The following is a 57,671-nucleotide window of genomic DNA, read 5'->3' as shown; positions in this document are numbered from 1 at the left end:
CTCGCTGGATGTCGCCTCGGCGATGATGGAAGGCCCGGCCGGGCGTTCGCTGCTGCAAGAAATGTTCGACGAGGCCCTGAGTTTTCGCCGCGCCTTGGCCAACTTGCGCCAGCATATTGCCGCTGAAGATTGGTGGTTTTCCATCTGGCAGCCGCCCTCGGTTGCTGGCATCGATCGGGTGGCCACGGCGGATTGGCTGTTGCACCCTGGGGATGAGTGGCACGGCTTTGGCGACGTTGCCGAAGACTACGTGCTGCTGGACCCGATCAAGGTCACGCTGGTAATGCCGGGCCTCAACGCAGGTGGCGCCCTTAGCGATCGCGGAATTCCTGCTGCGGTGGTCAGCAAGTTCCTCTGGGAGCGCGGCCTGGTGGTGGAAAAGACCGGACTGTATTCTTTCCTCGTGCTGTTCTCCATGGGTATTACCAAAGGCAAATGGAGCACCTTGCTCACCGAGTTGCTGGAGTTCAAGCGCAGTTACGATGCCAATGTCAGCCTCGCCAGTTGCTTGCCATCGGTGTATGCCCAAGGGCCGGCGCGTTATCAAGGCATGGGCCTGCGTGACCTTTGCGACCAATTGCATAGCTGCTACCGTAGTAACGCCACCGCCAAGCACCTCAAGCGCATGTACACGGTGTTGCCGGAAATTGCGATGAAGCCCGCCGATGCCTACGACCAGTTGGTGAGGGGCGAGGTGGAAGCGGTGTCTATTGATGCCTTGCCAGGGCGCGTTGCAGCCGTGATGCTGGTGCCTTATCCGCCGGGTATTCCATTGATCATGCCTGGCGAGCGTTTTACCGAGTCAACGCGCTCGATCATCGACTACCTGGCGTTTGCCCGTACGTTCGATAGCAGTTTCCCCGGTTTTCTCGCGGATGTTCACGGGCTGCAACACGAAGATGACGGCAGTGGCCGTTGTTACACCGTCGATTGCATCAAGGGTTAAGGATGTTTATGCAAGCTGTAATGAACCCGAAGTATCCAGGGCTCAGCGTGCGGGTCGCCGACGAAGGTTTCGACGCCTATGTATGGGGCAATGATTTCAGTTTTGAGGTCAGCGTCTACGGTGTACCTCAGATGGGCCAGCGCGTTGATCAATGGCCTGTGGAGCGCGTGCTGCCGTACCGCAAGTGTTATGGCATCGACCCGGAAGAGTTCGCCAGCTTTCGCAATGCCACCGACAGCGCGATCTTCATGGCCTACCTGGATGACCGCGCGGTGGGGCATATCGTGGTCAGCACCAACTGGAACGGTTTTGCCCACGTTGACGAGTTGGCCGTGGTGTTACCCGCGCGACGCCATGGCGTCGCCAAGGCGCTGCTGGATGTGGCGCAGTTCTGGGCCCGCAAGAAAAACTTGCCGGGCATGATGCTGGAAACCCAGAACAACAACCTCGGTGCCTGCCGCCTGTATGAGCGTTGCGGGTATGTGATGGGCGGGATAGACCAACTGCGTTATCGCGGGATTGATCCGCAAACCCGCGAAGTGGCGATCTTCTGGTATCGGTTGTTCAAGACCGAGCAGGACGCGACTTGAACGTTACTGACAGGCAACGTTTCAAGCCGCGCCGGGCTGCTGGCGGTGAGGCTACGCGCCGAGCCACGAGTGCTCGGCACCCACTTCAATCTTTAGTTGCTCACGGAACGCCCTGTAGTGGTCCTTGGCTTCCTTCAGCGTTTCTGAAAGCCCGTCGGGCTCCATAAGGCCTTTGTCCGCAAAATACTGGCGAGTTTGGTTTTCCAGGTTGAACCGTTCGCCGAGGGTGCGTTTTCCATTAACCATGACCAAGTCCTTGGGCATTCCATCAAAGCCTGCGTCGTAGATGTCAGGTCGCTTGGATTTTAAAACGTCGTTAAACATGGTTGGGCCCACTGTTTCAAAAACCTTGCCTTCGTAGGTCAGAAAATCCTGGGTATAAGTGAATGTGCCGTTGGCGTCCCGGTCGATGGTCGGGCGATTGGCCTCAAAGTAGGGTTTGTTTTCGAGAAAACGGCGATTCTGCTCGGCGATCATTTGAGTGACGACCGGGTTGTCCGCCTGGGTGGCGAAGTTGCTTGTATTGTAGAAAAGCTTGTAGTCGGTGACTGGGTGTGCGACCGGCTGGCTGACCATGATATCCCCGTCGCCAGCGTTCAGGCCTGCCGATCCGACAGACCCTTTGATCACGTCATCTGTGTCCAGATAGATACCTCCATATTTATTCATCAGCGGGTAGCGTGCGACGTCCGAGGCGGCGGCGAGGTTCTGGCCCTGACCTTTGCGGAAGTATGAATACATGTCGGTGGTCTTCAACGACTGGAAAAAGTCTTCTTCGTGCAGATTCATGACAGTGACACCGGGTGCGTCTTTTTCCAGCTTCAGTTTCATGGCCTGGAACAGCTCCGGGGTATCGGCATCGATGTGCACAATAGACTTGAACCCAGGGGTTTTCTCGGCGTTGTTCGCGATTTTGGCTACTAGCTTGTCGGGTATTTCGCCGCCAGCCCAGAAATAGTGAATGTCTTTGGGTAATGGCCTGACATTTTTGGGCTTGTGCAATATGGCGGGCGTGGCCGCTTCGATGAATCTGAATTGGTGCGACTCTATCTTCTTGGCTTTCATGAACTCATCAAGCGGTCCCTTCTGCCATGTGTTCTTTGCACTTCGCCAGAAATAAACCTTGTATTTGCCGCCTTGGCCCCAGGCACCTACCTGTGTGTCGAAAGTTGCGACATGGTTCATGCCATCGTATTTGATTGTGTAGGGATACGAAGGGGGGGTGCCTAATTTGACGTCGTCCACCGGCACAACGTAGGTGTCATCGTTGAGCTTCCACGCCGGCGGAGTTTGCCCGCCGATTAAACGATTGGCTGTGGCCGAAAGCTCCCAACCGTTGCTGCCCAGGTCCTTGACGGCAAGGTCGGGGTGGCCTGTGTTCGGGTGCTGGATAACACGCTGGCCATCCTTGAGTTTGGACTGATAGTGCCTGCCGTCGATTTTTATATATTCTTTGTTGCCCGGCCCCATATAGACATTGGCCTGCAAGCCTTTTACCTGCAGCAGGTCAGGCGAGATATTGTCCGCGTAGTCCTGCAGCGCGGATGGGTTGAGCACTTTGAGTTCATCGGCGTTCGCGACCACGTGGGGCTTGAACTCCTTCAACAGCGCACCGTAGGGCAGCCCCTTTGCCACGTCATAGTCGTGCCAGTTGCCGTTGCGAAATACGGCACCGGCTTCCTCGGTGCGATCAAGTGCTTTATAGGTGCCTACGGCAACCACACCCTGCTGCTTGCCCGCTACTTTAAGCACCTCGTAGCTGCCGCTGGCGCCCCTGAGCACATTCACTGCTGACCGCCCCTTGGACCAGACGAAGCGGCTGGCGCCTTTGAGCAAATCGCCCGTGCCACCCAGCGGGTTAAGCGCCTCGATCACGGCGCCGCCCAGGAATCGCGCTGCTTTTGTGGCGGTTTTCAGGCCGGTCACCCCCGTGGCAAGCACCTTGCCCGCCTGGGCAGCCTTACCGACGCCCAGTGTGACCAGGCCAACCACATCCAGGCCCAGGTCAAACAAGCCATCGCCGATGTTGCCCTTCATGAAATTGACAATTGCTGACCTGAAGGGAATCAGGTTGAGGAAAAAATTTCCGATTGCATCATCGGCGGCTGCGCTTTTGTCGTAGGAGGTCATGCCTTTGGCATGTTCAAGCAGGTCATCATTGTGCAGGTCGAGGGATTTGACGAATACTTTGGCGATGTAGTTCGTGCGTTCGGAATCGAATACTTGCGGTATTTGCGAGACCGTCGCCTTTTCCGTGGCCAGCTTGGTGTGCTCGTCTTCGAAAGGGTTGTACTGCACGGTTTTGTACAGCCTGTTGGCGTCTCTTCTTTCGAGTTTGTCGTAGGGCGGGGAGTACCGTTCGATGAGGAAGTTGTGCTTTGAAACAGTGCCGGTGCTGGTATCAATGCGATAGACGTTGACCTGACCGTCGCGAGTGGTCTTCACATCCAGTGTGTGACCTCGTTTGGTCAGGGTTTTCGTCCAGAAGTCGGTGCCTATTTTGTATTCGTTGGTATGGAAAAACTCGAGCTGGCCGTACTCGAAGTTCTGCTTGTCCTCTGGCGACAGGTTCGAGACGAGGTATCTGGCCAGGCCCGCGTGGCCTTTTTCCTGTTCCGCTATGGCTGCTTCGTAACGCTGGGTAAAAGCACTTGCTACCGTGAGTTTGCCGTTTGCGGATTTATCGCAGAATTCAACAATAGGAATCCGCTTGTCTTCGGTCACCCAATGTTCTTTCTCGCCTAGCTTGACCTTGTCACCTTGCATGACGATATCCAGCATCGAGTGGTCGCCGGGGAAGCGGCCGGGTCGCCCTGGGTTCAACCAGACTTTGCGAATGTTTTTTGCCTTGAAGACACTGTCCGGCACTCCCGGGAACTCTTCTCGCAGCAACTCGAGCGCCATTGTTTCACGGCTGGGAATGGACACTGCAAGCGCTGTGGACGTGGCTTGCAAGGCGCTTTGTTGGGCATTGAAGGCGGCTTGCACCGCCTGCATTTCCATCGGGGTATGCGCCGTGTCGCCGGCTTTCAATAGTCCATGGACGACCCCCCAATTACTCAAGGCGTCGTGCTGGATACGCTTGAGGAGCGGTGCGCCGACATCGACGTCCTCGGCGGCGGCGAGCACCTCGCTATAGCTCATTGTAAGCACGCGCCCTGGCGATTGGGCCTCAAGCTTGGCCACCGCGATTGCCAGCTGTGCCCATGGGATGCTGCCGTAAGTCACGTTGGGCGGTATGTCCTTGACCCGGTATTCAGGCGCAACCCGTGCCAGCAGCATGCGGGCTGCAAGGTCGGCCGATTGCAAGGTGGCTCGCCCCTGGGCTACCAGATGGCGGCTCAAGCCGTCAATCACCTGCGCAGCCGGCTTATTCCAGTATTGCCGCTGCCCTAGGTCAAAGCCGGCGACGCTGTTGCGAGCCGGGGTGCCCAGGGATTCCGGGTCCAGGCCCAGATGGATCGCTGCCAGCAAGTAGTCATTGCTGCTGGCATTTGTCGCAATGCCGCCCAACTGGGTTTGTATAGCCTGCCCCAATGCCTGGGCCTTGGCCGAGCCCAGCAGCGTTTCTACTGTGGAGCTGGAGTATTTGAAGTCATCGTTGGACAAGGTTGCCGCTGACAGCAGATAGCCAAGTACCCCTTTTTGCCTGTCGGCCAGTGGAAGTCCGGGCAATGTCGAGCCGGGAGCATTGAGCAGGTCGACAATGGCTTGTTTGTCCTGCGTTGCCAGCGGAGTCGGCCATGACAGCGCCCCGCTGAAATTACCCAGGGGGTGGGTGTGGACTTGCTGTATCGCACGCTGATACAGCGTGAGCAACTCTTCCAGGGTTTTAGGGACGTTCAAGCCACTGCCGCTGAGGAAGGTGTGAAGCTTGACCACGCTCGTTGGGGTCAGATTGTGTTTTTCGTAATAGTCGGAGAGTTCACAGACCGGCACTGAAAGGCTGGCCAGTTGTGCTGCCAGTTGTGTCTCAAGGCGGCTTTGCTGTTCGCTGGACACTTCACCCGGGAAAGCATTGGTCAGTTCTTCAAGGAGCGGGCGCAATTTTGCAGCCAGCTCTTTCCAGTTGCAGTGTTCAGCAAAGGCCTTTTTAAGGGCTGCAGGGTTGTCGAGCTCGTCGGGGCCAGGGTCGTTGGCCGAGACTTCGGGCCGGTTGTTGACGGGCTGGGGTTGCAGCTCGCCGAGAGCGGTGGCGGCCGATGGAGCGTCAGCCTGGCTCAGGGCCGTGACAGACAGGCGGGCAAGCGCGTGATGAAGGTTATTCATGGGAACCGTTCCTTAGTTTCAGATTCGTCCGATAGGAAGCGGCGTGGCGCTTCCTTCAGCGATTGGGTGTAGAAAACTTCGGACGAGGTTCCCGGCGCACCAGTACCGGATGTGTCAGAAAAGCTCGACTGAGGGGGAGCCTTAAGGTGCTGGCGTGCCCAGCGAAGCGCCGGCCAGCAAGGCTTCGGCTTTGTGCATGACAATCTCCAGCAGCGCGTTCAGCGCCGGCGTGGCTGCTGCGTCCTTCAAAGTCAGTGCGTAAAGGATGACAGGGATGGGAGGGGATAACGGGCAGCTATCCAGCCCCGATTCCCGCGCGCCGGCTGCAGTGAAAGGGTCGACAATCGCCAGCCCTTCGCCGGCTTCCACCATGCTGCGCATCATCTGGTAGGTCTGCACCCGCGTTTGCACCACCGGCAGCGGGCGCAAGGCTTGCAGCTTGGCGTCCAGCAGGCGGCTGAGTGGGTCATGGCCCTCAAGCCCGATCATCGACTGACCGGCCAGGTCTTGCAGCGCAAGGTACTTCTGCTTGGGTTTGAGCCAGCCATGGGGGGCGAGCAATTGCAATTTGCCCTGGGCCAGTACGCTGCTTTGGAGTTGGGGGTGTTCCGGGTCATGCAGGCTCAGGCCCACATCGGCTTCGTGCAGCAGTAGGCTCCTGACGATTTCCCGGGTTGGCTGGCTAGACAGATTGCACGGTGTATCCTGAAAACGCCGGCGCAGCGTGGCGATGCTTTGTGGTAACAGTTGATTGGCCAGGGGCGGGGTACACAGTGCGCGCAGGGTGGGGGCGTGATGGTGTTTCAAACGGCTGGCCAGTCGCTGCACGGGCTCAAGGGCCTCGTACAGTCGGGCGATGTGCGTCTGCAACTCCAGAGTCTCCCGCGTCGCTTGCAAGCGCCCGCGCACACTGGCAAACAGCATGAAACCCAACTGCAACTCGGCATCCTTGAGGGTGGCGTCTACCTCGCCCACGGAGAGTTGCAACCATTCGGCGGCCGTGCCGAGGTGTCCGGTCTGCAAGATGGCCTGAATCACTTCGATATGACGTAAACGCATGGCCGGAGTCTATGTGCAGCGCGACGGGGATTCAATGGTGCAAGGCATCGTGCGCAAAAAAGACTGCACGGGTCGCCCTGGCCTATGGCGTTCGGCCGCGACCTCACTAGAATGGCGCATCTGATCAGCAACGACCGCTGCCGGTTTTCCGGTACTTAAAACAAAAAACAGGTCTGGTCTCACATGCCTCCACCCTCGATGTTCTTCGGGGTAACGGCCAAGCAGCTTCTGGTCCTCGTGACCGTGGGGTGCGTGGCGGCTTACCTCTTCAATGATCACGCTGAACACACGCCGGAAAACCGCATACCGGAAGCGTTTATCCGTTCCCAGGAACAGGTGGGCGAACAGGTAGGCGCGGTGTTGGGCGTCACCTTGATCAGGCAAGTAGAGGCATACCCTGCGTACAACGCGTCGGGTTACACGCGTTCGATGTACGCGGTGGAGGGTGAGCGAGGAAAACTGCTGGTGACGCTCAAGCAAGATGGGCAAGGTATTGTGGTGACTGAGATCCGCAGCCCCTGATCCCCTGCCCAGTCAACGCCAGCAATGGCCAGGACTGAGCGGGTCGATAAGGCGGGATCTTGTTACGCGGGGATGGTTTGCGATTCGCGGACGATGATAGTCCCCGACTGGATCAGTTTGAATTCATCGCCTTCCAGTTTTTCTACACGGTCGCCAATGGCCAGCTTGTAGGTGGTGGTGGGCGTCGAGCCAGCCAGGTCGCCTTGCGCCGGGTTGGATTCCTGGAACTCATGCACCGAATACACGCGGCCTTCCGCGTCTCTGGCATGGAACTGTCCGACTAGTACTGCTGCCATCTGTTTAGAACCTCTGGAGATAAACACTCGATTTGCGGTTCTGTAGACCGTCAGTGAGCGGGGTAGTTTACCTATAAGAAAAAAATACTATTCGTTTAAAATTTCAGACATTTCCCACGCCTATGAATGCGCGTCAAACCCCTGCGGCGTTATCAAATCCTGCTGGTGTGCGTGGCGCGAAATCTCTATAACTACAAGCTCCTTTATTCAGAAGTCGGGAAACCTCAATGAGCAAGGTCTACACGATTGCCGTCCTGGTGGGCAGCTTGAGAAAAGAGTCGATCAACCGCAAGGTCGCCCTGGCCTTGGCCGAACTGGCCCCCGCCAATCTCAAGTTGAACATTGTAGAAATCGGCGACTTGCCGCTCTACAACGAGGACATTGACGGGCCAACACCGCCAGCAGCCTACAGTACTTTCCGTAAACAGGTGAGTTCATCCGACGCGGTGCTGTTCGTGACCCCCGAATACAACCGCTCCGTGCCGGCGCCGTTGAAGAATGCCATCGACGTAGGTTCGCGCCCTTACGGGCAAAGCGTCTGGAGCGCCAAGCCGGGGGCGATCATCAGCGTGTCGCCGGGTGCCATTGGCGGTTTTGGCGCCAACCATCACCTGCGCCAGTCCCTGGTATTCCTGGATGTATGGTGCATGCAGCAGCCGGAAGCTTATTTGGGCGCAGCGGGCAGTGTGTTCGATGAGGCGGGGAAGGTGTCGGAAAGGTCCAAGCCATTCCTGCAGGCATTCATCGATGCCTACGGCAAATGGGTCGAAAAACAGTCGGCTTGATTTGGCAAGGAGATTCAATGTGGGAGCAGGCAAGCCCGCTCCCACAGGAGGATTATCGCAGCCAGTTGGTTCGCGCCAACTCAATCACTTCATCCCCGCGCCCGCTCATCACGGCTTTGAGCATATACAGGCTGAACCCCTTGGCCTGCTCCAGCTTGATGCTCGGCGGCATCACCAGCTCTTGAGTGGCGGTCACCACGTCTACCAGCACCGGGCCGTCATGAGCCAGGGCGCGGCGCAAGGCCGGTTCGAGGTCTTCGGATTGCTCCACGCGAATCCCCAGGATGCCCATGGCATTGGACATGGCCGCGAAGTCCGGGTTTTTCAGCTCGGTGCCGGTGTCGAGGTAGCCTGCAGCCTTCATCTCCATGGCGACAAACCCCAGGGACGAGTTATTGAACACAATGAGTTTCACCGGCAGATTCAGTTGCGCCAGTGAAATGAAGTCCCCCATCAACATGGTGAAGCCGCCGTCGCCAGACATCGAAATCACCTGGCGGCCAGGGAATGCCGCCTGGGCGCCAATGGCCTGGGGCATGGCGTTGGCCATCGAGCCGTGGTTGAACGAGCCGATCAGTCGGCGCTTGCCGTTCATCTTCAAGTAACGCGCAGCCCACACCGTAGGGGAGCCGACGTCGGCGGTGAAGATCGCATCATCGTCGGCCAGCTCGCTGAGCAAGCGTGCCACGTATTGGGGATGGATCGGTCGGTTGGTCTTGGACGGTTGGGCCAGGTCATCCAGACCTTGGCGGGCTTTTTCGTAGTGCTTCAACGAGGTATCGAGGAAGCTGCGATCGGTCTTGCGCGTCAGACGCGGCAGCAGCGCATCGATGGTTTCACTGACATCGGCGGCGATGCCCAGGTCCAGCGTCGCACGGCGCCCCAGGGCCTGCGGATCGCGGTCCACTTGGATGATCTTGGCGTCGGTCGGATAGAACTGGCGATAGGGGAAGTCGGTACCGAGCATGATCAAGGTGTCGCAATCGAGCATGGCGTGGTAACCAGAGCTGAAACCGATCAGGCCGGTCATGCCAACGTCGAACGGGTTATCCCATTCCACATGCTCCTTGCCCCGCAGCGCATGCACCACTGGCGCGCCGAGGGCGTCGGCCAACGCCACTACCTGGTCGTGGGCACCGGCACAGCCGCTGCCGCACAGCAGGGTGACCTTCTGGCTGTCCTGGAGGATCTCGGTGAGGCGTTGCAGGTCCTGTTCCGCCGGCAAGGTGCGCGGCGCGTGCAAGGCCGGCCAAGGCTTGAGCTTGTCTTCCACTTCCAGCAGCGACACATCCCCCGGGATCACCACCACCGCCACGCCGCGATTGAGGATCGCCGAACGCATGGCACGGTGCAGCACTTGGGGCATTTGCTCGGGGTTGCTCACCAACTCGATAAAATGGCTGCATTCCTTGAACAGTTCCTGGGGATGGGTTTCCTGGAAATAGTTAAGGCCGATCTCCGAGGACGGAATTTGCGCAGCAATCGCCAGCACCGGCACATGGTTGCGATGGCAGTCGAACAAACCATTGATCAAATGCAGGTTGCCCGGCCCACAACTGCCGGCACACACCGTCAATTCACCGGTGGCGGCGGCTTCGGCACCGGCGGCAAAGGCGGCGACTTCTTCGTGGCGTACGTGCATCCACTCGATGCTGTCCATGCTGCGCAGAGCGTCGGTCAGGCCATTGAGGCTGTCGCCGGTCAGGCCCCAGATGCGCTTGATGCCCGCCTGTTCAAGGGTGGTCGCCAGTTGCTGGGCCAGGTTGATTTTCGCCATGAAGAACTCCAATCGTCAGTGAGGTTAAAAACTGCTGATCAATAGGGGACAGTTCGATCACGGCGGATGTTCACCGTTTAGTGTGAAGATTGCGTCATGGAGGCAAGGTATCGCCCACATAAATCAAGTGCTGACGCTCTCATGAAGAAAGCTTGCGAAAACAAAACACCCTGCGAAAGCGTAGCCTTCGCAGGGTGTTGGAGGACCATTGTCGGCCCTGGCGCGGCAGGGCTTTTCATGGGGCTGGGCTCAGCGCCGACGGAACAACGGCAGCGGCTCATCAGTGGCAGCCTGATAAGTCACCGAGAAGTCCTTGAGACTTTCCAGCGCTTCATACGGGTCTTTGTCGGCGCGCAAGGCGAAGGCATCGAACCCGCAGCGGTGAAGGTAGAACAGCTGGTCACGCAATACGTCGCCAATCGCGCGCAATTCACCCTTGTAGCCATAACGGTCACGCAGCAGGCGGGCGTTGGAGTAGTTGCGGCCATCGGTGAAGGCAGGGAAGTTCAGCGCGATGACCTGGAAGTGTTCCACGTCTTCACCGATCTCTTCGGCTTCTTCATCGGCGTCCAGCCACACGCCCAGGCCGCCGTCGCGGGCCTTGAGGGCGTGGCCGTGTTCGCGCCACAGGGCCAGCGGCACGATCAGGTCGTCGCAGTTGGAGATGCCGTCGAAGCTCGCGTCCTTGGGCAGCAGGTGCCAGGTTTCGTCGACGACTTCGTTGTTCTTAATGATTCGCTGCATAGACGCGCTCCTTGAACAGGTCGATGCCGATGCGCTGGTAGGTGTCGATGAAACGCTCATCTTCGGTGCGCTGTTCGATGTACACGTCGATCAGCTTGCCGATCACCTCGGGCATGGCTTCCTGGGCGAAGGATGGGCCGAGGATCTTGCCCAGGCTCGCATCGCGGCTGGCGCTGCCACCCAGGGACACTTGGTAGAATTCTTCGCCTTTCTTGTCCACGCCCAGGATGCCGATGTGGCCGACGTGGTGGTGACCACAGGCGTTCATGCAACCGGAGATGTTCAGGTCCAGCTCGCCGATGTCGAACAGGTAGTCCAGGTCGTCGAAACGGCGCTGGATCGATTCGGCAATCGGGATCGACTTGGCGTTGGCCAGGGAGCAGAAATCGCCGCCCGGGCAGCAGATGATGTCGGTCAGCAGGCCAATGTTCGGTGTGGCAAAACCGCCTTCGCGCAGCTCTCCCCACAGGGTGAACAGTTGGCTCTGCTCGACGTCCGCGAGAATGATGTTCTGCTCGTGGGAAGTGCGCAGCTGGCCGAAGCTGTAGCGCTCGGCCAGGTCGGCGACAGCATCCAGCTGCTTGTCGGTGATATCGCCTGGGGCGACGCCGGTAGGCTTGAGCGACAAGGTTACGGCAACATAGCCCGGCTTCTTGTGCGCCAGGGTGTTGCGAGTGCGCCAGCGGGCAAAGCCTGGGTGTTGCTGGTCGAGTGTGGCCAGCTCGGCGTCCTGGCTGGACAAGACCTTGTACTCAGGGTCGACAAAGTGCTTGGCCACACGATGCACTTCAGCTTCGGTCAGGGTGGTCTGGCCACCGCGCAGGTGTTCCATCTCGGCGTCGACTTTCTGGGCAAATACCTCAGGGGTCAGCGCCTTGACCAGGATCTTGATCCGGGCCTTGTATTTGTTGTCACGACGGCCATAGCGGTTATAGACCCGCAGGATGGCGTCCAGGTAGCTCAACAGGTCCTGCCACGGCAGGAACTCATTGATGAATGCACCGACCACCGGCGTACGACCTAGGCCGCCACCCACCAGCACGCGAAAGCCCAGCTCGCCGGCGGCGTTGTACACCGGCTCCAGGCCGATATCGTGCACTTCGATGGCCGCACGGTCGGAAGTCGAGCCATTGATGGCGATCTTGAACTTGCGCGGCAGGTAGGCGAATTCCGGGTGGAAGGTGGTCCACTGGCGCACGATTTCACACCACGGCCGTGGGTCGATCAACTCGTCCGCAGCGACGCCGGCAAACTGGTCGGTGGTCACGTTGCGCAGGCAGTTACCGCTGGTCTGAATCGCGTGCATCTGCACGGTGGCCAGTTCAGCCAGGATGTCCGGCACATCTTCCAGGGCCGGCCAGTTGAACTGTACGTTCTGGCGGGTACTGATGTGGGCGTAGCCTTTGTCGAAGTCGCGGGCAATCTTGGCCATCATCCGCGTCTGACGCGAAGTCAGTTGGCCATAGGGCACGGCCACCCGCAGCATCGGCGCAAAGCGCTGAACATAAAGGCCATTTTGCAGGCGCAGAGGGCGGAACTCTTCTTCGCTCAGTTCACCTGCTAAGTAGCGTCGGGTCTGATCACGGAACTGCTTGACGCGGTCCTCGATGATGCGCTGATCGTATTCGTCGTATACGTACATATAGGTCCTGTTCTCGGCAAATCTGCGCGCACGGCCGCGCACTCCCAACGGAGCCGGCGCACGATACCAGTTTGCGTATATGCGCAAAAGTGATGTTTGGGTATATGTAAATAACCAAACTGACTAATGAGAACCGTTATCGCGATATCCACATTTGTCATGCGGGCAATCATGATCTTTACTGTGGTCGAGTCTTAGTGCCGTCACCTATAAAACCGACAAGAGGCGATGCGATGAGCAATTCAACCAAAGCCCGTAAACCTGACAGTACCGTGGATGCCTGGGCTATTTTGTTCCTGATTATCCTGGTGGTGGGAACCGCCGTGTTCTGGGTCAGCCACCAGTAAAAAGAGCGTTGATTGAGTCTCGATTGGCTGTCGATTTGCCACTATCATGGCGATCAATATTCCAGGCTCGAACAGCTATGTTGAAGGCTCTGATTGCGTGTGTGTGGTTAGCCGGATCGACGTGTGGGGCAATGGCCCAGGCGGCGTCGGTGGTGTTTCTCAACCCGGGCACGTCCACGGAAACCTTCTGGGTCAGCTATGCGCAATTCATGCAGGCCGCCGCCAAGGACCTCGGCCTGGATTTGCGCGTGCGTTATTCCGAGCGCGATGCCCATAACACCCTGATCCACGCCAGGGAAGCCCTGCAAGGCAGCGAGCGGCCTGATTACCTGGTGCTGGTGAATGAGGAATACGTCGCCCCGCAAATTCTGCGCATGGCTCAGGGCAGCGGGGTCAAATTGATGATCGTCAATAGCGCGCTGACGCCCGACCAAGTGCAATGGCTGGATGCCCGCACTGACGTCAGCTGGATAGGTAGTCTGGTAGCTGACGACGATCGCGCCGGCTACCTGATGCTCACCGACCTGCTGCGCCAGCATGGGCCGATTGCTCCCGATGAAACCCTCGATCTGTTGGCATTTTCCGGCGTCAAGAACACCCCGGCTGCGCAGCGCCGTGAACAGGGGCTGCGCCAGGCCCTCGCCGAGCACCCGCAAGTGCATCTGCGGCAGTTGGTCTATGGGGAGTGGAGTCGCGAGCGTGCCCTCGAACAAGCTACCCAGTTGTTCAAGCGTTACCCACAGACGGTGCTTGTGTGGTCGGCCAACGATGAGATGGCGCTGGGCACCATGCACGCCCTGCAAGACAGCGAGCGTGTACCGGGCAAGGACGTACTGTTCAGTGCGGTCAACAGCTCGCCGGGCATATTGAAGGCTCGCCTGGACGGGCGGCTGACCACGCTGGTCGCCGGGCATTTCACCCTGGGCGGTTGGGCCATGGTGCTGATCAATGATGACGCCAAAGGCGTCGACATCGGCGCCTACGGCGGGCGGGATCGGCAACTGGCGCTGTTCCAGCTGATCGATACCGCACAGGCGCAGCGCTTGTCGGGGCCGATGCCGTCGGTGGATTTTCGCGCACTGTCGGCGGTGGGCAAGCCTAAGTCCTACCGTTACCCATTCAGCCTGCAATTGCTGCTGCGCTAAATCCCGGCCAGGTGCAGCACCAGCTTGACGATGCCGAACAGCGTGAGCGCAAACACGGCCGTGAACAGGATGCCCAGCACGATAAAATGGCTGGGTTTGCCGTGGGTAAAGTCGCGCGCTCGATTTTTCCCGCTCTGCACGCCAAAGGCCGCCGCCATCACGCTGTGCAGCATTTGCCAGAAGGTCGGCGGCTTGTTGTCGAGTGGATCGTCCATAAAACCCTCGTCACGAAGACTCTCCACCACAGCATAGACGCCCCGTATCTATACACCACCGGCCTTGGGCTGAACGGTGATGTGCTGTCACTTCATTTCACAGGAGTGACAGCATGTCCGATTTATCCCCTGATTCCACCGTCGCTAAACCACCGGCGGCAACCTTAAGTATTCACGGCGACTTCCTCGAAAAGGCTGTGCCGCAATGGCTGATCGACGCAACACCGGCCCGCCGCCTGGCGCTTAAACACAGCACGGCGGTCTTGCCGGATTGGTACATAAACGCCTCGCCCGAACAGCGCAAGACCGTCACTGCCAGCATCAAGGCCAGCACCCTGGCCCAGACTCGACTCGACAAAAGCATGGCCACGTTCCAGGACGTCGACACCTTCGCTCGGCCCTTACTGCTCAAGGCCTTGAAAGACCAGTACCAGGTGAACGTTGACGTCGACAAGACCCTGCTGTGCCTGCGCCGCCCGCTGGCGGTGACGGTGCTGGAGCTGGAAGTGTCGTCGTTCGAATTCCTCAAGTTGTCGATGCTGCAAGCTGCACTGCATAACTTCGAAGCCTGGGAGTGCAAAAGCGCTGCCTACCATGAAAGTTCCGGCTTTGTGGTACAGGCGGCCAGCCCTGACACCTTTGAAGCCACCACGCTTAACCTGACGGTCAGCCAGTTCCTGACGCTGTGCCGTGGCCTGGATGTGGGCGCCAAATACCAGGCCTACCTGAAGACGTTCTTCGAGCCTGCCGATGCCACGGCCAAGGCGACCCTGCGCCAACGGTTCATCGCCAGCCAGAAAGCCGCGATGCGCGCTGCCGCTGACCAGGCGTTATTGACCCGGGACATCGAGCCTGCGGACCACAGGATGATCGTCTCGGTGATCAATGGCGAAGTGCACCCGAGGATGGGTGACAAGCAAGTCTGGTTCAACGATATGGGCCTGATGAAAAAGCGCATGACCGGCTGCGTGGCCTTCGTGATCGGCAAGAAGTACCGCTACAACGACGAAGTGATTCTCTACATTCCCCAAGACCCGGAGCATGCGCTCAAGCGCTATACCGCCGCGCAGATGCGCCAGGAATTCAAGCGCCTGTTCACCGCCAGAGACGGCATGCAGGCCAACGATGCCAGCCCCACGGCCTACCAGCGCTTTTTCAGCCAGTTCGTGCCGTATGCGCAGCGCGGGTATTACTACAGCCAATTCACCCAGGCGGCTGCCGATTCCCCGGGCGGCCCTTTGACGTCGCCGTGGCGCACCATCATCGAGACGGTCAGTGAGCTGTCGCCCGCCACCCATATCAAGGAGCTGCCACCGGCGAGTCCGGCAAAAATGGAACCGGCACCCGATCCGTATATCGCGCCCTCTTATGTCACCCGCAAGGGGCGCGGGCCGTGGGCGGACAATGTGGACCTGTGGGACTACCTGTTTGAGCAAAACCGCGACAAGGTGTATGCCGATGCCCGCAGCCATGCGGTGCCCACCGCCGAAGTCGATATCAAGGCGCGTGAAGCAAAACTCGCCCATCTGCTGGAAATCGGCTTGCTGGGGCTGAACATGGTCTCCATGTTCGTCCCGGTCCTGGGCGAAATCATGTTGACGGTGATGGCCGGGCAGTTGCTGTACGAAACCCTGGAAGGCTCGATCGAATGGGCAGAGGGCGACAAGCGCGCGGCCAAGGCGCACCTGGTCGACGTGGCCGAGAACCTCGCGCAGCTGGCTGTCATGGCCGGCGTGGGTGCAGCGGTGAGTAGATTCAGGGCAGTCAAGCCGGAACCGGTGATTGAACACCTTAGCCCCGTGACGTTGCCCAACGGCGAAACCCGCCTGTGGAAGCCCGACTTGAGTGGCTATGAAAGCCCGGTCGCGCTAGATGCCGGCCCAGGGCCGAACGCGCTGGGGCAGCATCAACTGCAGGGCAAGACCTATATCCGCCAGGGCAATAAGGTTTACGAGCAGTTCTTTGAGGCGTCGACCCAGCAGTGGCGCATCAAGCACCCGAGCGACGCCGCTGCCTACCAGCCGATTCTTCAAAGCAACGGCCGTGGCGCCTGGCGCCACACCCTGGAGCGGCCACTGGAATGGGACCGCCTGACCCTGCTGCGGCGCATGGGCCATACCACCGAGGCGTTTTCCGATACCGAGCTGATCAAGGTGGCGGATGTCAGCGGTGTCAGCGACAACGCGCTGCGCAAAATGCACATGGACCTCGCGCCACCGCCGCCCGAGCTGAGGGATGCGATGCGCTTGTTCAAGGCCGACGCCGACACCGGCCAGGTGATCGAACAACTGCGCGGCACCCAACCGATTGATGACCGCTATTTGTACGCGCTGCCGCTGGTGGCGGAAATGCCCGGTTGGCCAAAAACGCGGGTGCTTGAGGTATTCGAGGCACCGGGTTTATCGGGCGCGTCCGTCAAGTATCGCTCCGAGCGTCTGCCACGCGGCGCGACTGCCAAGGCGCCGATCAGGATCAGCCGTGCCGATATCCTCGGCGGCCAACTGCCGGCGCACATTCTGGCGGTGCTTGATGAGCAGGACGTCGTCGGCCTGCTGGGCGCGCAGGGCGCACGGGTGGTGGAGCTGCGGCCGCAAGAGTTTGGCAAGCAACTCACTGATTACGCCCTGACCCGCAAGCCGGCGATTTTCGACAGCCTCTACGCCGGCACGGAGCCGGTGTCGAGCCAGGTCCGGCGGTTGCAGCGCGCATGTCCCGGGCTTAGCGAAGCGGGCGCCGAGGAAGCGTTGGCGCACGCGCGGCCTGATGATCTCAAACAACTGGAGGACGCACACCGGGTGCCCCTGACCTTGCTGGAAGAGGCCCGCTGGTATGCGCGCCAGGGTCGCCAAACCCGTGCCTATGCCGGTTTACGCAGCGAAAACATGGCCTCGGGGGATAGCCGACGCCTGGCACTGCATTGCCTGGAAAAACTGCCGGGCTGGCCGGACACGCTGCGCCTGGAGGTGCGCGCAGACAGTGACAGCGGCACGCTGCTGGACAGCATTGGCAGCGAGTCGGCACGCGACAAGAAGTACCTGGTGAGAAAAAACTCACGCTTTCAGGCTTTCAATGCGCGCGGTGAAGCACTCAACAGCCTGCCCAAACAGGGCGACAATTTTTATGCCTCGCTGATGCACGCCTTGCCTGATGAAGCACGGCGCGGGCTGGGCGTGCCTCAGGTCGGCCAGAGCGCCGAGTTGCAGGAAAAAATCATTGAGTTTGCCGACCGTTATCGCAGTGAAACAGCACCGCAGGGCCAGCGTCCCAAGCCACCCGTGCGGGTCAACGACACACGGGTGGGGTACTACGCCAGCGGACGTGAGGTCGACGTGAGGGCAAATCTTGCGGCGCGGGCGCGGGTGATCTACCCGGAACTGAGCGACGCCCAGGCCAGTGCTTATATTCGCCAGTTGCAACAGCCGGGCAGGAGCGACAAGGCAATCTTCAACCTCCTGGAAAACCGCAGGCGCGAATATGCAGAGTTGGCATCAACCCTTGACCAGTGGGTGGGCCGGCCTCCGGTGGCGCTGGACCCGTTCAGCGCCGCGCCGGACAATTCTGCGTACCTGCATAGAACCCAGGTCGCCCAGTTGCTCAAGGCACAGTGGCGGCGCGCACCGCTGGCGAAGGAAGTACCGGGTGCCGAACGACTGTCGATTGTGATCAATGAGCCGTTGCCGCCGCTGATGGCTGACTTTGCGCATATCCGCGAGCTGTCGGTGGGTGGGCGCGGTTTGAGCGACGCTAACGCGGATGCCTTTCTGGCGCGATTTCCTAATGTGAGCAGTCTGTCTATTGGTGAGAGCGGTCGCGTGTGGGACCCGGCTACCTTCGGCATATCGCCGCTGACGACCGTGCCCAAGGCGGTGAGCGAGATGACTCAGCTCAAGCACCTGACGTTCAAGGCAGATGCGTCGTCGCTGGCGTCGGATTTCTCCTCGAAACTCAATGCGCTCACTTCGCTGCAGGCGCTGCATATCGAGTGCAGCGGGTTTTCTCCAGCGGCACTCAACAACCTGGATTTGTCCGCGCTTGTGCAGTTGAAACAGCTGAAGTTCGATGCGCCTCACGCGCTCTCGCAGTGGCCGGCTTATGCTGAAAACCTGGCCCAGCTGGAGCGCCTTGACCTGGCCAACACCAGTATCCGCGCATTGCCTGAGAGCCTGTATACCGGGCATGAAGACCTGTGGGCGGGCCTGTCGCTGGACTGGTCAAGCTTCACCCGCGAGGCATTCACGCCCGCGTATAAGTACGTGAAAGACTATCGGGGCGAACGGGTTCACCTGGCTGACCTGCACCAGATGGTCCGCGAGTACGCCAGGGGTGAGTTGCAGTCGTTGCTGGGCCCTTCGCCGCTGACGGGCGCCTTGCACGAAAAAATCATGACCACCTGGAATACCCCAGTCACCCGCTTTGCTGCTATCGAAGCCCTGGCGGCAGAGTACAACGGGCTTTTTGCGCGGTTCTATCATCCGGCCACGCCGGCGTCGCGCCTCAGGTTACGTTCGCTACCCTGGCAAACGGGTGCCAACGCACACGTTATCAATGCCCTCGAAGCCAGCTGGCGCGGGGCGGTAGCCCAGCGTTATGAATTGACGGCCAACGTATCGGTGCTTGAGTTGCCAGCGCCGGAGTTTCGAGTGGACGCCGGGTCCTTGCCGGTGAGCACGGTTGAACTGCCGCAACTGCCGGCTGCCACCTTTTCCCATGTGCGCACGTTGCGCCTGGGCTGGCTGGGTGAGTCCATAGAACAGACCCGTGGTTTTATTCGCGCATTCAGCGGCACGCAAACCCTTGAACTGCGCGGCCATGGTTTGACCGAATTACCCATCGGCCCAGGCGACCTGCCTGCCTTGAGCCGACTCGACCTGTCCAACAACAGCCTGGTGGCCACGCCAGCGGTCCAGACGCAACTCAATGGTCTGAGCAGCCTGGAGCAATTGAATCTAAGCCATAACCCACTGAAGGCGTTGGATGTCAGTGAGTTCACGCATCTCAAGGCGCTGAATGCGCGAGCGAGCCAATTGCAGGCCTGGCCAACCGGGGCCGAGGGTTTGCCGCAGCTGGCGTGGCTCGACTTACGCGATAATCAACTGCCGACATTGCCGTCATCCGTGTTGGCGAACGACGCGTTGATGATGAAGGTCAACCTGGCGGGGAACCGCTTCCTCCCGGACGGTGAGGTTGCGCTCAAGGCGGCACGCCAGCGAGTTGAATCCGCTCAAGGTTTGCCCGAAGGAGCGCTGATCCGGTTTGAACATCAAGCCCTGCCAGCCGCTTTTCCACCGGAAGAAACCGGCTGGTCGATGGCGCGTTATTTATTGCCACTGCCTGGACCAATAGAAGCCGCGGAAGGCGTTGCGGGCTTTGCCAAGCGCTTGCAACAGTTGAACCCGGCGCTGACCGAGGATCAGGCGCTGCAACGGCTGGAGCAACTGCGTGACAGCGGGTTGAGCGACCCACAGATAGACACGCAACTGAGCGCATGGCTCCGGGAGTGCGAGTCCCTGACGCGTCAGCTCAATGGCTGGCTGTATACCCGCGATTTGCATGCAGCGGACGTGAGCGTATTGGCCGAAGAACGGCAACTGGCAGCGGCCAAAATCAGTGAATGCTGGCAGCGTGGGGTGTCTGGTGATGCAGAGGCCGAGCTGAGCCTGCACGGCCTGCAAATCGACCATCTGCCTGAATTGGACCTGCGCTTTCAGCATGTGCGCAGCCTGGACTTGACCGGTGTGCGCTTCTCGGGGCAAGGCGCCGATGGCTTCCTCAACAGCTTCCCGGCCTTGCGCAAGCTGGTTCTGAGCGGCAACGAGCTGACCGCGTTGCCCGAGGCGGTGCAACACATGGGCCAGCTGGAGCAACTGGAATTGGCCGCCAACGCTTTCAGTGATCCAGAGCCCCTGTACCGCCAATTGGGCGGTGAACGCTTGCGCCGTCTGGACCTCGGCCACAACAACCTGAGCGAGTTCAGCACCAGCGCCTTCAGCCGCCTGGAAGCCCTCGATCTCGGCTACAACGACATTGCCCAGTGGCCCGACGGCGCATTGGAGGCCACCGACCTGCGTACGCTGAACCTCAGCGGTAATGCCCTGACGACGTTTCCGGACCGCTTGCTGGGGGGCAGTCACGATCAATTGGTGACCGGAACGAACCTGGCCGACAATCACCAGCTGTCGCTCAACGCGCTGGAGCAGCTCAGGCACTACAGCGATGCCCACCAGGGGCAGGGCGTCATGGGCCTGACCCGCGAGGACATCAACCTCAGGATTGCCGCGCTAGAAAGCGACTCCGACATCGGCTCTGGAAGCGACTCCGGCGCTGATTCGGACGGTGACTCCGACGATGATAATGACGCCGGGGCGGCCTATGAGCCTTTGGAAATCATTCTTGACCCGGCGGGTGAGGCGGGTGAAGCGGCGCTGGCGTCCTGGCTGATGAACACGCCGTCGGCCCTGGCCGCATCCAGGCGGCAACTGTGGCTGCAACTGACCCAGGAGCCCGGCCACGCACCCTTTTTTCATTTGCTCTCGCGACTGCGTGATACCCCGGAGTTCAGGTTCACCCGCACTGATCTAACCCGGCGGGTCTGGGAGGTGATCGAAGCGGCCGCCAGCAATGCGCAGCAGCGCGAGACGTTGTTCGCGGCCTCGCAAACCCACAATACCTGTATCGATGGGCGCACCCTTACGTTCAGTGCAATGGAGGTGCTGGTGTTCGAGGAGCGTGTGTTGCGTGACGTTCCGGTCCACAACTTGAGGCTGCGTGGCCAGCGGTTATTGGACCTGTCCCGGCAACTGTTCCGGCTCGACCAGGTCGACACCTTGGCCGAACGCAATGCCCAGGGGCTGGACAGGGCCGAAGTACGCTTGCAGTACCGCATCGGTATGACCCGCGGTTGGCCAGACGGTCTCGACCTGCCAGGGCAACCCACCTACATGGCGTTTGCTACGCCGCTCAGCGGGCAGGCCTTGAATAGCGCGCGTGCGCTGGTGCTCGCGGCGGAGGAGTCCGACGGGTTTTATGAAAGCCTGATTGCCCGGGATTATTGGCTCAATTACCTGCGCGAGCGCTACCCCGACGCTTTCACTACGCTGGAGCAAAATGCTTTACGGCGTCAGGATGCATTGGAGGACGCACACAGTGCCAGGCAACCCGGCACCGAGAGCCAGGAACGCTACGAGGTGGAGTTGACCCTGTTGGAGGTCGAGTTGGGCAGCGTGCGGGCGCAGAAGCTGCTTGAGCTGTCGCGAAAGGAGGTGCTGGAGCTATCGACCGGCACGGTTGAGACCTCACCGCCGAGACCGGCATCGCCGCAACCCGGTCCGTCCTGGAAGCAGTAGTTTTTCAAGCCCCCATACCCGCAGGGGCGGGTATGGGGGCCATTGGTTGGCAGGTTACGCTTGCAGCGGCGGTTCCAGTATCAGGAACAATTTCTGATCCAGGGGCGGTCTGATCAAGGCTTTGTCCATCAGGACGGCAGTGCGGTTATCTGCCGCGGCTTGTTCGATCACCTGCCGGCGCGTCAATGATTGCTGCGCCGGGAGTTTCAAGTGGGCGAAGCTGTGTTGCGCTGCCGGCGTCAGCTCCGTGGGGTAGTGGAAGTGCGCATACCACAACACCTTGAGCGTTTGTTTGTCCTTCACTGAGTATTCGGTCAGAAAATCACCGGCTGCCAGTAGTTTTCGGCTTTTGACCAGGTTGATATCGATGAAGCCTTTTTGGTGCAGGTAGTCGATGTTTTCAGCTTTGGGGAGCTGTTGCATGTAGCCCTGCGCGCGCACCTCGTGAGCCAGGTTGCGAGCGGCCCGCGCCCTGTCACCGTAGGCCTTGATCAAGTCATCAGCCTCGGCGTGGGTGGCATGGTCTTTTTTGATCTCATTGGCCAAGGCTTCGATTTTGCTCGCATGCTGGGTCAACATGTCTTCCCATTCCACCGGGCGCAGGGTTTCCCGTCGTGTGGGATCGCCAAGTTTTCGCTGTTGGTCGCGTATCGTGCGCTCAATTCTTGCCCTTTCGGCAAATACGGATTCTGCACTGCGTTTAATCGTGTTCAACGAGCGCTTTACCGGCGCGCTCGGTGATACGACCGGCGCCGCTTGGACAACCTCAGTCCATACACCTTCAGCGGCGTGCTCGTGGTAGCTGGCGACAATCTTCTTGGTGTGGGGGTCGGTGATATCGACAAAATTGCCCGGCATGTCTGGCTGAGGCGCACGCAGGTCACCCACCAGCGTGCGTTGGTTGCGCGTCCTGATGACTCGGCGGGTGGCGGGTTTTTCACGCGCGGGGGCAGGTAGTCTGGGTAGGTGAGCGAACCCTTCTTCTGAAAGAATCAGGTCGGCCAGTTCGGCTTCAAGGTCGGTACGGGCGCTGCCAATCTCATCGAGGAAGGTTGCCCGATATTCCTCGCGCACAAAGCCGGAGCCCATTTCAGCCAGCGACCTGACGGCGTTCTCCAGTCGGTCATAGCGCTCAAGCACGTCCTTGAGCACCTCAATTTGCTCATGCGTCGAGTAGCCACGGGTGCTGCGCATTTCCGTATGCGCCAACACACTGGTGACGGTTTTGGCGTCGGTGAGCACCATGATGTATGGAAACTCGGCGAGTTCCCGGGAAGGGTGAGTGCGATCAAATACCAGTTCAGTCAGGAAGATCAGTGCATGCTGGTTGAGTGTGCTTGAAGAGATGTTTTGATCGCTGGGGCTGTCCTGCAATAGCAGTTGGCGCAAGGCAGGGTCTGCTTGCTGGAGGATATTCTCGACGTGTTGGGCAGGCTCGATCTTCTGTTTGAGCACCTCAAATTGCTGCTTCCTGATGTGCCTGAATTCCTCGTAGGCGTCGGTGATGCCATTGGGTAACTGCGTATTGACGCGGTCATGCACTTCATCTTCCGTTTCGCCGCGCTCGGTTTGAAGCGTGTCCAAGAGTTTTTGCGACATGACCTCATAGACCGCGCCCCAATAATCAAACAGGGCCTTGGTGTTGCTGTTGCGACGTTTTACATGTTTCGGATCGGTCCTGTCGGCCACCACCAGTTCACCGCCGAGGCTTTCCATTTCCTGCAGCATGGAAACTGACTCATGACCTTGCTTCAGATACTGCTCAACGGCGATCTCCCACTCGACCCTGGCCCGTGCGGTGGAAAGGCGCCGTTGCTCATGGCGTTGAGTCATTCTGGCGTGCAACGCTGGAATCGCAGCTGTGTTGGCGAGCCTTGACCAATCTGCCCGCAGGTCTACCATCTGTTTCGCCAGCCGGTCGCGGGCGTCGTCCAGCGCGAATTTAAGCTCTACCGATTTTATCGCCACCGGCACGAATCTATCCTCGAGTGCACTCAGGTCGCGCTTGAGCGTAGCGATTCGATCGCGTTGTTTGCGCAGCTGTGCATCCAGCTTTTTCTTGGGCATGCCGCCTTCAAGACGCGCCTTGCGCTCAAGGCGCCAATGCCCCTGACTGTCGCTGACCAGCTTGAAACCAGGGTGCAGTGGGCGTTGTGGGTCCACCAGGTAAACCTCACCAAACCCCGGCACCACGCTGACCTGAAACAACAGCCCGCCGACGCTGGCGTGCCAGGTTTGGCCAATGCGGTACAGCCCCATGAGCGGGCCGCTGGCCTCTGGTGGCGGCAAGGTTTCGGGCCAGGGCACGTGGACGTCGAGCAGCGCCTTGAGCAACTTCGCACCCGCCTGCGGGCTGGCCAGCGAGCGGCTGAAATCCAGGGCGGTGCGGCCGGTTGCCGGGGGTTCGCCGGGCAGCGTCACGGCACCGTGGCGAATCAGCGACTGACCGGGCTGGGGCGGTCGGCCCGCCGGATGGCGCCAGGTGGCCAGGCGCAAGACATTCTCTTCGGGCGCGGGGCGCGCCAAGGGCTGGCGGCTTCGAGGGGAGGCGCTGGTGGCGTGCAACAACAGCATGGCGGTATTGAGCAGCAGGTCAATCAACGCCAGTTCACGCGTGGTCGGGTCGCTGCTGTCCAAACCGGCCAGGTCCTGCTCCAGGCTGCTGACCATCACCAGGAACCAGCCGGCCAACATGGCGGGGCCGCGTACCAACGGCAACAACAGGGTGTTGAACAGCAACCACGCGCCCTCCATCACAATGGCCCAGCGGCTTTCGTGGTTGGACACCGACTCGCGGTCCGCCAGGTCGACCATCGCCCGCGCGGTGCTGCCGAACAAGTGGCTCAGCAGTTGGCCGTTGATCTGTGACTGCAGCCATTCCTCGGCGCCTTCATCCACGGCCAGCGTCGCCGGTGCAGGGTCTTCAGGCGGCGCGAACTCATCCCCCGGCAGGAAGCGAATGATGTGCGGCTGTTTGATCCCGCCGTTGTCATAAATCGGCCGAGCCGTGTCGCTCAGCCAGGTCAACACACTGCTTTTCAGTTCGCCGGGGCTGGCAAGCGCCTCGAGCAGGGCCTGGCGTGTCGGGTATTGAAACAGGGCCTCGGCGTACAGCGGTCGGTACAGCACGTGTGGGCCAACGGTTGCGTCACGGGGTTCGATCACGAAGAAGTTGCTGACGGCATCCGGCGTTGCCCCGGCTTTGCGGCACAGGGCCAGTGGGCGCAGGACGATTTCCTGGCCGTCGACAACGCGGTCTGCGGGGGTCTCGCCCATCAGCGCTTTCACATAGCGATAGCCGGTGGCGGTGACCCCGTGTTGTTGCCGAATCGCGTATTCCAGGGCGCGCATCGGCAGCTGCACTTTGAGTTCGCGGGTGAAGAGTTTTTCCCGGCGGCGCGCATCGACGGTGTCCGACAGCAACAGGTCTTTGATCTTCTGCGGGTAAGCCGTTCCGATGTCGACACGCTGGATCAGGCCCTGGCTGCCCAGCAGGTAATCTTCGCTCAGCCAGCCCGGCAGCGCGCCGGCGGTTTTGGACCGTAGCGTCAGCGTGCCCTTAGGCTTGCCGGCGAGGTTCTTCACCGCCAGCTCCGTCAGCGACAGCTGCACATGTTCGATAATGCCGGCGCCGCCTGGGTAACCGGCCGCTACGGCAAAGTCCAGCAGCACATCGTCGGGGTCGTGGTCGGCGTGGTCGGCCTGCATCTGCTTGCGTAAGGCATTGCGGCTGAAATCATGGATGTTTTCCACGCCCTCATTGAATGAACGCCCCTGATTGAGGCGCAGCACCTGGGCCATGTCCTGCAGGTGGCGGTGGTAGGCAAAGCGCTCATTGGCGGTCGCTTGCTTGAGCCACGCCGGGAGTTTTTCGTCGACCTTTTGCAGGTGCGCAGGGGCTGGCACGGCGGTTTGGGTAAACAGCAGGGCCGGGTCCGTGAGCGTTTCCAGGGTGCGGTCGAGTGCCGCTTCGCTCTGCCCTTGATAATCCAGCGCTTCCAGGTCTTCCAGTTGCTGATTGAGGATAAGCCCGGCCTGTTGTTCAAACACGTTGCCGTCTGGTTCATTGCGCCGCCACGTCAGGCTGTCGAACTGAAACTGCGCCTGCATGCGCGCGCCCCAGGCTTCGCCAAAGGCGTCCAGGGAGTCAAACGGCTCGACAACGCCTGCCACGCTGCACAACAGCACCTGTCTGTCGCGTACCAGCAACAGATCCGGCGTCAACAGGCACACCTCCTTGCCGGCTTTAGACAGTGTGGTTTCGATGAAATACGCGTAGGTGGTCGGTGTGGAGCGGGGCAGGCGTTCCACACGTGCCGGCCAGGCTGCGGTGGTGGCCAGCATGTCCCTGTGGGTGTCGCTCAGGCCCTGGCGACCGGCTGCCGCTGCGGTCATCTGGCCATTGAGCCACTCGCCCAGCCATTGCCAGCGGCTGCTGCCGAGGCTGTCGGTCTCGCTCCAGTAGGCGGCGAGGTCCGCCTGGAAATGCAGGTAAAGCGAGCCTGGCAGCTCGTCGATGATGTGTGCAATCACCTGCATGTCGATATCGGCCAGGCGGCCGCCGCTAATGGGTGACAGATAGTACGGCAGGCCGTTCTGGGGGCGCAGGTCAAGCAGGCGCGGGTTCAGGACGTGGGCCATCGCGACGTTGATCAACAGCGGGAACGCGTAGCAGGTATTGGCGCCGCAGGGCGTTGGGCCGGCGAGTTTGAGCGTGAGCAAGTCCACCTTCAGACTCGGGTAGTGCTCACGGATGCCAGCCCGTAGAGCCTTGAACACCACTGAAAACAACGCCGGGCGCGTGGCGAAATGAGAATGGATAGCCTGGGCCGGCAAAGGGCTTTGGGCCACGGGTAAATCGGGCATGAAGAAATCCTTTTTCTGTGTGTACCCGGTGTCAGGTGAGCTGCCGGGACAGCGGGCCGAAGATCGGCCCAGCACAGAAAAACGGATTTCTTCCTGACGGGGGCGGCATTGGGATACCGCACCCCTTGGCCAGTGTTTAGTTGTCGTACCCCAGGTTGGGCGCCAGCCAGCGCTCGGTCACGCTCAGGTCTTGAGCTTTGCGGGCGGTATAGCTTTGCACCTGGTCCTTGTCGATTTTGCCGACAGCAAAGTACTGCGCCTGTGGGTGGGCAAAGTACCAGCCGCTGACGGCCGCTGCCGGGAACATCGCGTAGTGCTCGGTGAGGAATACGCCGCTGCGCCCGGCGTGCATTTCGCGGGCCTCGGGGTCGAGCAGTTGGAACAACTGGGCTTTCTCGGTGTGATCAGGGCACGCCGGGTAGCCCGGGGCAGGGCGGATGCCGCTGTACTGCTCCTTGATCAGCGCCTCGTTGTCCAGTTGCTCGTCCTTGGCATAGCCCCAGTGCTCTTTACGCACTTGCTGGTGCAGCCATTCGGCGCAGGCCTCTGCCAGGCGGTCGGCCAGGGCCTTGACCATGATCGAGTTGTAGTCGTCACCGGCGTCCTGATAGGCCTTGGCGACCTCTTCGGCGCCGATGCCGGCGGTGGTGATGAAGCCGCCGATGTAGTCGGTCACGCCGCTGTCTTTGGGCGCGACAAAGTCGGCCAGGGAGAAGTTCGGCTTGCCGTCGGTCTTGATGATCTGCTGGCGCAGGTGATGCAGCTTGGCAATCGGCTGGCCGTCGTCACCGTAGACTTCCAGGTCGTCGTCCTGCACCTGGTTGGTCGGCCAGAAGCCGAACACGGCGCGGGCGCTGATGAGTTTTTCGTCGATCAGCTTCTTGAGCATTTCCTGGGCATCGGCGTAGAGCGCAGTGGCGGCTTCACCGACGACTTCGTCCTCGAGGATGCGCGGGAACTTGCCGGCCAGGTCCCAGGAGATAAAGAACGGCGTCCAGTCGATGTATTCGGCCAGCACTTTGAGGTCGATATTGTCCAGCACCTTGGCACCGGTGAAGGTCGGTTTGACCGGTGTGTAAGTGCTCCAGTCGAACTGCGGCTTCTTGGCGATGGCTGCCGGGTAGCTCAGGCGTTCGGTGCGCGCACTGCGGTTGGAGGTGCGCTCGCGCACGTCGATGTATTCCAGGCGGGTTTTCTCGACGAAACCGGCCTTCAACTCCTTGGACAGCAGCTGCGTGGCCACGCCCACCGCACGGGAGGCGTCGGTCACGTAGATCACTGCGTCGTTGCTGTACTTGGGCTCGATCTTCACCGCCGTGTGGGCCTTGGAGGTGGTGGCGCCACCGATCATCAACGGCAGGTGGAAGTCCTGGCGCTGCATCTCGCGGGCGACATGCACCATCTCATCCAGCGACGGTGTGATCAGTCCGGACAGCCCGATGATGTCGCACTTCTGCTCCTTGGCCACCTGCAGGATCTTCTCCGCGGGCACCATCACGCCCAAATCGACAATGTCATAGCCGTTGCAACCCAGGACCACGCCGACGATGTTCTTGCCGATGTCATGCACGTCACCTTTGACCGTCGCCATGAGGATCTTGCCCTTGGCTTCCGGCTTGTCGCCCTTTTCCAGCTCGATGAACGGGATCAAGTGGGCCACGGCCTGTTTCATTACGCGGGCGGACTTCACCACCTGGGGCAGGAACATCTTGCCGGCGCCAAACAAGTCGCCAACGATGTTCATGCCGGACATCAGCGGGCCTTCGATCACTTCGATCGGGCGGGCGAACGACTGCCGGGATTCCTCGGTGTCTTCGACGATATGGGTGGTGATGCCCTTGACCAGCGCATGTTCCAGACGCTTGTTGACCTCCCAGCCACGCCATTCTTCGGTTTCGGCTTCCTTGACGCTGCCGTCGCCCTTGTATTTGTCGGCGATGGCGAGGAGGGCGTCGGTGCCTTCCGGGGTGCGGTTGAGCACCACGTCTTCTACCGCGTCACGCAGCTCGGCCGGGATCTGGTCGTAGATCTCCAGCTGGCCGGCGTTGACGATACCCATGGTCAGGCCGTTGCGGATCGCATACAGCAGGAACACCGAGTGGATCGCCTCGCGCACCGGGTTGTTGCCACGGAACGAGAACGACACGTTGGACACGCCACCGGAGGTCAGCGCATAGGGCAGCTCGTCGCGGATATACGCACAGGCATTGATGAAGTCGACAGCGTAGTTGTTGTGCTCTTCGATACCGGTGGCGACGGCGAAGATGTTCGGGTCGAAGATGATGTCTTCCGGCGGGAAGCCCACTTCATTGACCAGGATGTCGTAGGAGCGTTTGCAGATTTCTTTCTTGCGCGCTTCGGTGTCGGCCTGGCCGGCTTCGTCGAAGGCCATCACCACCACGGCGGCGCCGTAGCGCTTGCACAGCTTGGCGTGGTGAATGAACTGCTCCACGCCTTCCTTCATGCTGATGGAGTTGACGATGCCTTTGCCCTGGATGCACTTGAGGCCCGCCTCGATCACTTCCCACTTGGAGGAGTCGATCATGATCGGTACGCGGGAGATGTCCGGCTCGCCGGCAATCAGATTGAGGAAGGTCACCATGGCCTTCTTCGAATCGAGCATGCCCTCGTCCATGTTGATGTCGATCACCTGGGCACCGGCTTCTACCTGCTGCAGGGCGACTTCAAGGGCTTCGGTGTAGTTGTCTTCGCGGATCAGCCGGGCGAACCTGGCTGAGCCGGTGATGTTGGTGCGCTCGCCGACGTTGACGAACAACGAACTGCGATCAATGGTGAACGGCTCCAGGCCCGACAAGCGGCAGGCCTTGGGAATGTCCGGGATCGGGCGCGGCGCATAACCGGCCACGGCGTTGGCGATGGCTTCGATATGGCCCGGTGTGGTGCCGCAGCAGCCGCCGACGATGTTGAGGAAACCGCTCTGGGCGAATTCTTCGATGACCTTGGCGGTTTCCGAGGGCAGTTCGTCGTACTCGCCGAATTCGTTCGGCAGGCCGGCGTTCGGGTGGGCCGAAACGTGGGTGTTGGCCTTGTTCGACAACTCTTCCAGGTAGGGGCGCAACTCGCTGGCGCCGAGGGCGCAGTTCAAACCCACCGAGATTGGTTTGGCGTGGGCCACGGAGTTCCAGAACGCTTCGGTGGTCTGGCCCGACAGGGTACGGCCGGAGGCGTCGGTGATGGTGCCGGAAATCATGATCGGCAGTTCGATACCGAGCTCTTCAAACACGCCTTGCACGGCGAAGATCGCGGCCTTGGCGTTGAGGGTGTCGAAGATGGTTTCGATCAGGATCAGGTCGGCGCCGCCTTCGATCAGGCCCTTGGTGGCTTCGGTGTAGTTTTCCACCAGCTCATCGAAGGTTACGTTGCGGTAGCCGGGGTTGTTCACGTCCGGCGACAGCGAGCAGGTGCGGCTGGTCGGGCCGAGTACGCCGGCGACAAAGCGCGGCTTGGCCGGGTTCTCGGCGGTCTTGGCATCGGCGATCTTGCGCGCCAGGCGTGCGCCTTCTACGTTCAGTTCATAGGCCAGCTCTTCCATGCCGTAGTCGGCCATGGAGATGCGCGTGGCGTTGAAGGTGTTGGTTTCGAGGATGTCGGCGCCGGCGTCCAGGTAGGCTTTTTCGATGCCGCCGATGACGTCCGGACGAGTGAGCACCAGCAGGTCATTGTTGCCCTTGACGTCACTCGGCCAGTCGGCGAAGCGTTTGCCGCGGTAATCCTGCTCTTCGAGCTTGTAGCTCTGGATCATCGTGCCCATGCCGCCGTCGAGGATCAGGATACGGTCCTTGAGGGCTTGGTGAAGGGCTTGCAGGCGAGCGCTACGATCGGGCATGGGACTACTCTGGTCAGGCATTACGGAGGGGGTGGATCATAGCAAACCTGTGCCGATTCAGAGCATGTACGGGTTCTGCATGAATATCGCTCATGTTGGTGGCGGCCGTGGCCCGGTAGAATCGCCGGCACTTTTATAGCGTACGCATTGAATCGGGACCGGATACATGTCACTTCGTCTTATCACCAGCGCCATCCTGGCACTGGTCGCCTGTATCGCCCAGGCACAAGGTCCCGCTGCGGCGATCTCCTATACCCGCGACATCCAGCCGATTTTCACCGAGAAGTGCGTGGCCTGCCACGCCTGCTACGACTCCGCCTGCCAGCTCAACCTGGGCAGTGCCGAGGGCGCGGCCCGTGGCGCGAGCAAGGTGCCGGTGTACGACGGCGAGCGCAGTCAGGCCGCGCCGACTACGCGCCTGTTCTATGACGCATTCGGCAAGCAAGCCTGGCAGCAGAAGGGCTTCTATTCGGTACTCGACGCCCAGGGCAGCCAGGCCGCGTTGATGGCGCGCATGCTGGAGCTGGGGCATAACGCGCCGCTGCAACCGAATGCCAAGCTGCCTGAAGAAATCGTGTTGGGCCTGAATCGCGAAAACATGTGCGCGACCCCCGGCGAGTTCAACGCCTACGCCGGCGCCCATCCCAAGGAAGGCATGCCGCTGGCCGTCACTGGCCTGACCGACCAGCAATACCAGACCCTGCAACGCTGGCTGGCCTCCGGTGCGCCGATAGACGAGCAAGGCCTGGCACCCAGCGCCAGGGAAGCCTTGCAGGTGCAGCAGTGGGAAAACCTGTTCAACCAGCCGGGCGCGCGGGAAAGCCTGGTGGCGCGCTGGTTGTACGAGCATTTGTTCCTGGCGCACATCTATTTCGAGAACGGCGAGGCGGGGCATTTCTTCCAATGGGTACGTTCGCGAACGCCGAGCGGCCAGCCCATTGACTTGATCGCCACCCGTCGTCCCAACGATGACCCAGGCACTCAAGTCTATTACCGCCTGTGGCCGGTGCAGGGCGTGATCGTGCATAAGACCCACATCACTTACCCGTTCAGCGCGGCGAAAATGGCGCGGATCAAAGACCTGTTCTACTCCGGCGACTGGCAGGTGAGTGCCTTGCCGGGCTATGGGCCGGGTCGCCGCGCCAACCCTTTCGAAACCTTCGAGGCGATCCCGGCCAAGGCGCGCTACCAGTTCATGCTGGATAACGCCGAGTACTTCGTGCGCACCTTCATTCGTGGGCCGGTGTGCCGTGGGCAGATCGCCACGGACGTGATCCGCGATAACTTCTGGACCCTGTTCCAGGAGCCCGACCACGACCTGTACATCACCGATGCGCGTTACCGCGGCCAGGCCACGCCACTGTTGGCCATGCCGGGGCAAAACGATGATGTTGGCAGTGTGCTGGGCCTGTGGCTGGCCTATCGCGACAAGCGCAACCAATACGAAGCCCTGCGCCGTGACAGCTATGCAGACCTGCCGGCGCCGAGTTGGTCGAGCCTGTGGGCGGGCAATGACAATGCCTTGTTGACCATCTTCCGCCATTTCGACAGCGCTTCGGTAACCAAGGGCTTGATCGGCGAAGTGCCGCAGACGATGTGGTTGTTCGATTACCCGCTGCTGGAGCGCACCTATTACCAACTGGCAGTGAACTTCGACGTGTTCGGCAATGTGTCGCACCAGGCCCAGACGCGCTTGTACTTCGACCTGATCCGCAACGGTGCCGAGCAGAACTTCCTGCGCCTGATGCCGGCCGATACCCGCGAGGATTTCCTCGATGACTGGTACCAGAACAGCGGCAAGCTCAAGCTGTGGCTGGACTATGAGGCTATTGATGACGACAAGCCGAGCGGGCTTCACCTGGATGAAAAAGACCCTAAGCGCGACTTCGCCAATCAACTGCTGAGCCGCTACGGTGCCCTTAACGTCAGCCCCGATCCGATCAACCGCTGCATCGGGGCGTATTGCTCGCGCCCGGGTATCGGCCCGGCCTTGCAGGACGCCGAACAGGCGCTTAGCCGCCTGACTTCGCGCCCTGCGGCGGGGCTCAAAGTGATCGATCAGTTGCCCGAGGCCACGATGTTGCGCATCGAAACCGCCAGCGGCCAGCGCGTTGTCTACAGCATGCTGCGCAACCGCGCCCACAGTAACGTAGCGTTCCTGCTGGGTGAGGCGTATCGCTATCAGCCGGGGCTGGACACGCTGACCATCTACCCCGGGGTAATGAGCAGTTATCCCAACTTCATGTTCAACATCCCGGCCCACGACGTGCCGGCATTTGTCACGGCGATGGAAAATGCCAAGGATGCCAAACGCTTTGAAAAGATCGTTGATCGCTGGGGCGTGCGTCGCAGCCATCCACAGTTTTGGCAGTACTTCCACGATCTGTCGCAGTACATTCGGGAAACCACCCCGGTGGAGGAGGGAGTATTGGACATGAACCGCTATGAGAACCTATAACGACTGTCAGTGATCCAGTCATCTCCCCAAACGGGCGCTGAAGTGGTCGGATATTTGCCTTGCGGGAATGGAAAAGGTATTCCGATGATGTTGATTTCAGTGCAGGCGCTACGTGCCTTGGCGGCGTGGATGGTGGTAGGGCATCACTTCATTCAGGTGTTTTTTGAATTTGATGTGGACACCCCGCTGGCCTACCTGTTTGCCGACAAGGGCGGCATTGGGGTGGACATATTCTTTGTCATCAGTGGCCTGGTGATTTTCCTCGCGACCGCGGACAAGGCGCTGACCCCCTGGCAATTCATGCTCATGCGCCTGGCACGGATCGCGCCGGCGTATTGGTTCTATACGCTGCTCATGGCTCTGGTGGTTCTGGCCGTACCCTCGATGTTTCCAGAAGCTCAGGTCGTGCCCAGTCATGTACTCCTGTCGCTGCTGTTTATCCCGGCCGAGAACCCGGGTGGGTTTGGGGTGTATCCGTTACTGGATGTCGGCTGGACCCTGAACTTCGAGATGCTGTTCTATGTTCTGTTTGCCGTGGCTTTGTGGGTTCGCGGGTCTTACCGGTTGTGGGTAGTGGCCGCGTTGCTGTATCTCGTGTGCTGCATCATCAGCCCTGCTTTGAACCTGGCCAGCGGGTTCTACAGTAACGACATCGTGCTGGAATTCCTGATGGGCATTGTGATCGGCATGCTGTACCGCCGTGGCCTGTGCCGGGCCAGGGCGTGGCTGCCGCTGTTGGGCATCGCGGTGGCGCTGGCGGCGATTTATCACGGGGCAGATGTACCCCGAGCGCTGGAGTGGGGCGTGCCCAGTGCGCTATTGGTTATCAGCTGTGTGGCCCTGGAGCCTTACTTCCAGGGTTCGCGCATCTTGAAGTTGCTCGGTGATTGCTCTTATTCGGTGTACTTGATCCACGTATTGGTGTTGGTCGCCGGGCGGTGGGTTGCTGAACGGATGGGGCTGGACCCCTACGCAATCCTGCCGGTTTGCATCGCGGTGATAGCGCTGGGCGCCTATGGCAGCTACCAATGGCTGGAGAAAGCAACCTATCGTACGCTCAAGCGTTGGCTGGGCGTTGAGGAGCGGGTAATTATTTCCCGACAAAAATACTAGGACTTTGTACCTCTGTAATGATTTGGCGTAAACTGCCGGCAAGCCTGTGAGGAGTTTCCATGACTGCCATAACCATTACCGACGCCGCCCACGATTACCTGGCTGACCTGCTGTCCAAGCAGAACACCCCGGGTATCGGCATCCGCGTCTTTATCACCCAGCCCGGCACCCAATACGCCGAGACTTGCATTGCCTACTGCAAGCCTGGGGAAGAGAAGCCTGAAGACACCGCCCTGGGGCTGAAAAGCTTCACCGCGTACATCGATAACTTCAGCGAAGCCTTCCTCGACGACGCCGTGGTCGACTACGCCACCGACCGCATGGGCGGCCAGTTGACCATCAAGGCGCCCAACGCCAAGGTGCCGAACGTCAACGCCGATAGCCCGGTCAACGAGCGCATCAACTACTACCTGCAAACCGAGATCAACCCCGGGCTGGCCAGCCACGGCGGCCAGGTGAGCCTGATCGACGTAGTGGATGACGGTATCGCTGTATTGAAGTTCGGCGGCGGTTGCCAGGGCTGTGGCCAGGCGGACGTGACGTTGCGCGAAGGCATCGAGCGCACCCTGCTGGAGCGTATTCCTGAGCTCAAGGGCGTACGTGACGTGACCGACCACACGCAGAAAGAAAACGCCTACTACTGAGTAAGGTGTTCACTGCGAGCATAAAAAACGGCGCCCCGTGAGCGCCGTTTTTTTTGATTTAAATTCAGTAAGTTGCTGTTACCCACGGATTCAAGCCTGCGTTCGGCCAGCGTGGTTTGACGGGGCGCCTAAGATCAAAAGCCAGATCAAGATCAAGATCAAGAGCGGCTCGCTTCGCATCGTAGTTACCGTTGTCAGCTACGAAGTTGTGTAGATACCCATGCTCATCGGGGGCAAGGCCCCTCCCACATTTTTCTGTATTTATTAATAAAAATCAGTGTGTTGATTTTACTTTGTGAAGTAAAAAATCAAGGCCGATAAAGGTGCGCATGCCCGGCCCGATACAGCGACGACTCACTGAAACTATCACTGGCCAGCACCCGGCCCACCACAATCAACGCAGTACGCCGGAACCCCTTGGTTGCGACCTTGCCGGCAATATCCGCCAGGGTGCCGACGGCCCAGTCCTGATCCGGCCATGTAGCCCGGTGCACCACGGCTATCGGGCAATCGGCGCCATAATGCGGCAGCAGCTCGGCGACGATCTTCTCCAAGTGGTTGACACCCAGGTGAATCGCCATGGTCGTGCCGTGGCGAGCCAGGCTGTCGAAGTCTTCACCGGCCGGCATGCTGGTTTTATCGGCATAGCGGGTCAGGATCACGCTCTGGGCAATGTCCGGCAGGGTCAGTTCGGTTTCCAGCAGCGCCGCACAGGCCGCCACTGCCGTGACCCCGGGAATGATCTGGAAGGGGATGCCCAGCTCACGCAAGTGGCGGATCTGCTCGCCTATCGCCCCATACAGGCTTGGGTCGCCGGAGTGCACGCGTGCCACATCCTGGCCGTTTGCGTGGGCAGTTTTGATCAGGTCGATGATCTGCTCCAGGTGCAGCTCGGCGCTGTTGACCACCTGTTGCGCCCGATGGCCTTCCAGCACCGCCGCAGGTACCAGCGAGCCGGCATAGATGATCACCGGGCAACTGCGGATCAGCCGCTGGCCCTTGACGGTAATCAGTTCCGGGTCGCCGGGACCTGCGCCGATGAAGTAGACGGTCATGGAGGATTCCTGTTGAAAAACGGGCGAGCATGAAGATTGCTCATGATCGAGAACGGCAATTATCGGGTTTTTAACCGGTACAGGCTAATGCAAACGTGGCCTGGGCGGTTTTCTTGCGGGTGATCAGCAGGCGGGCAGGGCCGTGGGCGAGTTGCTCGGCCAAGGCCAGGGCGGCGCTTTCGGCGATGCCGTAACAGCCAGTATGGGCAAAAGCCAGGGCTGACTTGTGGCTCAGGCGGTGTTCATAACCGGCCAACTGTTGCGCACTGAAACACTGGAGTGGCAAGTCCAGCAACTGGGCCAGGGCCAGCAACCCGGGTTCATCCTGTTTGCGATCAATGCTCGCCAGCGCCGTGATGCGTTGGCGTGCAATGCCGCCTTCGGCTAGCGCACTGTCAAACAGGCCCAGCAGGGTGTGAACATCACAACCCCGCTGGCAACCCAGGCCGACTACCAGGGTCATGCCGAGTATTGATCATCGCGGTTGCGGCGGAACAGCCAGGCGCTGATCAGGCCCAGGGCCAGCCAGAACGCCACGTTGGTCAACTGCGAGGCGATCTTGAACTGCGCTTCGAGAGCCTCCGGGGCCAACATCGAATGCACTTGTGGCTGTGGCGCACCGATGATATGAGGCACGGCAAGGATCGCCACGCCCAGCACTTTCAACAGCCAATTGCGCCCGAACACGATCAGCGCGATACCCGCAGCGGTGGAAGCTGCGGTGCCGATCCACCAGGTCTGGCGCAGCGCAAGGTCAGCCGCTGCAGTGCCCGGTAATTCCGGTGGCAGGCCCAGGGTGGGCGCCAGCACAAAGGTCGCGTAACCCGCCAGGCCCCAAAGCAAACCCTGGGCGGTGCGGGTCGGTGCGCGCAAGGTGTACAGGCCGGCCAGCATCAGCGCAAACCCGACCGCCACTACCAGGTTGCCACCGGTAGTCGACAGCACGCGCTGCCAGCCATCTTCCGGCTCCCAGGCTTCGGCGTCGTGGGTGTGGGCAGCGGCCCCTGCGGCATGTTCATGGGTGACTTCGGCGACAGCCGGAGCCTTTTCATAGGTCTCCGCCTGCAAAATCAACGGCGCGACCCACAAGCTTTGCAGCAGGGTCAGCAGCAGGGCGGCCAACAAGCCGGTGAACCCTGCGGTTCGGGCAATACGCTTGATCATGTCGGCAAGTCTCAGTGGCACGGGAATGCGGCGCTGTGGCGGGTATCGTGGGCCGCGTTGTGCACGGCCTCGATATGCGAGAAGCCGGCGAAATACACAAGGCACGCGCCCAGGATCGACGCACCGATAGCGGCAGTCAGGCGTTGGCTCAAGGTGGCGGTGCTGCTGGCGGAGTGCGAAGTGCTGCTGATGATCGACATGGCGCGTCCCTTTCGAGTGTCAGGGTGAAACGAGCGCATGAAAACCCCGCGAGCCAGGCACGCAGGGTTCTGAACAGCGCCCGCCCACCGCGGGTTTGTTATCTGATTTTTTCGGGCCGGTCTCCGGGCTTGCGAGGGGCGGCTCTTGAAAGAGTCCAGCCTGATAAGCATCTCCTTCCCATGCGCAGCACAGTGGATTTGACGCTTCGCTCGCTTACCGTTGCGGGGGCAGCACCGGACTTGCCATAGGTCTATGGCGCACCGATTTCCCGTTTCACCCTGTGAAGGGCACCCGAAACAAGATGTGTAGGAGAGCATGAGCGGGAGTTATGCGTCAATGAGGGTTGTATGGCATTCAGGGTTTGGCCCTTCCCCGTGGATGGAAAGGGCACTGTTGAGTTCAGTCATACCCCTAGAGGCAGCCGGCTATCGTTCGCTGCACCGGCCTTCAAGGTTTTACTCGGCAAAAGCGACTGTCGAACGGCGTCCGGCGGCCACATTCTCTGCATCATCGAGGGTAAATGTGCCGTTGAGCGGGAACATGGTGCTCCCGCCAATCAAGTCGAGTTCCTTGAACACGTCTTTGCGCTTCAAGGTCTCCGCCGCGATCTCGCTCTGGCGTGGTGTTGGCGGTGTGCCTCGCAGCGGCACTCCGTCAGCTGTCCTCTTGAGCGAATCGCGGGTGATGGTTTCGGAGTCGAACCTGGGGTCATGCAAGGCGTCCATATTGTCGATGATTTCTTGCAAGAGCTCCTCGCGAGTCAGCAGGTCGACGGGCCGTTCGCTGGTTGTGGTCTGCGGATTTTCTCGCTGGGTGATAGCGTGCGTTTCGGCAGGCGGTGCTGTATTGATGTGTGGCGAGACTGTGAGTGCCATTGTTGACTCCATAGAATGTTGGGTGAACCACGCATCAATGGCCTTGATGACGTGGCAGAGAGTTGTGGTTTGCGCTGCGCAAATGATTCCTTGAACCGACAAGTAATTTGTTTCAAGTTGATTGGGCCTCGCATCGGGTGAGCGCTTCTGTGGCGTGCGAACGATCAATATTGACCGGTTCTCCCGCACTGCGTAGCCTTGCACCCTCGAGGTTCTTCGGCCCAGGTCGAAGCTAAGAAGGGAACGCGGTTCAAGCCGCGGCTGCCCCCGCAACTGTGAAGGGTTCAGTTGACTGCCACGCCACTGCCGAGACGGCGGGAAGGCGCAGTCAGCGTTGGTCGCAAGACCTGCACGCCCCAAGCCAGGAGACCTGCCTCGTCACCGATTTTCCAATTCAACCGGGCGGGGTGATCCGGTGACGAAATCCGCTGCTGCGCGATGCCGCAGGGCCTGTCGTCCCGTATGCCCGCCCCAAAGGGCATCCGATGAAAACACTGGCCAAACTTCCCGTCACCATCGTTACCGGCTTCCTGGGCTCGGGCAAAACCACGTTGCTGCGCCATATGCTCGACAATGCCCAGGGCCGTCGGATTGCGGTGATCGTCAACGAGTTCGGCGAGCTGGGCATTGACGGTGAAATCCTCAAGCAGTGCTCCATCGGTTGCACCGAAGAAGAAGCCAACGGCCGCGTGTACGAACTGGCCAACGGTTGCCTGTGCTGCACCGTTCAGGAGGAATTCTTCCCGGTGATGCGCGAACTGGTTGCCCGTCGCGGTGACCTTGACCATATCCTCATCGAAACCTCGGGCCTGGCCCTGCCAAAACCGCTGGTGCAAGCCTTCCAGTGGCCGGAAATCCGCAGCGCCTGCACAGTCGATGCGGTGATCACCGTGGTCGACAGCCCGGCCGTGGCCGCTGGTACGTTCGCCGCGTTCCCGGATCAAGTCGACGCCCAGCGCAAACTCGACCCGAACCTGGACCACGAGTCGCCGTTGCACGAACTGTTCGCCGACCAACTGGCCAGCGCCGACCTGGTAATCCTCAACAAAGCCGACCTGATCAGTGCCGAAGACCTGGCCCGCGTGCGCCTGGAAGTCGCCGAAGAGCTGCCGCCGGCGGTGAAGGTCATCGAAGCCAGCAGCGGTCGCCTGCCCCTGGACGTGCTGATCGGTCTGGGCGCCGGTTCCGAGGAACATATCGACGCTCGTCACAGCCATCACGATCATCACCACGACGGTGAAGACGACCACGATCACGATGCCTTCGACTCCATCTCCATCAACCTGCCTCAAGCCGACGAAGCGCTGTTGCTCGACGCCTTGACGCAATTGGTTGTCCAGCACGGCATTCTGCGTATCAAAGGCTTCGCCGCGATCCCGAACAAGCCGATGCGCCTGCTGATCCAGGGCGTGGGCACGCGCTTCGACAAGCACTTCGACCGTGCCTGGGGCGCCGATGAAGCGCGGACCACGCGCCTGGTGCTGATCGGCCAGGAACTGGATGCCGCCGGCCTTGAAGCGCAACTGCGCGCCGCCCTCAGCGTTTAACCATGCACCTGCTCAGGACCCAACCCGGTGGTTTCGTCGCGGACGACAATATTGCCGACCTTGGCCAAACCCCCGCTGAACTGGTGATCCTGTGCAGCGGCGATTCCAGCCTGGCGCTGCTCGCCGAAGCGGCGCAGCAGTTGCCCTTGGATTACCCCAGCCTGCGCCTGGCCAACCCGATGCAGGTGCAGAACCACGCCTCGGTCGACCTGTACGTTGATGAGGTGTTGCGCCACGCCAAGGTCATCCTGATTTCCCTGCACGGTGGCATTGGTTATTGGCGCTATGGCATCGAGCGTCTGGTGGAGCTGGCCGAACGCGGCGTCACCCTGATCCTGGTGCCGGGGGATGATCGCCCGGACCCGGAGCTCAGTGGCCTGAGCACCGTTGATGCCGAGCAGCGCGAGCGGCTGTGGCACTTTTTGCGCCAGGGTGGCCTGGGCAATGCGCTGGATTTTTATCACTGCCTGGCCAGTGCCCATTTGGGCCGCGACTATGCCTGGGCGGAGCCGCAAACCCTGCCGCGTACGGCGATCTATCACCCCAATAAAGCCAATGCCCGCCTCAATGACTGGCAGGCCGATTGGAGCGCCGATTGCCCGGTGGCCGCGGTGCTGTTCTACCGCTCCCACTTGCAGGCGGCCAATACCGGTTTTATCGATGTTTTTTGCCAGCGCTTGCAGGCCGCGGGCCTTAACCCGTTGCCCATCGCGGTGGCCAGTTTGAAAGAGCCCGGTTGCCTCACGGTGGTCGAGGACCTGCTCGACGACGTGGACGCTGCGGTGATCCTCAACACCACGGGTTTCGCCCAATCCAGCCCCGAAGCGCCGCACCTGCGCCCGTTTCGGCGCAATATCCCGGTAATCCAGGCGATCTGCGCCCAGGATAACCAGCCCGGATGGCAGGCCAGCGAACAGGGGCTCGGCCCCCGCGACCTGGCGATGCATATTGCCTTGCCGGAACTGGATGGGCGCATCATCAGCCGGCCCATCAGTTTCAAAGACCTGGCCTGGCGCAGCGAGCGCAGCCAGTCGGACGTGGTGTGCTACCGCGCAGCGCCTGAGCGCATGGATTTTGTCGCTGAACTGGCGCGGCGCTGGGTCGACCTGGCCCGGGTGCCGAATGCCGAAAAACGCATCGCCCTGATCCTCGCCAATTACCCGACCCGCGACGGTCGCATCGGTAACGGTGTGGGGCTAGACACGCCGGCGGCGGCGCTGAATATCCTGCGTGCCCTGCAAGCCGAAGGCTATCCGGTGGCGCAGCTGCTTCCCGACAGTGGCACCGCGCTAATCCATGCGTTGCTCGGCGGCGTCACCAACGACCTCGACAGCCTCGACCTGCGCCCCTGCCATCAAAGCCTGGGCCTGCAGGATTACCAGGCGATGTTCGATCGCCTGCCGGAGTCCAATCGCGAGGCCGTGCTGGAACGTTGGGGCACCCCACAAAACGATCCTATGTTTCGCGACGGTCGCATGATGATCGCCGGCCTGCGCCTGGGCCTGACCTTCGTCGGCATCCAGCCGGCCCGGGGTTACCAAGTGGACGCCAGTGCGGTGTACCACGACCCGGACCTGGTGCCGCCCCACGGCTACCTGGCGTTTTACTTCTGGCTGCGCCACACCTACGGCGCCCATGGCGTGATCCATGTGGGCAAGCACGGCAACCTGGAGTGGTTGCCGGGCAAAGGCGTGGGCCTGTCGCAAAACTGCTGGCCGGATGTGTTGCTGGGGCCTTTGCCGAATATCTACCCGTTTATCGTCAACGACCCGGGCGAGGGCGCCCAGGCCAAGCGGCGCACCCAGGCGGTGATCATCGACCATCTGATGCCGCCACTGACCCGCGCTGAAACCTACGGCCCGCTGCGTAACCTGGAGCTGTTGGCCGACGAGTACTACGAAGCACAATTGCTCGACCCGCGCCGCGCCCTTGAGTTGCAAAAAGACATTCTCAAGCTGGTGCGCGAAACACGCATCGACCAGGAACTGGAACTGGACGGCGAGGCTGACGCCGACATTTGGTTGCCGCGCCTGGACACCTACCTGTGTGACTTGAAGGAGTCGCAGATCCGCGACGGCCTGCATATCTTTGGCGAGTCGCCCGAAGGTCGCCTGCGCATCGACACCTTGCTGGCGCTGCTGCGCATTCCCCGTGGCGATGGCCGTGGCCCGCAATCGAGCCTGCTGCGGGTGCTGGCCAAGGCATTCGAGCTGGGTTTTGACCCGCTCGATTGCGCACTGGCCGAGCCGTGGACGGGGCGGCGCCCGTTGGTGCTGCAAAAGATTGATGGGCAGTTGTGGCGCACCGCCGGCGATACCCGCGAGCGCTTGGAGCTGTACGCGGCGCGTTTGATCGAGCAAGCGCTGGAAGGCCCCATCGAGCAATTGGAGGAGCCCGGCTGGGAGGACGTGAAGTCGGTCATCGAAAGCCTGCGCATTGTCGTGGCGCCACGCCTGGATGCATGCGGCCCGGCGGAAATGTACGGTTTGCTGGATGCCTTGAATGGGCGCTTTGTGCCGGCAGGGCCCAGCGGTGCGCCAAGCCGCGGGCGTCTGGATGTACTGCCGACAGGGCGAAATTTCTTCACTGTAGACGTGCGCAATCTGCCAACCACCACGGCCTGGCGCATCGGCTTTCAATCGGCCAATCTGATTCTTGAACGTCACCTGCAAGACCACGGTGACCATTTGCGCCAACTCGGCCTGTCGGTCTGGGGCACGGCGACCATGCGTACTGGCGGCGACGATATCGCCCAGGCCATGGCGCTGATGGGCGTGCGCCCGGTATGGGCCACCGGCAGCCAGCGGGTGGATGATTTTGAAATCCTGCCGATCAGCTTGCTCGACCGCCCACGTGTCGATGTGACCCTGCGCGTTTCCGGGTTCTTTCGCGACGCCTTCGCCAACCTGATCCGCCTGTTCGATGCGGCGGTGCAGGCGGTGGCGGCCCTGGACGAACCGGACGACATGAACCCGCTGGCCGCCAAGGTGCGCAGCGAGCGCCAAGCGCTGCTTGAGTCGGGCCTGGACGCAGAGGCCGCGGGGAAACAGGCCGGCTGGCGCATCTTCGGCGCCAAGCCGGGTGCCTATGGCGCAGGGGTGCAGGGCGCAGTTGACGGACGCCTGTGGCAAAGCCGTGAGGACTTGGCCGAGGTCTACTTGAACTGGGGCGGCTATGCCTACGGTGGCTCCGACGAGGGCACCGCCGCTCGCGAGCAATTCGCCCAGCGCTTGAGCCAGGTGCAGGCGGTAGTGCAAAACCAGGACAATCGCGAGCACGACCTGCTCGACTCCAACGACTACTACCAGTTCCAGGGTGGCATGCTCGCCGCCGTGGAAACCCTGAGCGGTGACAAGGCCGCCAGCTATCATGGCGACCATAGCCAGCCAGACCTGCCCAGAATCCGCACCTTGAAGGAAGAGCTGAACCGGGTGATCCGTGCCCGCGCCGCCAACCCCAAGTGGATCGAAGGCGTGAAGCGCCATGGCTATAAAGGTGCGTTCGAGATGGCCGCGACCGTGGACAACCTGTTCGCGTTCGACGCCACCACCGCGCTGATCGATGATCATCAATATGCACTGCTGGCCGATGCCTACCTGCTCGACCCTGACATCCGGGCCTTTGTGCAACAGCACAACCCCGACGCCTTGCGCGACATGACCGAACGCATGCTCGAAGCCCAGCAGCGTGGCATGTGGCAGGAGCCGGGGGCGTATCGCGACGCATTGGAAAACCTGTTGCTGGATATAGAAGAAGACAGCTGATGACTGATATTCCCCATTTTCCGCTGTCCGCTGTGGTCGGCGCCGACGACCTGAAACTGGCGTTGTGCCTGACCGCCATCGACCCCAGGATCGGCGGTGTGCTGATCGAAGGGCCGCGCGGCATGGCCAAGTCGACCCTGGCCCGTGGCCTGGCAGACCTGTTGGCCAGCGGGCAGTTCGTCACCTTGCCCCTGGGCGCGACCGAAGAGCGCCTGGTCGGCACCTTGGACCTGGATGCCGCGCTCGGCGAGGGCCGTGCACAATTTTCTCCCGGCGTGTTGGCCAAGGCTGACGGGGGTGTGTTGTATGTGGATGAAGTCAACCTGCTCGCGGACCACTTGGTGGACCTTTTGCTGGACGTGGCCGCCAGCGGCACCAACCTGATCGAGCGTGACGGCATTTCCCATCGGCATTCGGCGCGCTTTGTGCTGATCGGCACCATGAACCCGGAAGAGGGCGAGCTGCGCCCGCAGTTACTCGACCGCTTCGGCTTCAATGTGGCGTTGAGCGGGCAGACCTTGCCCGCCGAGCGCGGGCAGATCATCCGCCGTCGCCTGGATTTCGACAATGATCCGGCCGCGTTCTGCGCGCAGTGGGCTGAACCCCAGTCCGCCTTGCGCGAGCGCTGCACCCAGGCGCGGGCACGGCTGGACAGCATCGAGTTGGATGACCAGGCATTGGCCCGGATCACCGAGCGCTGTTTTGCCGCGGGCGTGGATGGCTTGCGCGCCGACCTGGTCTGGCTGCGTGGCGCTCGGGCCCATGCCGCGTGGCGGGGCGCGGCAGCCATCGCGGAGGAAGATATCCAGGCGGTTGCTGAATTTGCCTTGCGCCATCGCCGTCAACAGCAAACCCCGCCCGCCGCGCCACCGAATCAAGGGCCGTCGTCAAGCCCTTCGGACACTTCACTCGGCCAAGGCCAGTGGGGCGATATGCCCGCACCGGCCTTGCCCACGGGCGCGCGCCGCGATGTGCCGGCCTGGCCAAAAAAGCCCTAGGCATTCGCCCCCGACCTGACGCGGGGGCGAATGACCGGCCCCAGGCGGGGCGACTGGACAACGGCAGGCAAGGCAAGGCGCGCAGCGCGCAGCAGGGTTCGATCAATTGGCCGGGCACGTTGCTCGGTGGCCGGCCGCAATGCCGTGCAGATGTGCTGTTCCACCTGCGTAGCCGTTCGGCCCCTGAACTGTGGTTGGTGATTGTCGATGCCTCGGCGTCCACCCGACGCCATCGTGCGTTGACCGATGCCAAGGGGTTGTTGGCCCAGTTGTTTGACGATGCGTATCGGCAACGGGCGCGCATGGCGTTACTCACGGCCAGTGGGCGCTCGCCCAAATGGCAGGTGCAGGGGCTCAAGGCCGCCAAGGGCTTGGCGGGCTGGCTGGATCAACTGGGCGCTGGCGGTGGCACGCCGTTGCTGGCGGCGTTGAACGAGGCCGGGCATTGGCTGGCGGCGCGGCGCAAGCGCTATCCCGGCGAGCAACAGCAGTTGCTGGTGGTGACTGATGGGCGGCTCAAGGCGATCGGCGCGCTACCGCGATTGGAGTGCCCAGGGATGTTGGTGGATATCGAGCGTGGGCCGATCAGGTTGGGGCGGGCCCAGGAATTAGCTGCCGGGTTGCAGCTCGATTATCGGCATATCGATAAGCTGTAGCGTCTGGGCCATTGCCTTCGCGAGCAAGCCCGCTCCCACATCTAACCGCATTCCAAAGGGTGTACTCGGTTAAGTGTGGGAGCGGGCTTGCTCGCGAAGAGGCCCTTATCAACAGTACAAAAGTGTCAGCCCGCCCCAGGCACATTCGGCCAAAGATCCGCCACCAGAAACAGTCTCTCCGCCTCTTCCCAGTCCTCACCGGCCTGCACCATCCGCACCAGCAACTGCGCGGGTGCCATCGGGTCCAGTTGCGCCAGCCAGCCCTGCATCTGCGCGTCACTCCACACCTCATCCGCCGGGTAATGCGCCGGCGCCAGCCAGGCATGGCGGGGCAGGGGTTGCCAGCGGCCGGCTGGGCGGGTGCTGACAAAATCCTGCCAATCACGCTGGTGCAACCAGCGCCCGCGCAAATGCTGCGGATGGGCGCCGAGCGGGGGTTGCGCCGCGCCGGGCCAGGGGTAGAGCAGGTAACCGCCGAGCCACAAATGTGCATCGAACGCTTGGATATCCAGCGCTGCCAAGGCTTCGCGACTTTCGGCCCGCGCCGAAATCGGCAGTTGGTGCTGGGCCAGGTGCGCCAGCTTGCGGTCCAGCCGGTCATGGCACCCAGGGCCGAGCCATTGCGCGGCGTCTTCGCCATCGCCGTCCTGCGGGCCCAGGTAGAGCTTGATCGCCAGTTCCAGGTGGTGCACGCCATCGCGGTCGCGCAGCAGCATGTCCAGCTCGCCCAGGGTATGCCCGGCCCGGCGGATCGGCAGGTTGGCCGCCAGTAACTCCACGCCCGGCGCATGCTGCACGGCAAACTGCCACAAACGTTCGTAGTAGAGGCCCAGGCGCCGCGTGCGCGACAGGCTCAGCCACTGCTGCAAGGCGCTGCTGTCGCGGTCCAGCTGGCGTAGCCAGGCTTCGAGCAGGTGGGGCGCCTGCACCCAGTCACTGCCGGCCAGCGGGTGGCGTTGCGGCCACGGCGTCTGCGCCAGCATCGGCGGGGCGAGCATCACCCACGCCAGGTCGCGCACCTCGGGGTGGCGCAATTGACGGGGCAGGGCGTGCAAGTCAGGGAACACTGTCATGGTCCGAGCATAGCCTTTTCAACCGGGTGAGGGTGCTTGAGAACCATTGTCATCAAGGCTTGGCGGCGACAAAGGATTTTGCCTGAGACGGCCTTTCGCCCATAATCGTTCTTTTTGCCACACCCCAAAACCCCGCAGGAGCCCCATGGAGCAATTTCGCAATATCGGCATTATCGGTCGCCTGGGCAGTACCCAGGTGTTGGACACCGTCCGCCGGCTGAAGAAGTTTCTGCTCGAGCGCCACCTGCATGTGATCCTCGAAGACACCATCGCCGAAATCCTCCCGGGCCATGGCCTGCAAACCTCGTCGCGCAAGATGCTCGGCGAAGTGTGTGACATGGTCATCGTGGTCGGCGGCGATGGCAGCCTGCTCGGTGCCGCCCGGGCGCTGGCGCGGCATAACGTGCCGGTGCTGGGGATCAACCGGGGCAGCCTGGGGTTTCTCACCGATATCCGCCCCGATGAGCTGGAAGTCGAAGTGGCCAAGGTGCTCGATGGCCATTACCTGGTGGAGAACCGCTTCCTGCTGCAAGCCGAAGTGCGTCGCCATGGCGAGGCCATCGGCCAGGGCGACGCCCTCAACGATGTGGTGCTGCACCCGGGCAAGTCCACGCGGATGATCGAGTTCGAGTTGTATATCGACGGCCAGTTCGTGTGCAGTCAGAAGGCCGACGGCCTGATCGTCGCCACGCCCACCGGCTCTACTGCTTACGCGCTGTCGGCGGGTGGCCCGATCATGCATCCCAAGCTCGATGCCATTGTGATCGTGCCGATGTACCCCCATATGTTGTCCAGCCGGCCGATTGTGGTCGATGGCAACAGTGAGCTGAAAATCGTGGTGTCCAAAGACATGCAGATCTACCCGCAAGTCTCCTGCGACGGGCAGAACCATTTCACCTGCGCCCCCGGTGACACCATCACCGTGAGCAAGAAGGCACAGAAGTTGCGCTTGATCCACCCGCTGGATCACAACTACTACGAAGTGTGCCGCACCAAGCTGGGCTGGGGCAGCCGCTTGGGGGGTGGAGGCGACTGATGCTCGATCCCGCGCGTAGCTACGACCTGATTGGTGACGTGCACGGTTGCGCTCATACCCTTGAGCACTTGCTCGACCAATTGGGTTACCACAAGCAGGGCGGCACGTGGCGCCACCCGTCACGCATGGCGGTGTTCCTCGGCGATATCATCGACCGTGGCCCGCGCATCCGCGAGGCGTTGCATATCGTCCACGACATGGCCGAGGCCGGCCAGGCGCTGTGCATCATGGGCAACCACGAGTTCAACGCCCTGGGCTGGTCCACCCCGGCACCGCCCGGCAGTGGCAAGCAGTTCGTGCGCGAGCACAACCCACGGCATGCGCGGTTGATCCACGAGACCCTGACCCAGTTTGAACATCACCCGGCCGACTGGCACGACTTCCTCGGCTGGTTCTACGACATGCCGCTGTTTGTCGATGCCGGGCGTTTCCGCGTGGTGCATGCGTGCTGGGACGAGGGCTTTATCCAGCCGCTGCGCGCGACCTTCCCGGACGGCTGCATCGACCAGCACTTCCTGCAAGCCGCCGCCGTACCGGGCAGTTTCGCCTGCAACGCCTTCGACCGTCTGTTGCGCGGCACCGATATGCGCCTGCCCGACGGCCTTACCCTGACCGGTGGCGATGGCCTGACGCGCTCGTTCTTCCGCACTAAATTCTGGGAAGACGACCCCAAGACCTACGGCGATATCGTGTTCCAGCCCGACGCCTTGCCAGAGCCGGTGGCGCGCACGCCATTGTCTTCCACGGAAAAGAATTCCCTGCTGCGTTATGGCGTCGATGAACCCTTGTTGTTCGTCGGCCACTACTGGCGCAGCGGCAAACCCGCGCCGATCCGCCCGAACCTGGCCTGCCTGGACTACAGCGCAGTGCTGTACGGCAAGTTGGTGGCGTATCGGCTGGACCAGGAAACCCAACTGGATCCGCGTAAATTCGTATGGGTCGACGTTGAGCGGCCCGAGGTTATCAAATGAGTACCGTGGCCGTATTGCGCTTGCCCCTGAGCGTCGACCTGGGCGGTTTTGTCAAACTGCTGCAACGCATGCAAGTGCCCCATCGCGTCAGTGAAGAGGCGGGTGAGCAAGTGTTGTGGGTGCCCGAGAGCATCAGCGACGATGTGCGCGTGTTGTATCAGCGCTTTCCTGCAGGCGACCCGGACCAGCAACTGGATATTCCCGAACAGGCGCCGGTTGCGCGGCCAAGCTTTGTCCAGCAGGTGCGTCACAGTCCGGTCACGGCGCTGGTGCTGCTGGCCAGCCTGATCGTCGGTGCTGTGACATTGCTCGGCGAAAACCTGCAAGCCATGGCCTGGCTGACCTTCCTGCCGTTCCGGGTGCTGGGCGAGTACATCCAGTTCACACCGCTTGCCGACACGTTGGCATCGGGGCAGTGGTGGCGCCTGGTCACGCCGATGCTGATCCACTTCGGCATCCTGCACCTGGCCATGAACGGCATGTGGTACTGGGAACTGGGCCGGCGCATTGAAGCGCGCCAGGGCAGTATCAACCTGCTGGGCCTGACCCTGTTGTTCAGCCTGGTCTCCAACTACGGTCAATACGCCTATGGCGGCCCCGGCCTGTTTGGCGGTTTGTCCGGCGTGCTGTATGGCCTGCTCGGGCATTGCTGGATCTTCCAATTATTGTCGCCCAACCCAGCCTATCGCCTGCCCCGTGGGGTGCTGGTGATGATGCTGGTGTGGTTGTTGCTCTGCCTGTCGGGGCTGGTCTCGATGATCGGCTTCGGCGAAATCGCCAACGCGGCCCACGTGGGCGGCTTGGTCATCGGTTGCTTGACGGGTTTGCTCGGTGGTTTGTACAACCGTCGCAAAGCGTCTATTTGATAAGGAAGAGCCTTATGTCCTCTTTTGCTGAAATGATTGAAAACATCACCCCGGACATCTACGAGAGCCTCAAGCTCGCGGTGGAAATCGGCAAGTGGTCCGATGGCCGCAAGCTCACCGCCGAGCAGCGCGAGCTGTCTTTGCAGGCGGTGATCGCCTGGGAAATCCAGAACTTGCCCGAAGATCAGCGCACCGGCTACATGGGCCCGCAGGAATGCGCCTCCAAGTCGACTCCGGTGCCGAACATCCTGTTCAAGTCGGATGCGATCCATTGATTGAAATTGGTCGCGGTGCAGTCAGCAAAATGTCGGCGCAACTCGGTGAGCCGACCGTTCAATACGCTTTTCGCCTGGGCGATACCGAGGTGCCGGTCAACCCCTTGATCGGCACCCATGTGCGCCTGGAGTACCTGGGGGCCATTCATTGCAGCCATTGCGGGCGCAAGACCAAAACCAGTTTCAGCCAGGGGTATTGCTACCCGTGCATGACCAAGCTGGCCCAGTGCGACCTATGCATCATGAGCCCCGAGCGTTGCCATTACGACGCCGGCACCTGCCGTGACCCGGGCTGGGGCGAAACATTCTGCATGACCGACCATGTGGTGTACCTGGCCAATTCGTCGGGGGTCAAGGTCGGCATCACCCGCGCCACCCAGTTGCCCACCCGTTGGTTGGACCAGGGCGCCAGCCAGGCGCTGCCGATCATGCGTGTCGCCACGCGCCAGCAGTCTGGCTTCGTCGAAGATCTGTTCCGCAGCCAGGTGGCCGACAAGACCAATTGGCGCGCCTTGCTCAAGGGGGACGCGCAGTCCGTGGACCTCAAGCAGGTGCGTGATGACCTGTTCGCTTCCTGTGCCGAAGGCTTGCTGGGTTTGCAGGAGCGCTTTGGCCTGCAAGCCATCCAGACCATTGCCGACATCGAGCCGATTGAAATCCGCTACCCGGTCGAGCAGTATCCGACCAAGATCGTCAGCTTCAACCTGGACAAGAACCCGATTGCCGAAGGCACGCTGCTGGGGATCAAGGGCCAATACCTGATCTTCGACACCGGCGTTATCAACATTCGTAAATACACGGCTTACCAGCTCGCCGTGCATCAGTAGAAGGATCCCACGCATGCGCACCGAACAACCGAAGATGATCTACCTTAAGGACTATCAGGCGCCGGACTACCTGATCGACGAGACGCACCTGACCTTCGAGTTGTTCGAGGACCACAGCCTGGTCCACGCGCAGTTGGTGATGCGCCGCAACCCTGAGCGCGGCGCCGGCCTGCCGCCGCTGGTGCTCGATGGCCAGCAGCTTGAGCTGTTGAGCGTGAACCTGGCCGACCAGGAACTGACGGACGCTGACTACCAGTTGACCGACAGCCACCTGACACTGCAGCCAAAAAGTGAGACGTTCACCCTCGACACCACGGTCAAGATCCACCCGGAAACCAACACCGCCCTGGAAGGCTTGTATAAATCCAGCGGCATGTTTTGCACCCAGTGCGAGGCCGAAGGCTTTCGCAAGATCACTTATTACCTCGACCGCCCGGACGTGATGAGCGTCTTCACCACCACGGTGATCGCCGAGCAACACAGCTACCCGGTGCTGCTCTCCAACGGTAACCCGATTGCCAGCGGCCCCGGTGAAGACGGCCGTCACTGGGCGACCTGGGAAGACCCGTTCAAGAAACCGGCCTATCTGTTTGCCTTGGTGGCCGGTGACCTGTGGTGCGTCGAAGACAGCTTCACCACCATGACCCATCGTGAAGTAGCGCTGCGCATCTACGTCGAACCGGAAAACATCGACAAGTGCCAGCACGCCATGACCAGCCTGAAAAAATCCATGCGCTGGGATGAAGAAACCTACGGCCGTGAGTACGACCTCGACATCTTCATGATCGTGGCGGTCAACGACTTCAACATGGGCGCCATGGAGAACAAGGGCCTCAACATCTTCAACTCCAGCGCCGTGCTGGCCCGCGCCGAAACTGCCACCGACGCCGCTCACCAGCGTGTCGAGGCCATCGTCGCCCACGAGTACTTCCACAACTGGTCGGGCAACCGCGTGACCTGCCGCGACTGGTTCCAGCTGTCGCTCAAGGAAGGCTTCACCGTGTTCCGTGACTCCGGCTTCTCCGCCGACATGAATTCGGCCACGGTCAAGCGCATCCAGGACGTTGCGTACCTGCGTACCCACCAGTTCGCTGAAGACGCAGGCCCCATGGCCCACGCGGTACGCCCGGACAGCTTTATCGAGATTTCCAACTTCTACACCCTGACCGTGTACGAAAAAGGCTCGGAAGTGGTCGGTATGATCCACACCTTGCTCGGCGCCGAAGGCTTCCGCAAAGGCAGCGACCTGTACTTTGAACGCCATGACGGCCAGGCCGTGACCTGCGATGACTTCATCAAGGCCATGGAAGATGCCAACGGCGCCGACCTCAGCCAGTTCAAACGCTGGTACAGCCAGGCCGGTACGCCGCGTCTGGCGGTCAGTGAGTCCTACGACGCCGCGGCCAGGACCTACAGCCTGACCTTCCGCCAGAGCTGCCCGGCAACCCCGGACAAGGTCGAAAAACTGCCGTTCGTGATTCCGGTGGCACTGGGCTTGCTGGACGGGCAGGGCGCGGGTATCGCCTTGCGCCTGGCCGGTGAAGCGAGCGCTGGCGGCACATCCCGGGTGATCTCGGTGACTGAAGCCGAGCAGACGTTTACCTTCGTCGATGTTGCCGAAAAGCCCTTGCCTTCGTTGCTGCGTGGCTTCTCGGCGCCGGTGAAACTGAGCTTCCCTTACAACCGCGACCAACTGATGTTCCTGATGCAGCACGACAGTGACGGGTTCAACCGTTGGGACGCTGGCCAGCAACTGTCGGTGCAAGTGCTGCAGGAGCTGATCGGCCAGCATCAGGCGGGCCAGCCGCTGAAGCTGGATCAACGCCTGATCGACGCGCTGCGCTCGGTATTGAGCGACGAAAGCCTGGATCAGGCCATGGTCGCGGAAATGCTTTCGCTGCCGAGTGAAGCCTACCTGACCGAAATCAGCGAAGTGGCGGATGTGGACGCCATCCACGCCGCCCGCGAGTTTGCCCGCAAGCAACTGGCCGACAACCTGTTCGAAGGGCTGTGGCTGCGTTACCAGGCCAACCGTGACCTGTCCAAGCAAACGCCCTACGTCGCAGAAGCCGAGCACTTTGCCCGTCGCGCCTTGCAGAATATTGCGCTGTCCTACCTGATGCTCAGCGGCAAGCCCGAAGTGTTGGCGGCCACCCTGGATCAGTTTGATACCAGCGACAACATGACCGAACGCCTGACCGCCCTGGCGGTGCTGGTGAACTCGCCGTTCGAGGCGGAAAAAGCCCAGGCGTTGGCGGTGTTTGCCGAGAATTTCAAGGACAACCCGTTGGTCATGGACCAGTGGTTCAGCGTACAGGCAGGCAGCACGTTGCCGGGCGGGCTGGCACGGGTCAAGGCGTTGATGGAGCATCCGGCGTTTACCATCAAGAACCCGAACAAGGTGCGCGCATTGGTTGGCGCGTTTGCCGGGCAGAACCTGGTCAACTTCCATGCGGCGGATGGCTCAGGTTATCGCTTCCTGGCGGACCTGGTGATCCAGCTCAATACCCTGAACCCGCAGATCGCCTCACGCCAACTGGCGCCGCTGACGCGCTGGCGCAAGTACGATGGTGCGCGCCAGGCGCTGATGAAAGCGGAACTGGAGCGCATTCGGGCGTGTGGTGAGCTGTCCAGCGATGTGTTTGAGGTGGTTAGCAAGAGCCTGGCGTAAGTTGGGGGGACCGCCGACGGCTATTGCGCGGGTGGTCTTCAATCCAAATGTGGGAGGGGGCTTGCTCCCGATAGCGGTGTATCAGTCAATGTACTGGTTGGCTGAACCACTGCTATCGGGAGTAAGCCCCCTCCCACATTCCTGACATTTCCTGTCAGGAGCCTCTGCTAAGCTGCTGCACCTCTAACCCAGTTCTGGTGATATCAACCTGTCGCACATCACACGCCTATTAACGTTGCTCCAGGTCCTGTGGGGCAAAAACGAAGATTTCACGGCTGGATATCTGTGTGTAAGTCATACTGGCAAGCATGACTTTCGACTCGCCCCTCGCCGCTTATCAACACGCCATCGCCCAGCAAGGGTTCGTCCCCGACGATGCCCAGCGCCAGGCAGTGCAAGCCCTGCAAGCCTGCCACGAAGCCTTGCACCAAGGCCGTTCGGCGATTACCGGGGTTTACCTGTGGGGGCCGGTGGGCCGTGGTAAAACCTGGCTGATGGACCAGTTCTATCAAAGCCTGCGCGTGCCCGCGCGGCGTCAGCATTTTCATCACTTCATGGGGTGGGTGCATCAACGCTCGTTCCAGCTCACGGGCACCCAGGATCCCTTGCAGGCGTTGGCCCGGGAACTGAGCCAGGACGTGCGCGTGTTGTGCTTTGATGAGCTGTTTGTGAATGACATCGGTGACGCGATCATCCTCGGCCGCTTGTTCCAGGTGATGTTCGAGGAAGGCGTGGTGATGGTGTGCACCTCCAATCAACCGCCTGAACAGCTATACGCCGGTGGTTTCAATCGCGAGCGTTTCCTGCCGGGCATCGATGCGCTCGAGCAGCATATGCAGGTGGTGGCGGTGGACGGTGGCGAAGACCATCGCTTGCATCCGGGTGTGGGCATGCAGCGCTACTGGGTTAATCAACCGGATGCGCTGGCTGCGGTGTTCAAGAACTTGAGCCAAGGGCAACGCGTAAGCAGCGGGGTGGTGAGCGTAGGTTACCGTTCCATTGTCGCGGTGCAGGCCAGTGCCACGGTGCTCTGGTGTCGTTATGCCGAATTGTGCGAGCAACCCCTGGCGGCAATGGATTTCATGCTGCTGTGTGATCGGTTTGAGGCCATCCTGCTCGAAGACGTCCCCAACCTCAGTGCACAACGGCGCCCCGGGCGGATTGCCCGCGGCACCGAGGACGGTGCTGAGCGTGTGGCGGCGGGAGATCGCGATTTGCCGGAACTGTCGGTGCACGATGACAGCGTGCGGCGCTTTATTGCGCTGGTGGACGAATGCTACGACCGCAAGGTGCCGCTCTTTATCGAAGCCAGGGTGCCCTTGGAGAGCCTGTACACTGAAGGCTACCTGGAGTTTCCTTTCCGTCGCACCCTCAGCCGCTTGCGAGAGATGCAACTGCAACGCTTCGCCGTCTAGGAAGAATCGCCGTTCCGGGGCCGTTTGCGCGTTTTGATGCCTGCAACCTTCGCGCTTTCTGTCGGGCATTTGTAGTTAATCTCCTTCATCTGCTGCCGACTCCGCGCTTACAATCGCAGCTCTCAAAGGGAAACGAATCCCTGGTTGTCGTTATCGAGGAAGGAAATGGACACCCCAGACATCCTGGTGCTGCAAGCCAGCTACACCAACGTGGTGCACGCCGAAGCCATCGGCCTGTTGCTCAATCATTATGCTGAAGATCCGATGGGCGGCGGCCACACCTTGCCCGCCGATCTCTTGCAGCAACTGCCTGCCGAGCTGGCCAAGCGGCCCCATGCATTCAGCGTGCTGGCGTTTGTCGGCGGCGAGCCAGCGGGGTTGGTCAACTGTTTTGAAGGTTTCTCGACCTTTGCTTGCCGCCCGCTGGTCAACGTCCACGACGTGGTGGTGATGGCTCAGTTTCGTGGCTTCGGCTTGAGTCAGAAAATGCTGCAAAAGGTCGAGGAAATTGCTCGGCAGCGCGGCTGCTGCAAGATCACCCTGGAAGTGCTTGAAGGCAATGAACTGGCGCAATCGGCATACCGCAAGTTTGGATTTGACGATGCAGTGTTTGATCCGGCCCATGGGCGTATGTTGTTCTGGAATAAGCCACTGTAATAAATAACCGACGAAAAAAAGGCGCCATTACATGGCGCCCAATAAACCTTTGCCAACGGAGCAGGATGGCAAGGGGTGGTGCGGATTAAATAAAGATTAAATCAACTGTTTGGTTGTTCCTTATCGACGGTGTCGACCTTCAATGTCTTTCCGTCGGCAGAGGCAGTTCGCTGTTCAGCCGCGCCATGGGTTTCTTTCTGAATGAAGCTGAAGTTGTTGTAGAACTCCTTCGATCGCTCTGAGCCGCCCTCTGCAAAGGCGGCGGCGGAGGTCAGGGTCATCAGGCTGGCAAGCATCAACGTCGAGAGTTTCATTGCGGTATTCCCATTAAGAGTGATAGGTGTCTGGCCGTTCCTTGATCAGAATCATGGAGCGACTATGGCGCTATCTTATTAAGTGGGAATTAACTGAAAGTGCCGGCAAAGTTAACGGTTTTGTTAACTTTGCCGGAAAGGGTTATAGCTTCCACCCAGTGCAAAGGTGCTGGAGCGTACCCTCCCGGTGAGGGAGGGTATGGTTCAAATACGAGAGGGCTGGGCGAACTATATTCCCGTAACAAAACCCAGGATTACTTGAGCACCACTTCGCTGCCATCGGCCTTCTTTGGCTTGATCAGGCTGAAGTCGATCAGCGCCTTCTGCTTGGTCTCATAAGGGTTGCCGATCAACAACGGGCGTGGCTTGAAGCTGTCGCTGACCAGGCTCTTGCTGTGGTCCAGCTCGTCAAAGCTCAAGCCGGCCATGTCAGCCCAGGTGTGGATCAGTTGCGAGCTGCTGTAAGGCCGTTGCAGGTCGCCGGCAAAGCTCCAGTCGTGGCTTTCGCGCCATTTGGGTGAGGCGTAGGCCATGAACGGGATGGTGTACATCGGCGCGGTCGGCTTGCCTTCGTTGCGGCCAAGGGTGTCGTGGCCGACCGAGTCGAACACGTCTTCGCCGTGGTCCGAGAGGTACAGCAGGAAGCCGTTGGGGTCGGTCTTGGCGTAGTCCTTGATCAGGCTGGAGACCACGAAGTCGTTGTACAGCACGGCGTTGTCATAGCTGTTGTAGGTCGGCAACTGCGCATCGCTGACGCCCGCAGGAACGCCCTGGCGGTCGGTGAACTTGTCGAAGGTCGGCGGGTAACGGTACTGGTAGCTCATGTGGGTGCCCAGCAGGTGCACCACGATGAACTTGCGTTCGGCAGTATCGGCCAGGGCCTTGGAAAACGGTGCCAGCACATCGCCGTCGTATTGGCGAGCGTTCTGGTTGCGGTTGTTGTTCAGGTACACCTGTTCGTCGGCCTGTTCGGAAAAGGTCGTGAGCATGGTGTTGCGCTTGGTCATGGTCTGCTGGTTGGTGATCCAGAAGGTCTTGTAGCCGGCCTGTTTCATCACGCTGACAATCGACGGCGTCTTGAGGTACAGGTCAGGGTTTTCTTCGTCAGCAAAGGTCAGCACCTGTTGCAGCGCTTCAATGGTGTAGGGGCGCGGGGTGATGACGTTATCGAATACCGCCAATTGGTCGCGCAGCTTATCCAGTTCCGGCGTGGTGTTGCGCGGGTAGCCGTAGAGGCTCATGCGCTGGCGGTTGGTGGACTCGCCGATGACCAGCACTAACGTGGACGGTTGGCCGGCCATGCTGTCCTTGAGGTTTTTCAAGGGCGGGATCTGGCTGGCACTGGTCAACATGCCTTGCATATTGTCGAGTTGCTCGGTGTAGCGGCGGTAGGCAACGATCATCTGCCAAGGTACGGCAGGTTCGATGCGGGTTTCGAAACGGTCGATGGCCAATTCCATGGTTTCACTGGTGGCGATCTGCTTGACCAGCGGATACCCCACAACCGCCAATACAATAGCGACTGCTGCGACGATCGACTGGCCGCGAGGCAGGTACACCGGACGCAGGCGCGTCCAGAGGAAGACGGCGAAGGCGGTGTGGGCAATGAAGGCCAGCACGATCCACCAGGCAAAATATTGGGTCGCGTATTCGCCGGCTTCAGAAATGTTCGATTCGAACATGATGAAGATGACGCTCTGAGAGAATTCCTGCTGGTAAATGAAGAAGTAACCCAGGCTCGCCATGGAGCAGGCCCACAGCACCACGCCGATCAAGGCGGCAAGCAGGCGCGTACGGCGCGGGAACAGCAACATGGGCGCCAGCCACAGCGCACTCATGAAGAAGGCTTGGCGGAAACCACTGAAGCCAGACGTGCCGGTCAGTTGGATAAGAAGTTGGGTGATACCCGAGAAATACCAGAAAAACAGGAATAGCCAACCAAGGCCGGCCCAATCAAAGCCTTTCGCAGTCGTCGTGCTGCGTTTGAACATCGCCATCCAGCGCCCCATCAGAGAATGATTGTCGCGCACAGGCGCGCGACATCGGGCCGCTCAGGAAGTGAGCGGCATCGCGGAACGGGAGTATCAGGAGGGGAGTGTGAAAACTTTGTGAGTTTTCTGTAGGTATTACCTTACCAGGCGCTCAGGCGCGGTTTCAGCAGAGGGCTGGCTTGCTATCCGCGGGCTGGTCAAGCCGGGCTTGAAGGTATGAGCGCAGACGCAGGACTTCCTGTTGCAACTGATCGCGCTCGTCTTTCAACTGGCGCAGTTCATCGCGACGGAGGGTGACGTAGAGGGTCTGTGGCGGGCGGGTCATCTGTGTTGTGCTCATTGCTTACCTCGCAAATAGCCGGTAGATCGCGGCATCGGAACCCTTGAATCGCGGTTCTCGTCACCAGTCGGGAGCAAGTTTGAATTCTTTTTGCGGGCAAGGGAACTTTTTTATTTTTGGTGGTCGTGTGACTTTTTGCGGGCTGATGGTGAAACGATGGCAATTTTTTTGTCATGAAACTACACGGATCCGCTCTGGACTAACCCTCATTAGCCTCATTGCGCTATAAACTATGTCACACATTTTTTAGTAGTTAGGAGCATCAGCACATGCAACTGGGGATTATCGGACTAGGCCGCATGGGCGGTAACATTGCGCGGCGCCTGATGCTCAATGGGCATACCACCGTTGTATACGACCGTAACGA

General features: G+C 60.7%; 40 protein-coding genes and 2 riboswitches (2 of these 42 running past the window's edge). Of the genes, 22 read left to right on the top strand and 18 right to left on the bottom strand.

What is annotated here, in order from left to right:
• Together FRT59_RS20015 and FRT59_RS20010 are read left to right on the top strand one after the other, a co-directional pair.
• On the top strand, positions 1–946 hold the final stretch of the coding sequence (locus FRT59_RS20015) for an Orn/Lys/Arg family decarboxylase (protein ID WP_153872150.1). Its footprint begins 1,310 nt before the window's first position; only the last 946 of its 2,256 coding nucleotides appear in the window; its start codon lies beyond the left edge, outside the window; the stop codon is at positions 944–946.
• 8 nt (positions 947–954) lie between these two features.
• Positions 955–1,536: a GNAT family N-acetyltransferase gene (locus FRT59_RS20010; protein ID WP_080752968.1), complete on the top strand. Its 582-nt coding sequence runs from the start codon at positions 955–957 to the stop codon at positions 1,534–1,536.
• Positions 1,537–1,587: 51 nt separating this feature from the next.
• On the opposite strand, the gene FRT59_RS20005 is transcribed toward FRT59_RS20010, so the two are convergent.
• Together FRT59_RS20005 and FRT59_RS20000 are read right to left on the bottom strand one after the other, a co-directional pair.
• The gene (locus FRT59_RS20005) at positions 1,588–5,805 is read right to left on the bottom strand and encodes a glycosyltransferase (RefSeq protein WP_153872149.1); all 4,218 of its coding nucleotides are present in this window, start codon (positions 5,803–5,805) and stop codon (positions 1,588–1,590) included.
• A 141-nt stretch (positions 5,806–5,946) separates the two neighbouring features.
• The gene (locus FRT59_RS20000; protein ID WP_153872148.1) at positions 5,947–6,864 is read right to left on the bottom strand and encodes a LysR substrate-binding domain-containing protein; all 918 of its coding nucleotides are present in this window, start codon (positions 6,862–6,864) and stop codon (positions 5,947–5,949) included.
• Positions 6,865–7,047: 183 nt separating this feature from the next.
• Between FRT59_RS20000 and FRT59_RS19995 the strand changes: the two genes are divergently transcribed.
• Positions 7,048–7,386, top strand: coding sequence for a hypothetical protein (locus FRT59_RS19995; RefSeq protein WP_034119354.1), 339 nt, complete (start codon positions 7,048–7,050; stop codon positions 7,384–7,386).
• 62 nt (positions 7,387–7,448) lie between these two features.
• Here FRT59_RS19995 and FRT59_RS19990 read toward each other — a convergent pair whose 3' ends face one another.
• The gene (locus FRT59_RS19990) at positions 7,449–7,682 is read right to left on the bottom strand and encodes a hypothetical protein (protein WP_153872147.1); all 234 of its coding nucleotides are present in this window, start codon (positions 7,680–7,682) and stop codon (positions 7,449–7,451) included.
• A 227-nt stretch (positions 7,683–7,909) separates the two neighbouring features.
• Between FRT59_RS19990 and FRT59_RS19985 the strand changes: the two genes are divergently transcribed.
• Positions 7,910–8,467 (top strand): NADPH-dependent FMN reductase, encoded by a 558-nt coding sequence (locus tag FRT59_RS19985; RefSeq protein ID WP_153872146.1) that lies wholly within the window; start codon positions 7,910–7,912, stop codon positions 8,465–8,467.
• Positions 8,468–8,519: 52 nt separating this feature from the next.
• Here the strand turns inward: FRT59_RS19985 and poxB are convergent, their stop codons facing one another.
• From poxB to FRT59_RS19970, 3 genes are all read right to left on the bottom strand, one after another.
• A complete protein-coding gene (poxB, locus tag FRT59_RS19980) occupies positions 8,520–10,244 on the bottom strand; it encodes a ubiquinone-dependent pyruvate dehydrogenase (protein ID WP_153872145.1) in 1,725 nt (574 codons plus the stop codon).
• 249 nt (positions 10,245–10,493) lie between these two features.
• Positions 10,494–10,988, bottom strand: coding sequence for a DUF934 domain-containing protein (locus FRT59_RS19975; protein ID WP_034119350.1), 495 nt, complete (start codon positions 10,986–10,988; stop codon positions 10,494–10,496).
• Entirely contained in the window at positions 10,972–12,630 is a 1,659-nt protein-coding gene (locus FRT59_RS19970; RefSeq protein ID WP_153872144.1) for a nitrite/sulfite reductase, read from the bottom strand. Before FRT59_RS19970 ends, FRT59_RS19975 begins: the two co-directional genes overlap by 17 nt.
• Positions 12,631–13,054: 424 nt before the next feature.
• Between FRT59_RS19970 and FRT59_RS19965 the strand changes: the two genes are divergently transcribed.
• Entirely contained in the window at positions 13,055–14,122 is a 1,068-nt protein-coding gene (locus FRT59_RS19965; protein WP_153872143.1) for an ABC transporter substrate-binding protein, read from the top strand.
• Here FRT59_RS19965 and FRT59_RS19960 read toward each other — a convergent pair.
• Complete coding sequence (locus FRT59_RS19960; RefSeq protein WP_153838294.1) at positions 14,119–14,337, bottom strand: DUF2970 domain-containing protein; 219 nt, start codon at positions 14,335–14,337, stop codon at positions 14,119–14,121. The two genes, FRT59_RS19965 and FRT59_RS19960, sit on opposite strands and share 4 nt — an antisense overlap.
• 113 nt (positions 14,338–14,450) lie before the next feature.
• Between FRT59_RS19960 and FRT59_RS19955 the strand changes: the two genes are divergently transcribed.
• Entirely contained in the window at positions 14,451–21,680 is a 7,230-nt protein-coding gene (locus FRT59_RS19955) for an NEL-type E3 ubiquitin ligase domain-containing protein (protein WP_153872142.1), read from the top strand.
• A gap of 54 nt (positions 21,681–21,734) precedes the next feature.
• On the opposite strand, the gene FRT59_RS19950 is transcribed toward FRT59_RS19955, so the two are convergent.
• Both FRT59_RS19950 and metH read right to left on the bottom strand, forming a co-directional pair.
• Positions 21,735–26,546, bottom strand: coding sequence for a dermonecrotic toxin domain-containing protein (locus FRT59_RS19950; RefSeq protein ID WP_153872141.1), 4,812 nt, complete (start codon positions 26,544–26,546; stop codon positions 21,735–21,737).
• 136 nt (positions 26,547–26,682) lie between these two features.
• Entirely contained in the window at positions 26,683–30,393 is a 3,711-nt protein-coding gene (gene metH, locus FRT59_RS19945) for a methionine synthase (protein ID WP_153872140.1), read from the bottom strand.
• 166 nt (positions 30,394–30,559) lie between these two features.
• On the opposite strand from metH, the gene FRT59_RS19940 reads away from it, so the two are divergent.
• From FRT59_RS19940 to nfuA, 3 genes are all read left to right on the top strand, one after another.
• Positions 30,560–32,851: a fatty acid cis/trans isomerase gene (locus tag FRT59_RS19940; RefSeq protein ID WP_153872139.1), complete on the top strand. Its 2,292-nt coding sequence runs from the start codon at positions 30,560–30,562 to the stop codon at positions 32,849–32,851.
• 87 nt (positions 32,852–32,938) lie between these two features.
• Complete coding sequence (locus FRT59_RS19935; RefSeq protein WP_034119459.1) at positions 32,939–33,964, top strand: acyltransferase family protein; 1,026 nt, start codon at positions 32,939–32,941, stop codon at positions 33,962–33,964.
• Between the two features lie 59 nt (positions 33,965–34,023).
• Positions 34,024–34,608, top strand: a complete 585-nt coding sequence (gene nfuA / locus FRT59_RS19930) for a Fe-S biogenesis protein NfuA (RefSeq protein ID WP_027606479.1) — start codon at positions 34,024–34,026, stop codon at positions 34,606–34,608.
• A 308-nt stretch (positions 34,609–34,916) separates the two neighbouring features.
• On the opposite strand, the gene cobM is transcribed toward nfuA, so the two are convergent.
• The 5 genes from cobM to FRT59_RS19905 form a co-directional block, all read right to left on the bottom strand.
• Positions 34,917–35,663: a precorrin-4 C(11)-methyltransferase gene (gene cobM, locus FRT59_RS19925; RefSeq protein ID WP_153872138.1), complete on the bottom strand. Its 747-nt coding sequence runs from the start codon at positions 35,661–35,663 to the stop codon at positions 34,917–34,919.
• Positions 35,664–35,733: 70 nt separating this feature from the next.
• Positions 35,734–36,126: a cobalamin biosynthesis protein gene (locus FRT59_RS19920; protein ID WP_153872137.1), complete on the bottom strand. Its 393-nt coding sequence runs from the start codon at positions 36,124–36,126 to the stop codon at positions 35,734–35,736.
• Positions 36,123–36,827: a CbtA family protein gene (locus FRT59_RS19915; RefSeq protein ID WP_034119340.1), complete on the bottom strand. Its 705-nt coding sequence runs from the start codon at positions 36,825–36,827 to the stop codon at positions 36,123–36,125. Before FRT59_RS19915 ends, FRT59_RS19920 begins: the two co-directional genes overlap by 4 nt.
• 11 nt (positions 36,828–36,838) lie before the next feature.
• On the bottom strand, positions 36,839–37,027 hold the full coding sequence (locus FRT59_RS19910; protein ID WP_032875937.1) for a CbtB domain-containing protein: 189 nt from the start codon (positions 37,025–37,027) through the stop codon (positions 36,839–36,841).
• Positions 37,028–37,124: 97 nt separating this feature from the next.
• Positions 37,125–37,338: riboswitch (cobalamin riboswitch) on the bottom strand.
• Positions 37,339–37,483: 145 nt separating this feature from the next.
• Complete coding sequence (locus FRT59_RS19905; RefSeq protein ID WP_167524298.1) at positions 37,484–37,903, bottom strand: hypothetical protein; 420 nt, start codon at positions 37,901–37,903, stop codon at positions 37,484–37,486.
• 192 nt (positions 37,904–38,095) lie between these two features.
• A riboswitch (cobalamin riboswitch) is annotated at positions 38,096–38,295 on the top strand.
• A 93-nt stretch (positions 38,296–38,388) separates the two neighbouring features.
• Here FRT59_RS19905 and cobW point away from each other — a divergent pair.
• The 4 genes from cobW to FRT59_RS19885 are packed head-to-tail and all read left to right on the top strand — an operon-like array spanning position 38,389 to position 44,868.
• Positions 38,389–39,450: a cobalamin biosynthesis protein CobW gene (gene cobW / locus FRT59_RS19900; protein ID WP_153872135.1), complete on the top strand. Its 1,062-nt coding sequence runs from the start codon at positions 38,389–38,391 to the stop codon at positions 39,448–39,450.
• A gap of 2 nt (positions 39,451–39,452) precedes the next feature.
• A complete protein-coding gene (cobN, locus tag FRT59_RS19895) occupies positions 39,453–43,214 on the top strand; it encodes a cobaltochelatase subunit CobN (RefSeq protein ID WP_153872134.1) in 3,762 nt (1,253 codons plus the stop codon).
• Positions 43,214–44,212, top strand: coding sequence for a magnesium chelatase ATPase subunit I (locus tag FRT59_RS19890; RefSeq protein ID WP_153872133.1), 999 nt, complete (start codon positions 43,214–43,216; stop codon positions 44,210–44,212). The genes cobN and FRT59_RS19890 overlap by 1 nt, the downstream gene beginning before the upstream one ends.
• A gap of 53 nt (positions 44,213–44,265) precedes the next feature.
• Positions 44,266–44,868, top strand: coding sequence for a vWA domain-containing protein (locus FRT59_RS19885; protein ID WP_153872362.1), 603 nt, complete (start codon positions 44,266–44,268; stop codon positions 44,866–44,868).
• A 125-nt stretch (positions 44,869–44,993) separates the two neighbouring features.
• Here FRT59_RS19885 and FRT59_RS19880 read toward each other — a convergent pair whose 3' ends face one another.
• Positions 44,994–45,941 (bottom strand): DUF1853 family protein, encoded by a 948-nt coding sequence (locus FRT59_RS19880; protein WP_153838284.1) that lies wholly within the window; start codon positions 45,939–45,941, stop codon positions 44,994–44,996.
• Positions 45,942–46,086: 145 nt separating this feature from the next.
• On the opposite strand from FRT59_RS19880, the gene FRT59_RS19875 reads away from it, so the two are divergent.
• The 8 genes from FRT59_RS19875 (at position 46,087) to FRT59_RS19840 (ending at position 54,659) form a co-directional block, all read left to right on the top strand.
• Entirely contained in the window at positions 46,087–46,977 is an 891-nt protein-coding gene (locus FRT59_RS19875; RefSeq protein WP_003217892.1) for an NAD(+) kinase, read from the top strand.
• Entirely contained in the window at positions 46,974–47,948 is a 975-nt protein-coding gene (locus FRT59_RS19870) for a metallophosphoesterase (RefSeq protein WP_411828996.1), read from the top strand. The genes FRT59_RS19875 and FRT59_RS19870 overlap by 4 nt, the downstream gene beginning before the upstream one ends.
• Positions 47,945–48,814 (top strand): rhomboid family intramembrane serine protease, encoded by an 870-nt coding sequence (locus FRT59_RS19865; protein ID WP_153872131.1) that lies wholly within the window; start codon positions 47,945–47,947, stop codon positions 48,812–48,814. The genes FRT59_RS19870 and FRT59_RS19865 overlap by 4 nt, the downstream gene beginning before the upstream one ends.
• Before the next feature lie 14 nt (positions 48,815–48,828).
• Positions 48,829–49,089: a YeaC family protein gene (locus FRT59_RS19860; RefSeq protein WP_034119332.1), complete on the top strand. Its 261-nt coding sequence runs from the start codon at positions 48,829–48,831 to the stop codon at positions 49,087–49,089.
• Positions 49,086–49,916, top strand: a complete 831-nt coding sequence (locus FRT59_RS19855; protein WP_034119331.1) for a DUF2797 domain-containing protein — start codon at positions 49,086–49,088, stop codon at positions 49,914–49,916. The genes FRT59_RS19860 and FRT59_RS19855 overlap by 4 nt, the downstream gene beginning before the upstream one ends.
• A 13-nt stretch (positions 49,917–49,929) precedes the next feature.
• Positions 49,930–52,587, top strand: a complete 2,658-nt coding sequence (gene pepN / locus FRT59_RS19850) for an aminopeptidase N (RefSeq protein ID WP_153872130.1) — start codon at positions 49,930–49,932, stop codon at positions 52,585–52,587.
• A gap of 308 nt (positions 52,588–52,895) precedes the next feature.
• Positions 52,896–54,002 (top strand): cell division protein ZapE, encoded by a 1,107-nt coding sequence (zapE, locus tag FRT59_RS19845; RefSeq protein ID WP_153872129.1) that lies wholly within the window; start codon positions 52,896–52,898, stop codon positions 54,000–54,002.
• Positions 54,003–54,167: 165 nt separating this feature from the next.
• A complete protein-coding gene (locus FRT59_RS19840; RefSeq protein WP_034119328.1) occupies positions 54,168–54,659 on the top strand; it encodes a GNAT family N-acetyltransferase in 492 nt (163 codons plus the stop codon).
• Between the two features lie 101 nt (positions 54,660–54,760).
• Here the strand turns inward: FRT59_RS19840 and FRT59_RS19835 are convergent, their stop codons facing one another.
• The 3 genes from FRT59_RS19835 to FRT59_RS19825 all read right to left on the bottom strand — a co-directional run bounded on the left by FRT59_RS19835 (position 54,761) and on the right by FRT59_RS19825 (position 57,304).
• Positions 54,761–54,973, bottom strand: a complete 213-nt coding sequence (locus FRT59_RS19835; RefSeq protein WP_034119327.1) for a hypothetical protein — start codon at positions 54,971–54,973, stop codon at positions 54,761–54,763.
• Between the two features lie 254 nt (positions 54,974–55,227).
• Complete coding sequence (locus FRT59_RS19830) at positions 55,228–56,970, bottom strand: phosphoethanolamine transferase CptA (RefSeq protein WP_034119326.1); 1,743 nt, start codon at positions 56,968–56,970, stop codon at positions 55,228–55,230.
• A gap of 157 nt (positions 56,971–57,127) precedes the next feature.
• Positions 57,128–57,304 (bottom strand): DUF6026 family protein, encoded by a 177-nt coding sequence (locus FRT59_RS19825; RefSeq protein ID WP_153838280.1) that lies wholly within the window; start codon positions 57,302–57,304, stop codon positions 57,128–57,130.
• A 269-nt stretch (positions 57,305–57,573) separates the two neighbouring features.
• Between FRT59_RS19825 and gnd the strand changes: the two genes are divergently transcribed.
• A protein-coding gene (gene gnd / locus FRT59_RS19820) for a phosphogluconate dehydrogenase (NAD(+)-dependent, decarboxylating) (RefSeq protein ID WP_153872128.1) crosses the window boundary here: on the top strand, positions 57,574–57,671 show its 5' end (the start). The gene runs 886 nt beyond the window's last position; the window shows 98 of its 984 coding nt (coding positions 1–98); its start codon is at positions 57,574–57,576; the stop codon falls past the right edge of the window.

The organism is Pseudomonas haemolytica (genome assembly GCF_009659625.1).
Taxonomy (GTDB): domain Bacteria; phylum Pseudomonadota; class Gammaproteobacteria; order Pseudomonadales; family Pseudomonadaceae; genus Aquipseudomonas; species Aquipseudomonas haemolytica.
The sequence above is the reverse complement of the archived record's forward strand: the minus strand, read 5'-3'. Positions and strand labels throughout refer to the sequence as shown.

Bases quoted from the DNA above. Each gene is read 5' to 3' on its own strand.
- FRT59_RS20005 (WP_153872149.1), bottom strand. From the start codon at position 5,805: ATGAATAACCTTCATCACGCGCTTGCCCGCCTGTCTGTCACGGCCCTG.
- FRT59_RS19890 (WP_153872133.1), top strand. From the start codon at position 43,214: ATGACTGATATTCCCCATTTTCCGCTGTCCGCTGTGGTCGGCGCCGAC.
- FRT59_RS19920 (WP_153872137.1), bottom strand. From the start codon at position 36,126: ATGACCCTGGTAGTCGGCCTGGGTTGCCAGCGGGGTTGTGATGTTCAC.
- zapE (WP_153872129.1), top strand. From the start codon at position 52,896: ATGACTTTCGACTCGCCCCTCGCCGCTTATCAACACGCCATCGCCCAG.
- metH (WP_153872140.1), bottom strand. From the start codon at position 30,393: ATGCCCGATCGTAGCGCTCGCCTGCAAGCCCTTCACCAAGCCCTCAAG.
- FRT59_RS19880 (WP_153838284.1), bottom strand. From the start codon at position 45,941: ATGACAGTGTTCCCTGACTTGCACGCCCTGCCCCGTCAATTGCGCCAC.
- FRT59_RS19825 (WP_153838280.1), bottom strand. From the start codon at position 57,304: ATGAGCACAACACAGATGACCCGCCCGCCACAGACCCTCTACGTCACC.
- cobM (WP_153872138.1), bottom strand. From the start codon at position 35,663: ATGACCGTCTACTTCATCGGCGCAGGTCCCGGCGACCCGGAACTGATT.
- FRT59_RS19875 (WP_003217892.1), top strand. From the start codon at position 46,087: ATGGAGCAATTTCGCAATATCGGCATTATCGGTCGCCTGGGCAGTACC.
- FRT59_RS19910 (WP_032875937.1), bottom strand. From the start codon at position 37,027: ATGTCGATCATCAGCAGCACTTCGCACTCCGCCAGCAGCACCGCCACC.
- FRT59_RS19905 (WP_167524298.1), bottom strand. From the start codon at position 37,903: ATGGCACTCACAGTCTCGCCACACATCAATACAGCACCGCCTGCCGAA.
- FRT59_RS19970 (WP_153872144.1), bottom strand. From the start codon at position 12,630: ATGTACGTATACGACGAATACGATCAGCGCATCATCGAGGACCGCGTC.
- FRT59_RS19985 (WP_153872146.1), top strand. From the start codon at position 7,910: ATGAGCAAGGTCTACACGATTGCCGTCCTGGTGGGCAGCTTGAGAAAA.
- FRT59_RS19975 (WP_034119350.1), bottom strand. From the start codon at position 10,988: ATGCAGCGAATCATTAAGAACAACGAAGTCGTCGACGAAACCTGGCAC.
- FRT59_RS19995 (WP_034119354.1), top strand. From the start codon at position 7,048: ATGCCTCCACCCTCGATGTTCTTCGGGGTAACGGCCAAGCAGCTTCTG.
- FRT59_RS19965 (WP_153872143.1), top strand. From the start codon at position 13,055: ATGTTGAAGGCTCTGATTGCGTGTGTGTGGTTAGCCGGATCGACGTGT.
- FRT59_RS19835 (WP_034119327.1), bottom strand. From the start codon at position 54,973: ATGAAACTCTCGACGTTGATGCTTGCCAGCCTGATGACCCTGACCTCC.
- FRT59_RS20010 (WP_080752968.1), top strand. From the start codon at position 955: ATGCAAGCTGTAATGAACCCGAAGTATCCAGGGCTCAGCGTGCGGGTC.
- FRT59_RS19865 (WP_153872131.1), top strand. From the start codon at position 47,945: ATGAGTACCGTGGCCGTATTGCGCTTGCCCCTGAGCGTCGACCTGGGC.
- FRT59_RS19990 (WP_153872147.1), bottom strand. From the start codon at position 7,682: ATGGCAGCAGTACTAGTCGGACAGTTCCATGCCAGAGACGCGGAAGGC.
- FRT59_RS20000 (WP_153872148.1), bottom strand. From the start codon at position 6,864: ATGCGTTTACGTCATATCGAAGTGATTCAGGCCATCTTGCAGACCGGA.
- pepN (WP_153872130.1), top strand. From the start codon at position 49,930: ATGCGCACCGAACAACCGAAGATGATCTACCTTAAGGACTATCAGGCG.
- nfuA (WP_027606479.1), top strand. From the start codon at position 34,024: ATGACTGCCATAACCATTACCGACGCCGCCCACGATTACCTGGCTGAC.
- cobN (WP_153872134.1), top strand. From the start codon at position 39,453: ATGCACCTGCTCAGGACCCAACCCGGTGGTTTCGTCGCGGACGACAAT.
- poxB (WP_153872145.1), bottom strand. From the start codon at position 10,244: ATGGCGAAAATCAACCTGGCCCAGCAACTGGCGACCACCCTTGAACAG.
- cobW (WP_153872135.1), top strand. From the start codon at position 38,389: ATGAAAACACTGGCCAAACTTCCCGTCACCATCGTTACCGGCTTCCTG.
- FRT59_RS19935 (WP_034119459.1), top strand. From the start codon at position 32,939: ATGTTGATTTCAGTGCAGGCGCTACGTGCCTTGGCGGCGTGGATGGTG.
- FRT59_RS19950 (WP_153872141.1), bottom strand. From the start codon at position 26,546: ATGCCCGATTTACCCGTGGCCCAAAGCCCTTTGCCGGCCCAGGCTATC.
- FRT59_RS19840 (WP_034119328.1), top strand. From the start codon at position 54,168: ATGGACACCCCAGACATCCTGGTGCTGCAAGCCAGCTACACCAACGTG.
- FRT59_RS19860 (WP_034119332.1), top strand. From the start codon at position 48,829: ATGTCCTCTTTTGCTGAAATGATTGAAAACATCACCCCGGACATCTAC.
- FRT59_RS19960 (WP_153838294.1), bottom strand. From the start codon at position 14,337: ATGGACGATCCACTCGACAACAAGCCGCCGACCTTCTGGCAAATGCTG.
- FRT59_RS19830 (WP_034119326.1), bottom strand. From the start codon at position 56,970: ATGGCGATGTTCAAACGCAGCACGACGACTGCGAAAGGCTTTGATTGG.
- FRT59_RS19955 (WP_153872142.1), top strand. From the start codon at position 14,451: ATGTCCGATTTATCCCCTGATTCCACCGTCGCTAAACCACCGGCGGCA.
- FRT59_RS19915 (WP_034119340.1), bottom strand. From the start codon at position 36,827: ATGATCAAGCGTATTGCCCGAACCGCAGGGTTCACCGGCTTGTTGGCC.
- FRT59_RS19940 (WP_153872139.1), top strand. From the start codon at position 30,560: ATGTCACTTCGTCTTATCACCAGCGCCATCCTGGCACTGGTCGCCTGT.